We start from the raw sequence: 49,478 nt of genomic DNA, 5'->3' as shown, positions 1-49,478 counted from the left end.
CCATAGATGAAGATCGACGGCACGTTGAGCCGCACCATGGCCATCATCATGCCGGGCAGCGACTTGTCGCAGCCGGCGAGCCCAACCAGCGCGTCGTAGCAATGGCCGCGCATGGTGAGTTCGACCGAATCGGCGATGACCTCGCGCGATACCAGCGACGACTTCATGCCCTGGTGGCCCATGGCGATGCCATCGGTGACGGTGATGGTGCAGAATTCGCGCGGCGTGCCGCTGGCGGCAGCAACGCCCTTCTTAACCACCTGCGCCTGGCGCATCAGCGAGATGTTGCAGGGCGCCGCCTCGTTCCAGCAGGAGGCGACACCGACCAGCGGCTGCGCAATCTCGGCCGCCGACAAACCCATGGCATAGAGATAGGAACGATGCGGCGCACGCGCCGGACCGACGGTCACATGGCGGCTAGGGAGCTTAGCCTTGGAGATGACTTTGGCGTCCATACTCTTCCTTGCCCCATCTTCCCTGCAATGGGGCGGAGCGGCCTGCCCCTCGCCGAGCCTTTTGGCGCGTGTCCCGAGACAAGATCGAGGTGCGCCGGGTTTATGGCGGGAAATGGGCAATTTCCTCAGCCCGGCTTCCAGCGCAGGGGTTGTTCAGAAAGTGTTGCCAAAACGTCACAATAGCAGGAGGCGGCAACAGCGCGGCGCCGCTTATATGAATGGAGCATGGGCAAGGCCCGTCCAAATGAAAAAGGCCGGGTATTTGCCCGGCCTTTTTTTAGAATTTTCAGTCGCTTAGAACTTGATCTTGATACCGCCGGAAAATGCCGTGACCAGATCGTTGCCAAAATCGTAGCTGCCATCCGCGCCTGCGACATAGCCGTTCTCACCCGCCAACTCCCCCGAATGGCCGCTGGTCAGCACACCGACCGCCCCTGCCAGACGAACCTCGATATTCGGCGTGGGCGTATAGGCAACGCCGCCACCCAGCGTCCAGGTATCGGTCTGTGCACCATAGCCATGCGACGTACCACGATCCCAGGAAAGCTGGCCAGCGGCACTCCACTGATCGTTGAACTTGTGGCCGACACCACCTGAAACGGTCCAGCCATCGCGGTACATCAGGTCGAGCGAAGTCACAGCAACCGGAGAACCCGTGACGCATGACGATGCCGGAAAGCCCACTGGGCAGATCGGGACGCTTTGCAGCAAGCTCCAGTTGACCCATTTGATCGAGCCGAAAGCGAGCCAGCCGGGCGCGACGCCTGACTGAAGTTTCAACTCCACCGAGTCCGGCATGTACTCCGTCGCACCGAAGATCGGTATAATTTGCCCGCCGATACTGGTGAGATCGAGCGTTCCCGAGATATTGTCGAGCTTGACTTTCGAATTGTAGACGAGGCTCGCGCGCAACGCGATGTCGGGGATTTCGTAGGCGACGCCGGCTCGCCAACCCCAGCCGTTGGCCTCCAGGTCGACGCGGCCGATCGGTGACGGCCCAAATGGATTGAAACCCACCAAGCTTTCCTTGAAGCCTGAAATTTCCTGGTAGAACAGGCCGCCGATAAAACGGAGCTGGCCCTTGCCGACATCGAACTTGTAGGAGCAGGTGCCGGCGTAGTTGTTGCTCTTGATATCCGTTTCGACGTTGGAAAACGCGCCGTTCCACGACGCCCCGGGGGCTGTGTGGGCGCCCCATGGCTGTGAATAGTCAACCATGCAGTCGACGCCCTGCACAACCTGGACCTTGGCTCCGATGCGCGGAACCCAATAGCCCTCGGCGCCATCGGCCGTGGAATTGAGGAAATTAAAGCCGGCTGGTCCAGTTGCATTCTTGTACTTGCGATCCGGCATGACATAGGTCGCTTCAGCTTCCGTGGCGAACGGAGCCGGATCGAACAACAGGTCGATATCGTAGCCAGCACGCTCCAGGCCGCCGGCATGTGCCGGATTCATCGCCGTCCCGATCAAAGCCAGCGAAAAGCAGCCCGCCCCAAGCAGCGCTTTCAGTCGCAGAATAGTCATGAAATGTCCTCCCCGAATTCGAGTGCATCAAGCTAGAACCAATTCAGGTTAACGGTGCAACAACGAATTCAAGAGCGTACATGTACACATTCGCCAGGCGCATTTTCGAGAAACGCAACCGGATGCGGCAAGGCCGAAAAACGGTCCGTGATGGCGGATCCGCTTCCAAAAAACAGAGGAAACCCATCCAGAAAGGTTCGAAAACAGCGTTTTTTGCGGTCCGGGAGCCCCATTGTTACATTATGGCAACAATGGGGCTAAAACTTCCGTTTACGTCAATATTAACGCAACGGAATGCTGATTTTCGAGGCGGAAAACCCAGCACTTTAGAGAGGGCTAAAATCTCGCGAATCTACCCTCAGCCGGCGTCGCGAACCCTGGCCAACGCGACCGACAGCTTGTCCTGCGCATCGCGGTATTCAGCGAGCTTTTCGCGCTCGGCATCGACGATGTCGGCCGGCGCGCTGGCGACGAACCTTTCGTTCGACAGCTTCTTGTGCAGGCGCGCGATCTCCTCGGTCACCTTGGCCAGTTCCTTCTGCAGCCGTGCAGCCTCGGCGGCGAGGTCGATCAGGCTGCCAAGCGGCAGGCAGATCGTCGCCTCGTTGAGCACGATCTGCGCCGACCCCTTGGGCGCGACATCGGCAAGCGAGATGTCACCGACCCGCGCCAGTCGCTTGATCGCCGATTCTTCGCGGACAAGCCGTTCGCGTGTCACAGCGTTGGCGCCGACCACGACGAGCGGTGCAATGGCTGCCGGCGGCACGTTCATCTCCGAGCGCACCGAGCGGATGCCGGAGACGAGGTCGACCAGCCAATTGATGTCGGCTGCAGCCTCGGCGTCTTCGAAGTCCGGCGAGGGCCACGCGGCATGGCACAGCAGCGAGGGGCGTTGCTTGCCTTCGCCAGCGGTCTGCGCCCACAGTTCCTCGGTCATGAACGGCATCATCGGATGCAGCAGCTTGTAGATCTCGTCGAGCACGAAGGCGACGCAGGCTCGGCTTTCGGCCTTGGCCGCCTCGTCGGTGCCCATGAACACCGGCTTCAGCAGTTCCAGGTACCAGTCGCAGAACAGGTTCCAGACGAAGCGGTAGGCGGCACCCGCCGCCTCGTTGAAGCGGTATGAGGTGATGCCGTCGGTGATCTCGCGCGCAGCGCGCGTCAGTTCGGTCAGGATCCAGCGGTTGACCGCCAGCTTGGCATCGTTCAGCCAGAAATCGTCGTTGCGCGCGACCTCGTTCATTTCGGCGAAGCGCGTGGCGTTCCACAGCTTGGTGCCGAAATTGCGATAGCCGGCGATGCGCGCCGGGTCGAGTTTCACGTCGCGGCCCTGCGCCGCCATCACCGTCAGGGTGAAGCGCAGTGCATCGGCGCCATATTCATCGATCAGGTCGAGCGGATCGATGACGTTGCCTTTCGACTTCGACATCTTCTGCCCGTTCTTGTCACGCACCAGCGCATGCACATAGACGGTGTGGAACGGCTCCTCATCCATGAAGTGCAGGCCCATCATCATCATGCGGGCGACCCAGAAGAAGATGATGTCGAAACCGGTCACCAGCACGTCGGTCTGGTAGTAGGTCTTCAGCTCCGGCGTCTCATCGGGCCAACCCAGCGTCGAGAACGGCCACAGCGCCGAAGAGAACCAGGTGTCCAGCACGTCCTCGTCACGGGTCAGGATCTCGCCCGGCTTGAAGTTCTCCAGCTTGTCCTCGACCCAGGCCTTCCATGGGCCTTCCAGCGCCAGATAGAATTCGATCGCGGCGCTCAGCGCCTCTTCCTCGGTCTTCTCGACGAAGACGCGCCCGTCCGGCCCGTACCAGGCCGGAATCTGATGGCCCCACCAGAGCTGGCGCGAGATGCACCAGGGCTGGATGTTCTCCATCCAGTCGAAATAGGTCTTTTCCCAGTTCTTCGGCACGAAGTTCGTGCGTCCTTCGCGCACCGAAGCGATTGCCGGCTTGGCCAGTTCCGCCGCATTGGCATACCATTGCTCGGTCAGGAACGGCTCGATCGGCACGCCCCCGCGATCGCCATGCGGCACGGCGTGGCGATGCGGTTCGACCTTTTCGAGGAAGCCGCCCTCTTCCATCAGTTCGACGATCTTCTTGCGCGCGACGAAGCGATCGAGGCCTTCGAGTTCATCCCAGACCGCCTGGCGCTCCGGCGTCACCTCGAGATCGGCGAGGAAATCCTCATTATCCCTGAGGCTTACCGCGGCCTCCGTGGTCAGGATATTGATCGCCGGCAGCTTGTGGCGCTTGCCGACCTCGAAGTCGTTGAAATCGTGCGCGGGCGTGATCTTGACCGCGCCCGAACCCTTTTCCGGATCGGAATACTCATCCGCCACCACGGGAATCCTGCGGCCGACGATGGGCAGGACGATGTTCTTGCCGACCAGATGCCGGAAGCGCTCGTCGTCGGGATGCACGGCGACGGCCGTATCGCCCAGCATCGTCTCCGGGCGCGTCGTCGCCACGGTGATGAAGGTTTTCGGGTTTTCCGGGTCGAAGGTTTCGCCCTCGATGGGATAGCGGAAGTGCCAGAGATTGCCATTGACCTCCTGCTGCTCGACCTCGAGATCGGAGATCGCGGTGAGCAGCTTGGGGTCCCAGTTCACAAGGCGCTTGTCCTTGTAGATCAGCCCTTCCTTGTAGAGCGTGACGAACACTTCGAGCACGGCCTTGGACAGGCCTTCGTCCATGGTGAAGCGTTCGCGTGACCAGTCGGCCGAGGCGCCGAGCCGCTTCAGCTGATTGAAGATCGCGCCGCCGGACTCGGCCTTCCACTCCCACACTTTCTCGATGAACTGTTCGCGGGTCAGGTCGCGGCGATGGATCTGCTTTTCCATCAGCTGCCGCTCGACCACCATCTGCGTGGCGATGCCGGCATGGTCCATGCCCGGCTGCCACAGGACGTTCTTGCCGCGCATGCGCTCGAAGCGCACCAATATGTCCTGCAGCGTGTTGTTGAGCGCGTGGCCCATATGCAGCGAGCCGGTAACGTTCGGCGGCGGGATGACGATGGTGAAGGCCTCCGCCCCCTCCTCGGCCCCGGCACCGGCGCGAAACGCGTCGGCCTCTTCCCAGACTTTGGCGATCTTCGGCTCGACGGTTTTGGCGTCGTAGGTCTTTTCAAGCATGGGAAAATGGTCCGCGCTGTCGGGAGTTTTGCTGGTCCGGTGTAAATCGGAAGGTTTTGGCCAAGTCAACCGCAAGGGCTGTCTCGGATCCTCACAAGCAGATAGGCGCGGCCTTGGTCATTTCAACGGAAAGCGATCCGTCGTCCTGCCAACAAACTGACTTCACCAAAACAAACGGCGCCACGAAGGCGCCGTTTCCTCTGGGCAATCGGCATGGGGAACTACTGCGCCCCGCGCGCCACGCGCTCTATCTCCTCGCGCACCAGCCTTTCGACCAGTGTCGGCAGATTGTTGTCGAGCCAATCCTGCAGCATCGGCCGCAGCATCTCTTCGGCCATCTCGTCGAATGTCTTCTTGCTGCGGCTGGCAAACGCATCGGAAAGCTCGCCAAAGGCAGCCGCGACCTGCCGGCCGGTATGCTCGGAAACGATCGCCGGACGCGGCGCGTCGCTGGCCGCCACCGGCCGCACCACGCTTGCATCCGGACGAGACGGCTCGACGACCGGTTCCGGGGCCGGCTCGTCCCTGAGATTGTCCACCGGCGGCTGGGCAACCGCCTTGCGGGCCTCGCCCCTGTCCGACACCGCCGCCCTAGCCTGCTCGCCAACCGCGGCGATCTCGCGCCGCCAGTCGGCGACGTCGGCGGCAGGGACAGGACGCGGTGCTGGTGCGTCGACCGCAGCCGGCTCGGCTGCAACGCGGGCGCTGACCTCGGCAAGTGTCATCGATGGCTTTGCCGGGCTGGGATCGGGGCGCACCGGCGTTTCCATGCGAGCGACCACCGGCTCGGCCGCCGGCAACTGTGCCTGGACTTCCGCCAGCGTGACCGGCGTCCTGACCTCGGGGGCGGCATGCAGGTCGGCACGGAACGCTTCCACGTCGGGGGCCGCATAGGCGCTCGACGCGCGCTCCAGATCCTGGCTCAGCTCATCGGCGTCGCCCGGCTGCTTGCGGCCGCCATCGCTGTCCTCGATGATCCGCCTGATGGAAGCCAGTATCTCTTCCATGGAAGGTTCGCGCTGTGCGCTGCTTGCCGTTGCCATCGTCACATCCGCCGCCCTTGTGACCCCTGTTGGGTTTTTCGCTCCGGCAGAGCCCGAACGAATCATGGCGACAGCGTAACCGACGGATCGCCGCACGAGAATCCCCAATCTGGGGACTTGTGGGATTTCAACAGATTAGCGCGATCCGAACCCGAGAGCCGCAGTGCGAAAGATCCTGCTCAAACGAGGAACACCGTCCTGGCCGAATGTCTCAGCGGCCGTCCGGCGTGCGCAGGCCGTACCACTTGTCCTTGACCGCGTTGTAATGCTCTTCAGGCTTGTATTTCGCTACCTGCAAGCCAAGGCGGTCGACGGACAGACGGCCGGTCGCCTGCAGGATGGCGTAGCTCGCCACCACCACATCATGTTCGTAACCAGCCTGGTTGATCTGGGCGGTGATGACCGTCGCCTGCGCGTTAAGGACGTCGAGCGTGGTGCGCTGGCCGACATTGCGCTCTTCGATGACGCCGTTCAGTGCCAGCTTCGCGGCCTCGATCACCTGCCTGTTGGCCGCCAGCTGCTGCTGCGCGGCGGTGTACTCGGTCCAGGCGGCGGTGACGGCCTGGCGCACCTGGTCGCGGCTGACGTCGACCTGGATGCGGGCCTGGCTGAGCGATTCCTTGTCCTGGCGCACGATCGCCGAGGTGCGGCCGCCCGAATAGATCGGGATGGTCAGCGTTGCCCCGACACTGGCCGAATTGGTCGTGCCATCCTGTGAACCGACGCCCGGCAAAGGCGAGGTGTTGCGATAGGCGCTCGAAACGCCGGCGGAAGCCGACAGCTGCGGCAACAGCGCGCCTTCGGCCGACTTCACCGAAAACGCGGCGGCGTCGACCAGATGCTGGGTCGCAAGGATAGCCGGATGCTCGTTCGCGGCCACCCCGACGGCAGCGGCGAGGCTCGACGGCAACAGCTTTGCCACTGGCGAAGCGCCCTTGAGCTTGCCCGGCTCGTCGCCGACGATCTGGCGATAGATCGCCGCACTTGCCAGCGCCTGCGCCCGGGCAGCACTCAGCGACGCCACCGCGGCGGCGCGCGAAGCGTCGGCCTGGGCGACATCGGTGCGTGTGCCTTCGCCAACCTCGAAGCGCGAACGCGCCGCGCGCGCCGTTTCAGTCAGGAACTGCAGGTTCTGCTCAGTCAGCACGGCGACCTGCCGGTCGCGAATCACGTTCATATACGCTTGCGCCGCGCTGAACAGGATGCCCTCTTCGGTGTTGCGCAGGCTTTCGACGGAAGCGCGGACCTGCGCTTCGGCGGCAGCGACATTGTTCCTGGTCTGAAAGCCGTCGAACAGCGTCTGATTGATCTGGACGCCAAAATTGCCGGTGGTCAGCCGCACGCTTGAATTGGTGCCGTTGAGATGGCTGCTCGAATAATCGATATCCGCCGAGCCGGTGACAACCGGGCGGTAGCCCGACTTGGCGATGGCGACGCCCTCATCGGTGACACGAACGCCGGCACGGGATGCGTTCAGCGTGGAATTGTACTGGTAGGCCTTTGCAAGCGCGCCGGAGATGCTTTCGGCCGAAGCGGCCAGTGGGGACAGCATTGTCGCCGAAACGAGGACGGCGGTGAGAAGTGACTTGCGTAAAGACGGCACGGTTAAACCCTCATTCGTTTTCCATGGGAACCGCGCCGCGCCTGCTTCTCTCATTGATCAGCCGGCGCCGCGTGTTCGATGTTCCCTGCTGCTCACCCCAAAGTGCCCCCAGTCTGGGATCAGCAGCGATCGTTCAAATGCAAGCGACCATGACAAAGCCTCTCCTGCAAGGCCAAATCATTCAGAATTCGAAAGCACGAATGCGTTCAAACCCCGGTAGTGGCTTAATTGCCGCATTAAATGCACGTCTTCCGGTTACAACCCCCCCGGCCTTGAAAAAGAGACGAGCCACGCCGGAATTGCCCTGCCCTTCGACGGCGACAAGGCGGCCGCCTTCGGCGAGCTGGTCCAGCAGCGCCACCGGCACTTCCGCAACGCTGCCGCCGATAAAGATGACGTCATAGGGCGCCTTGGCGGCATGCCCCTGCGGCAACGCCCCCTGGACGACGGTCACATTGCCGCAGCCAAGCGACGAAAGCGTCGATCTGGCGGCTTCCGCCAGCGCCGAATCGCTTTCGAGCGCCACCACGGACCCGGCCAGCCGTGACAGGATGGCCGAGGCGTAGCCTGTCCCGCAGCCGACATCGAGCGCCGAATCGGTCGGGTTGATCTCGGCCAGCTGGATAAGCTTGGCCAACGGCGATGCTTCCATCAGGTAGCGCGCGCCGTCCGCACCGGCGGCAATGCGGATGTCCTCGTCGATATAGGCGAGATCGCGCTGGGCGGCGCCGACAAACATCTCTCTTGGGACGACAAGCATTGCATCGAGCAGCGGCGCGCTGGTCACATCGGTGGTGCGGACCTGGCCGTCGACCATCTTGACGCGTAGTTCGGAAAAATCAGCGCTCATGTCCCAACCAATCCGCTTGCCGCGCCAGAACCGCGGTCCATTGTGTCAGGAACTTCAGGCCCCTGCGCTGCCGCGCGGGGGCCCGGGCATTGGAGGCCTCGCCCGGAATTCCTGCGCAGATGAAATAATTGGGTTTTTTGTGCAACGCAACCCCATTCCAGACCCCCGCGCGGATACCGATGTGTAACGCCGTTCGACCAATGTTCACTGAGGAGAAGGCCATGAAGACGAAGGACCGCCTAGCGATCGAACTCCGGAAAGTGGCCGCCATCGCGTCGGCTGAGAAAGCGGCCAAATATGAGGCATTCGCGAAGCGCGCCGAAACTGGCGAGTTCGATGACTATGCAGATACCTATGCCTGCCCGATCACCCAACTCTATACCGAGTTGATGGCGGCTGGGTTCAACAAATTCGCCGGCCGAGTAGCTATTGGCGAGTTCGACGCGACGGCGGAAGAAAGCGACGAATGGGCTCGCAGCCCGTCCGGCCAAGCCGCCGCAAGCCAACTATCGCCCGAGATGCGCAAGGTTCTCGGCCTTGATTTGCTGAACTAGGAGAGCGCTATGAACAACGAAACTATGAGCTACGGGTACATCCACACGCCGACACTTGGCGAACGCTTCTGGAGGGCGCTCGGCTTTCGCTATCACCTCGGGGAAGACCCGGAAGATGTTGACACCTTGCAGGGATGGACGCGCACCGACACGCGGCTGCACTTTCACTGGACGGATCGGTTCCGGCTTCTGCTGACCGGGCGCCTGATGGTCTCGACCATTTCGCATTATGACGCGCCGTCGCCGACCGTGATCAAGAACCGCACCGACTGGCAAATCCGCGCGCCGGGAGAGTGAGATGGAGATTGGTCGCATCCAAGGCTGCACCCGCGTCATAGGCCGCTCCCAAGGCTACTATGGCCTGCCGCTGCGCGATATCGTCATCAACGATACTGTGACCGGCCCAGAGACGCCAGCCATGGAAACTGCATGGCTACCGACGCCGGAAGAATTGGCCGCGCTCAATGCCGGCGCGCCGATCATCCTTCGCGTTTGCGGCACAGGCCATCCGCCGGTCATGATCTACACCGGCGACGTGCCAGCCTAACCCCTGAGAGGAACGAAACATGAGCGGGACGATCGAGAGAATTGCAAAATCGCTTTACGAAGCGCGCAACGGTCCCGGCTGCTACCCATGGGGCAATCGGCCAAAGGCGCATAAAGACGAGTATCGCGCAGATGCTCGGGCCGCATTGAGGACTATTCGCGAACCCGGCATCGAAATCCGCAAGATCACGACCTTCGAATTCGCCGAAGTCGAATGGCCAAAGCTCATCGACGCAGCCCTTGCCACACCAGGAGAGGGATGAAGGATGACGAAAGCAGGCGAAAGGCTTCTTGAAGGTGCCCGCGAAGCATTGGCGATAGCCAAGGGCGAGCAGGCGGCGGCATCGGTTATGGTCAGTGGCCATACCTATCTTCCGAAGGAAATGGTCATGGCCGAGTTGCGCGGCGTGCAGACCAAGACTGTCAATCTCTGCATCGATTGCATCGAAAGCCTAAAGGCCGACAGTCAGGGGCTGACCTTGGACGACGACACGATCAATGCTTGCGCTACAATCCTGCGTAATATGCTGGCGATGGCGAAGCCCTAAAGAGGCTCCGCAATCTCCCCTATCTCGCCGCCATCGGTCTTGTCTTCATGGGGCTGTATTACGGGATTAAGCTGGTTTGGTGAGGCGGATTTCTGGTTTCAGCACCACCCTCAAAGCCTTGCAAATCAAGGGGTTGAGAGTTGATTTTCTCTATCTCGTCACCACCTAAAATGCTACTGTTTCCCATGGAGAAAGCAATGTCTGAGATGAGCGAAAGGGTCGCAAAGGCGATCTATCACGCAACGCCACGCAATAAGCCGTACGATCGGCTTGCCCCGGTTGATACCCGGCATTGGGAGAAGCGAGCGCAGGCAGCCCTACAGGCCCTGCTGGGCCCGACAGAACACATGCTTACTGTCGGGGCTTGCTATGAAGACCAGGATCGCCAGCTCGTTTCCGAAGGCGAGGAAGCGCGCGACATCTGGAACAACATGGTTCTGGCAGCGCTCAAATGAGCGACCTCGACACCTTTTTCGGCTGGGCAACGCTTGCCGCGTTCGCTGTTACTGTCGTTGGCTGTTGGTGGTACACTCGCGATGAGTGATACGGCCCTATCAATCTATGACTTTGCCTTGATCGCGGTCTTCCCTGTTGCCGGCGCGGGCCTGATTTATGGGATGGTGAAAATGGACTACTGGCTTGCGCAATTCGCTGCCGGGTCGATGATCCTTGCGGCGGCGATGCTGTTCTAGCATGGCCTTGACACCCGCTCGCGTGGTCACCGCCTTCCCTACTCCACCACCTCAATCCGAGCCTTTACATCCTCATCCGCTATAAGCGAAGCATGTAGCGCTTTCGCTTCTTCCTCATCTCTGGTGGATAAAAGACCTCGCCATGCCAATCGTCCGTCTCCAAGACGCTCCAGCACTGAAACAACATAGAGGGGTCCGTCGTTCATAGTCTCGGATATAGAGCTTTGAACGGAGCAGGGAAGATGAAGAGCGAAACCAGCGAATGCCGGGCCGCCCTGACGCTGATCCGCCGCACCATCGAGGAACACTGCCCTCCGGGCGTGCTGCCCAGCGAAGAGATGGTCAACGGGCTTTACGGGCCAGAGTTGATGGACGAGGCGGAAGCGATCTCGGCGGCCATTGTCGCCACGGTGGAGCGGTTGCAGTTGTCGGTGGTGAAGCCGCCGGCACCGAGTATCAAGCCGTAGGGGCGCACTGTACGTAGGGCGCGGCTGGTATATAATGCGGGTTGAGACTCCCCCATCGAGGAAACAATTCAGTTGGCCGCACTAACACACTCCCGCATGAAGATCCCGCCAACGAGCTTCCAGCCGGTCGACACGCCGCCAACGGTCACGTTCTATTGGCACGGTCGATGCATCATTCGAGCTAGGCAGGATAGCTGCCTAGGGCGATTCGTGGCTCTGTTTGTCCGCACACCTTGATCAGGGTCGAAAGCTTGTTGGCTGCGTCTTTCCGCCCAAATTCTTGACATCCTGGGCCACGACGCGGACATCTGCCTTCACGTCCGCAACGTTCTGGGTCAGCGTATCGAGCTTGGCGCCTATCAGCTCCAGCATCCGGTCAATGCGGGCATCCTGTGCGTCGTCCCGCTTGTCGTTCTGGTCTAGACGAAGCGAGACCGTATCGAGAGGCTTTAGCTGATTCTGAATGTCGTCAAAGTTTCGATCCGAGAGGACAGACCGGGCTTGTCGAGCCGCCGATTCACTGTCGACCTTCACCGACAGCGTGGCAAGATCCGCCTTCGAGGCGGCGTTGGCGATATCACTGGTGAACTTGTAATACAGCCCGCCCCCGACGAACGCCTGCCCCATGAGGATCACGACGAAGCCTATTAGTTGGGCTTGCGATATCGGCCTTTTGTCCACCCTGATCGACAGCATTGCCTCATCCTCACTGCTCATGCCCCGGTGCCCTTTTATGCGCTGCTATTGCTTGCAGAAGGCATCGCGCCTCGCATTCAACGCGCGGTTGCCGTCAATCGTTGCTGAGGTGTCGCCTTTTGCCGAGTAGGTAGCTGGCGTCCAGATGAGGCACACCTCCTTACCGGTCCCGGTTGTTTTTGTCGTCTGACAAGCTGCCAGCAGGGCGAGCATTGGCAGCGTCAGAGATATCCTGAATATGCTTCGCATAGGAATCGGCCTCCTTGGCCTTGTCGGCGTTGGCTTGTGCTTTGGCGCCCGAAAGACGGCCGTGGATCCATGCGCCGCCGGCCGTGACGATTGCTGCTCCGATGGCGATGACGGTGGGATTGCTGAGGAACCAGGCCAGGAGCGCGGTCATGTCATCCACCATCCATTGACTGCGCCGACGAACCAGACGCCTGCTATAGCGGCCACGACGCCGAACCCAACGCCCATGGCCAGCAGGACATCGCCAACTGTGATAGCGTGATCCATCTTACTTCTCCTCTGCCGGCGGCGGTGGCGCGACCATGCCGGCCGGACCATCGCGAACCGCGTTGATGATGATCTTCAGCAGCGCCAGGCTGCCGCTGATCTGGAGCGCCGCATGGTCGCTGACCCCGAATGCAGTCCAGTCGAAGCCGACGAGCGCACCGGACGTGATGACCACGATCAGGATATTGATGAGGTTGTGCAGTGCGTTTGTGTTGAGGAATTTCATTGTAACAGGCTCCCGATGAATGAAGTGACGTGATGCCAGAAGCCAGCCAGGGCCATGGCGATGATGGCGATAACCGTCGCGGCCGGCGCAAGCTTGCTGGGTGGCTTCGGTAGAGGCTGGGGGACGCGCTCAGCAGCCGGCGCGGGTTGCGGAGCCGGGATAGGCTTGGCGGGCGCTGGTGGGGCTGCTTGTGGCGCAGCAACGCCATATCCATCAGCAATGAGCAGAGCGTCGTACTGCACGGCATAGCCGGCGATCAGGTCCGCGTCGTCTGTGCCGTTGATAATCCGGCGAGCGTTCTTGAAATCGGACTTGGCCAACGTGATGTAGTCAGCCAGTTTCTTGCCGGTAAACCAGCCTTCGACCATGCCAAGGACGATGATCTGCGCGGCATTCGAGGAGAGCAGCGCAAGGTCTGGTTGGCGAAGAAGGTCGATTGCCAGTTCGCGTCCGGCCCGGGCATAGTTGGTTCGGCCCGTAAGCTGGACATATCCCCTACCCCGGAACAGGTAGCCATCGCCTTTAACAGCGTTCCCGAGCGTCTTGCCGATCTTGGTGCCGGGCTCGTATTTGTTGAAATAGGCCCTAGCGCCGCGCTCATAGATCGGCTTCATGGTGTGAGCGGTCTCATGGTAGGCGGTAGCCAGGACGTACGCCGTCTGGTTTCGCAGAAGGCCATCCGCACTGCACGCGCCTATGATAAGCCGGGTGTCGCCCGTCTTCAGGTCCATGGGAATTCCTTTGCGATGAGATTTGCAGTCGAACTGGTCAAAGACGGCATCACCCTGAAGCGCACCGAGGCTCAGGGCAGCGATCTGGAAGCCGCCAAGGTATGGGGACCGGTGACAGCCCCGAATGGCCCGGAGCCTATCGATGGCGAGTGGATACGGGTGACGCACCTTGCCAGCGGCAGGACGAGTTGGTTTAGGGCCGGTTAGGCCTACACCTTGTAGCTGCCGGAGATGCGGAGGGTCGTCGTATTGGTGATATCGACATCAGTCATGATGGTCATAGCGCCCGTTACCATCTTGCGCGGGTTGATCGTGGTACCGCTCGCACTGATGATCGCAGAAAGCACAGTGTCACCAACGCCGGCAGTCACATTCGTCGCGTAGACGTTAACCGCCGCCCCGTTGTTGGCGTTCTTGGCATAGGGTAACGTCCCAACAAGAATCTGACCAACTGACGATCCTTTCGCGCTAAGTGTGAACTCAATCGCGAACGTGACCACATCGCCCAGGCGGGTAAATTCACCTTTCTGGCTCGTGAACGTCATGCCCACGGCAGCGCCTCCCAGCGTCAGAGTCGGTACGAAAGTCCCTTCCTCATACCAATCAAGCGTCTTGCTGTCCGCGACGGCATAGTTGGCGATTTGCAGCGGAGGAACGCGGTTATAGGGCGCTTCCGAAGCGATCAAACCGGTGTAGCCGGAGCCGACATATTCGAAGAAAAGTTCCGCGCTATTGATGATCTGCGGCAGCGTGAACGTGTCGACGCCGGTCAAAATCATCTTGTTTTGCCTGGAATACTGCCCATCGGCATAGATAGCCGGGGTACCGCTGGCTACGTAAGGGTGGAAGAGATTGAAGACGCACCCCATGACAGTCTTGCTGGATACGGCATTGCCGTCGAGGTAAAGCGCCGCGCCTGTGCCACCAGTCAATCGGCTTGTTGCGCAGCGTGTGAACGTGCTTGTGTCGACCGACGAAAGCTGAAAGGCGTTCCCGTTCGTGTGGGTGACATGAATATTATCAAAGGTGCAATTAGTCGTGTTCTGCCCGCCGCTCGTACCCAAGCTGTCGTTGTAGATGCCCATCGCCGAAACCGATGTTGCAATGGTGATGTTGCGGAACGAACAGTTGTGGATGCAGTTGACCGGCGTGAAGCCGTTGGCGTTCGATGTCAGCCGCAGGCCGGCAACCAGGCTGTTGTTGCGCACCTTGTGGATTTTGATGTTCTCGACTTGCGCATTGTCGATGGCGCGCATCACGATCCCCGAGTTCGCGAGGTCGTTGCAATCTAGTTGCAGATTGAGCAGCGCGCCGCCGTACATATCGACGCCAGCGGTCTCGCTTCCGAAGTGGATCATGTCGCCCCCAAGCGCGCCGATCCACTTCAAAGCCGCACCGGCGACGGATGCCGCGTTGAACACACCACCAGGACGGCCGGGAGGGCCGAACAGCGACTTGCCGGTAGCAGTGGTATTGATCGTGCTCCCGACCGCATATACCTTGTTTTCAAGCAAGACCGGCCCGATGACGGTAAGCCCTGCATTGATCGCGGCGGCGTCGTCTGTCGTTCCGTCGCCGGTCGCGCCCCAAAAACGTGCCATGGCCGACCCTTCATAGGAGCGCACCCAGGCGCCGGAAGACGAGGCGATCGCGGTCGCCTTGACATAAACACCCTCGAGCGTGTCGGCGCTGACCTGGGTCGAAAAATTTCCAGAGGTCCAGTTAAACCGACCCTGCCTGTTCGCTTCGGTCAGGATCGCAACGGTATCTTTGGTGGTGTCAAGCGCCTTCATCGCGGTTCGTGTGGCGACATAGGTTGGAACGACAAGGTTCAGACGGGCGGCATCGGCTGCGGATGCGCCCGTGCCGCCGTCTGCAATAGCGACATCGGTTCCGCCTGGGGCGTATGGAGTGATGGTGGCGCCATTGATCCGGTAGAACAGGCCGGCAGTAGTCGTCCACATGTCGCCATTGGTCGGCGATGACGGCGCTACACCGTGGGGCATGCGGATGGAGGCGGCTGTGGTCGAACTGGTTTTGAAGGTCTGGACAAGCGTCCACTGTGAAGCGTTGTCGAGAGATGCCAAAGCTTTGGTGACGCCATTGACCCGAGCGTAGATACCGAATGCCGACGTGGACCACATATCCCCATCAACCGGAGATGTCGGCGCAACACCATGCGGGATGTTCAATCCAGCCCCGGCGACTGCTGCCGTGGCGATCGTGTTCAGCTTGCCCGTCATTGTGCCGCCAGCGAGAGGCAGTAGCCCAGTCGCGGAAACTATGGGGTTGGCAGGGTCGGCACTATTAACAGATATGTAGGTGCTCCCCGCCACTGCTTGCACGACGCCGGGGAGGCCGTCATCCCCGTCCGTACCCGGGGAGCCTTGCAGGCCTTGAGGAATCTCAAAATCCAGCACAACGGTGCTTGGCGTGCCGACATTGGTAACCGTGGCCGGGCTTCCTGCTGGAAGCGTGACGACATCGCCAACCGCAACAGTTGCATTGAGCGGGATCAGCGCCGGGACAACCCGGATGCGGATCTTCGGAGCGGTCTGAACACGAATGCGGATCGAGGGGACTATCGCCATTCGAATTCACCGTCGATGTAAGCGTGAGTGCCGGTCATAAGCGTGACCGTGCCCCCGGCAGTCGTCATCCGGCAGGCGTAGCTGTAGGTGTTGCCAGGGCAGAGCGCGCCCATCTGAGTGTAGGTGAAACGCCACTGGCACTTGCCGACCTCCGGAATCTCGATAGACCCATCAGCAGTAGTGGCGCTCAGCAGGACGCAGTTGCTTTTGTCCTGAAGCTGCATTTCGACCAATGCAGTCTCGTCAAGCTCGGAAAGCGGCTGGTTGGTTTCGGCATTGATAGCTTCGATAAGAAGCGTCCAATCCGACCCCGAGGGCGAGGAAGTGTTGACCTGATACATCGTCGCCTCAAAGCTTGATGAAGAACTGGACTTGCGCGAAGGGCGGCATGTTGTTGTGTGCGGTCCCAGAACCGGCCGTCGCCACTTTGCCTGTCAGATTGTGCGTGTGGGGGCTGCCGTCGCCGCCAATCTGCTCCGTGATGGCGCTGGACGGCGTGCCCGTGAAAGCGGCGCGGTTCGTCTGGCTGTTGCCGCCAAGAACTATACCGCCACTGCCGCTCAGCCAGTCGCTACCGCCTTGCGATGTGCGATAAGCGTGGCCGTGGGTGCTGCCAGTCGAGCCGACAGCCAGCGTCCCCAGGTCGTGATCATGGGACGGAAGTTCTGCAGTGAGCAGCGTATGCTTGCTTTCGCCGCCGACCGCTCCGACAACGTTCGAATTGCCGCCGGTCGTGTCGGCATCAAGAACACGGTTCGCATCTGCGCCCCCCATCCCGTCCAGACCAAACAGGGCGCGGCCACGAAGGTCGGGGAGCGCGATGGTCTTGGAAGCAGCGTAATCGCCAACCGCCGTAGCGCCGCGGCCGCCGGAGACGGCCAAGTTTGCATCTTCCGTCCATAGGAATTGGAACAGCGCGCTTGTGTCGGCGTTGGCGCGCTCCGTTGCGCCGGAAGTAGCGTTGCCGACCGTTCGCCCATTGCATCGGACGAAGCCAGTTGGCACGGTGGCACGCCAGGCCGTCTTGATGTCGCCAGTGTTGAACAGGTACTGAACGTCGGTGCCGCCGCTGGGCGGGTCAGGGACAACGGTCGTGGGGGCTGAGATGTTGTCGATGTCCCGCAGAGTTGAGCCGTCAGCGGTCTCGATGCGAAGGTGGTAATCGATCTGTTCCGGGAGAAAGACAGGCGGAAACTCGCCGCCCGAATCCGCAACAACTGGATGATCGTTCGGGATCGACAGCCCTGCATCGGTGTACGTAACCAGCGGCGTCAGTGTGCCGGCATCGTAGAAATATGCCTTGAGGCCCGAATAGGGCGTGCCGGTCGGATCGATCCACGGCGCAAGACCAGGGTCCCACAAGATTGCCATTTTGCTGTTTCTCCAAGGGGAATGAGGCCCGGCGCTCTCGCGCTATGCTTCCGGGTGTGCTATGCACGCCAAGTTTTAGGAGGAGGATTCCATGGGTTACGAGGACAACGACCGCGAGAAACTTGACATCCGCAAGTTCACGCTACTCGATTGCCTGGGTGTTGCCTTCGGCGCTATCGGCTTGTCTCTGTTTTGCTACTATGGCCTCTGGACCTAGGCAGCATCTTCAAAAGACCGATGTTGAGTGCTATATGCCGGAGATGAGCGAAACGATCTTTTGGCAGGTGCTAGCTGCCGTATTGGGTGCCAACCTTCTGACCGTCTGCTTTGTCTGGGGTGTGTTTTCGTATTCCAAGCTAGAGCAGCAAGGCCGCGCGAACGAAGCCACCAGGTTTCATTTCTTTGCGCTCGTGGCCCCAATGTTTTTTGCCTTGGGCGCGCTCATGGTCGCTTTCAACAGCGTTCCGGCTTGGCTGGACACTATTCTGCAGTAACCGCCGCACGCTCCCTGAGCATCGCCGCCATCTGCGAAACCGGGATGCCGATATGCTTAGCGAATTTCTCCAACCTCTGCACTGATGGAATGTCCATATCTCCACCCCGGGCAAGCTTGGCCAAATCACCGCCGGTTTTGCCCCCGGAACGAATGACCTGAGATAGTTTCTCGACGTTGCGCATTGTTGCCCGATCGGCCAGAACCTTGGCGCCGGTCCCAACAAGGGCCGGAATGCCAAGAACCGGATTGACCATTGCGCCGCCGACGCCCATGGCGGTCATAAGACCGTTGCCTTGGGGGGAGAGTTTGCCCGCCAAACGGAGAGCGTTTTGGCCCTTGCTGCCTCGCACAACGACCTCGGCTAGTTCCTTTTCCTTTTCCGACATTCCGCGCGGGTTTTCCACAAGGCGGCGAACGTTCTGCCGGGTCGCGTTGTCGACATTCCCACCAGAGCCCGTAGAGGCGGCGCGCAGTTCAGCCTTGGTCGCCGCGCTGTCAACCATCTCAGAGCGGCGAAGCCTGCCCCACAAGGTGCGGGCCTCCGAAAGAGCTTCGGCACCATGCTTGATATTGCCCGCAAGCACGTCCTCATCGGGCAACGTTTCAATGAAATCGTCAATGCGATCAATGATCTTGCTCGCCGCGGCCTGCTGGGACGGATTGCCGGGCATCTTGGCGGCGTTCCCGGCAACGCGCCGCACAACATCGAGACCCTTCAAGGTGACGTTCTTGTCCGACAGATTTCCAAGACGGCTGACCACGGCTGCAATGCCGGGCTGCAACGCGGGGTCATAGCCGAAATCATAAAGATCCTGCACGATGCCTTGACCTAGCCGCTGCATGCCACTCGGCTTGACGATGACCCCGGCCGCGTCTGCCTTGTTATAGGCCGCCTGAGCAGCCTTACGGATGTCGTCATTCGAAGGAATGACCTTCGACGCCGCGCGGGACTCCAAGGCATTGACGCCCGACCGAACAGCGCCGCCCGTAAGGCCACCAACAAGAGCGCCCTTGCCGGCATTCACCATCCGGTCAGCGAAGCCTCCTTCGCCACTACCGAAGCCATATAGACCGCCTCCGATAGCTCCTTCCGCAACTGCCAAGGGTACGCTTGCCGCCGCCTTGGTTGGCAGCGCCACAGCCCCGGCCATTTGCCCGGCCAGGCGAGCCGCCGGATGCTGTTGCTCGTCGTTTCGATCTATGGTTCGCTGAAGATTGAGGTTGCCTTCATAGTTGCCCTGCTGGCCACCAATGCCCGTGAGGTCGCCTGCTTTTGCTGCGATTTCATCAGCCGTGCCAAACGTCACCGCATCAGCCGCGCCGCGCACCCCCGCATCAAGAGACGCGTTATCACGGCGCATCTGATCGACCGGCAAGCCGATGGCCTTGCCTGCATCAAACATGACGTTGCCAACGCGCTCCAAGACAGATGGCGTCGTGCCTTCGATAGAGCCGAATTGCCTGTTGCCTTCAGGGGCGTATTTTGCCCAAGGCCCGGGTTGGGCGGCTGCCGGCTGCTGATACTTTTCCCAAGGTCCGGCCATTATTCCGCAGGCTCCCAGCTATTCGGGTCGCTCGGATTGCCGCCCTTGTAGCGGTAACCGTCCTCGACTGTGCCCGGCTGAGGGCCAGCGCCACTTGGCGCTGCGCCCTGCCCTGTCTGAGATGCCAGCGCCTCGATGTTGCGCTTCTTCTGCTCGATGAAGGAGCGAAGCACGGCTTGCTTTTCGGCAGGGGTCTTGTCGGGATCGCCCATGGTTGCCATGAGCGTGTCACCCTCGCGCGCGGTGAACTGAGCGCCGAACGTGTCGCGCAGCATCGGCAGGATTTGGTTCGAGACCTTCGAAATGTATTCTGTGCGGGCCACTGCCGCATCGCGGGGAGATAGACCGAGCTCCTTGCGCCCAATATCGAGCGCTTGGCCCGCTGTGGTATAGGTTGCCCTGTCCGCAATGGCATCCAGCTCGCCAACGACCGTTTCCAACCCCGGGAGTTGGCTCTGCATGCTGGCGAGCGTAGAGCGCGCCTCGCCTTGGCCTTTGCCGAATGAAGTATCGCTAGCCTTGCCTGCATTGTCGATCGGCACTTGGTTGACGATTTGACCGTTGCGGTCACGAACGCCGTAGGAAGTGCCAAGATTGAGGTTTGACGCGCCGGGAGGGGAAAGTTTCACGCCGTCTGGCGTCTTCGCCATCTCCAGCCCGCCAGCGCTCGACGGCTGAAGCGCAACCCAATTTCCGGCGTCGTCCTGTCCCCAGACTACATTGTTGCCGAACTTGCCCTTGCCGGCGCCTGTGCCTTCGGGAGCGGAGATCCACTGTTTCGTGTTCGGATCATAGATAGCCCCGCCGCCAGCATTGATGAGCTTGGACTGGGGATCTCGCAACGCCTTCAGCTTCTCGACCGCGATCTGATAGGCGATCTGCTTTTCAGGGTCGTTCTGGTCCATCTGCAAACCCTGTGCAGCCTGCACAAGCTGGATGGCCAGCGGACGTGTGCCGGGCGACTTGAACAGTTCGGCCATGACTTCACGCGGCGGGAGGATCGATGCCGCTTGCTGAGGCTGCGGAGCGCCCTGTGGGGCCGCCTGAGCCTGTTGCATACCCATCGGGGCAGACTGGCCCACCGCAAGGCCCTCAAGCGCCTGCTGGGAGGGTGCAGGAGCATTCCTCCCCCCGAACTGCGGTGCATATGCCTGTGCGTCGGCAATGCGCTGTCCAGCCTCGCCGCCGGGCTGGTCATAGCCGGCGAATTTCCAAGCCTGATTCATGATCTGCTGAGCTTCGGCCGGCGATTGCGCGGCGTTTAACTTCGCGATCAGGGACGGGTCTTCCGCCAGCAGATACTTGCCCTGCGTCTCGGGGCTTGGTGCGTTCGGATTGTCGCCGTTCTGCTGTGCGAACTGCTGAAGCCTGGTCAGCCGATCGCCGCGCCAGGACATGATGCCGCCAGCGGTACCGGCTTGGCCGGACTGGCTTGGATCTGACCATGTACCGACAGCGTTCTTTGGGTCGAAGCCGCTTTCGTTCTTTCCGGTCGATGCCACGGCGGCTAAGCCAAACGGATTTGTCAGCCCGCCATCGCGCACAGTCTTGAGAAACCGTCCGGCGATCTGGTTGCCGCTCAGAGAATTGGCGCTGGATTGGCCTTGCGCGGCAAATGCCTGGTCAACCCGAGCCGTCGCCGGGTCAGGCGTGCCCAAGGGCGCGCGCTGGACAGTGCCGACAGGTGCGGAGGCCCCGAACTGCGGCGCAAGAGCAGAGAGCGACTGCGGCGCCCCTTGCTGGCCCTGCTGCGAGCCTTGCGCGTAAAGCCCCTCCAGATACTTGCCAAAGGCCGATTCCGCGTTCTTGTTGTCGCGCCAGTCCTTGCCCGACTGATAGCCGCGATCGGTCGCCTGCATGACCGCTTCCGGGTCATAGAAGTTCGGGATCGATGGATAGTTGATCGCTGCCATCAGAGATACCCACCAAACAGAGAGCCGAGGCCCTGCCCGAGCCCGCTCAGCCCGCTCAACTGCTGCTGAGTGCCGGCCGCCTTCTGGTTGTTGGCGCCCATGAGCCCATTCGTCGCGTTGCCGAACAGATCGACCTTCTGCTGCGCCGCGTTGGTCGCGTTGCTCGCCAGATCAGTCAGCGCGCCGGCTTGGCCCGTCGTTGCGCCGGTATAGATGTTGCCCTGTTGGCCGCTGAAGCCGCCCAGGTTCTGCAACCACTGCTGATAGGAGTTGTTGGCAAGCCCCTGCGAAAATGTCAGCGTGTCAAGGCCGGTCTGCCCGCTGTTCAATTGGCCCCGAGCTGCGGCGCTGCGGTTCAGAGCGTCGATGCCCTGCTGCTGCTGGAATTGGTAGCCAGGGTCGGTCTGGAAGGCGCTTGATGCGCGGGCCGCACCATCAGCACCATTCGCCCCAACCGCATCGCCGTAGAGGTTCAGACCAGAGAGCCCGCCGCTTTCATTGGCGAGGTTCTTCCACAGATCGCCGACACCACCCAGATACCCTGTAGCCTGCTGCTGACCGGTATCGATCGCAGCGGTACCCTGGCTAAGATATTTGTTGATCTGGTCGCGGTTGGCCTGCGCTGCCTTCTTCGTGGCATCGCCACCGAATAGACTGCCGACGCCGCCCAGAAGGCCGCCTAGAAGTGATCCGAACATGGGAGAGTTCCTTATCGGAAGGAGGCTGACACGACAGTGCCGCTGAAGGCGAAACCGCCCACAGGAGTAATGCCGACCGGGCGGTTTGCTTGCGTTGCACTGGCCGCCAGTGATGACCCGGCGCTGTAGAAGCCGGGGCTGCCCGTGCCTATCTGGATAGTGTAATCCTGGGTTGCCCCAGATATCGTGTAGCCAGTGTTGGAACTGTAGCAAACCGCACCGAACAACATGAGCCCGTCCTGCTGGACATCGACGGCTCCGGCGTATGAAGCAACGGCATTCGGGTTATCTGAAATGGTGTCTATTGCGGTGTCTGACACCAAGCCTCTAACGCTATAGGTTGCCAGATTTATATTGTGGAATGTCGCGCCAGTGGCGAAGTTCAGAACAACGGTAGCGGTCGTGCCGGACGGAACGAGCGCCGATACAATGGCCGACCCCAGAAAAGCAGCCCCAGCAGCGGTAGCACCATTGCTTACATGCACCTTCGCCGTAACGCCGCCTATAGTGGCGGAAGCAAGCGGCGCGACTGCCGAGCTATACCAATGGACGATATGGAAAACTGTCCTGTCGCCGGCTGCTGGCCCGATCGGAACCCCCGGCATTGATTCCGTGTCGGTGGTCGAGAGAACGGCGGTAGACCCGACATAGCTGACGGTGACCGGCGCCAATGCGCGCGCTCTGTACGGGTCTACGATCATCATGGCGGTGGACGCTGACCGATCAGGGCGATTTTCAAGCCTTTGGCGGTTCCGTCGCCAATCTGATCGATATCGACGGTGAATTCGTCATCGTCCGTCCATGTCGCGTCTGAAATGACCGCTGCGGTTGCCGCCGACAGAGAGGTTTTCTCCGTGTTGTCGATGGTCAGCTTCGTTGAAAGGATCGACGTGCCGTTCTTGTTGATGTCCACCGTGAAGATGGAGCCTGATGCTTGGGCCGTCGCCAGCGAGGCGCGAACGCTTTGCCCTGTAACCGTCCATGGCAGGCGGAATGTCACTTTTCCCGTTCCTGTCGTCAGGGCGAGGATCTCATCGGAAGCCGCCGCCTCGAAATACTCGTTCCAGACTTCATCCGGCAGTGGCGTTTCTGGGATGTTGACAACCGTCACGGTTGCCCGCGCAACGAGGTCAAGCGCCCGCATATACTGGTAGAATTCCGGGGTTGGCCGCCCGTCCTGCTGAAACCACTTCGCATTGACATCGAGCAGAGGCGGAGGGCTATCGACCGTCATGCCGACCGCGCCTCGCCGAACATCGAACCGCCCAAGAGCGAGGCCTCAACCGGGTCTGCAATCTTCAGCTTCCACTGCCGGCCGATATCACCTGTGAGGCCAGTCCGGTTGACCTCGCAGCGGATGTTCTGTTGTCCCTGCGTTCCAAGATCCCGCAGCAGCGCGTTGCCGAAGGTGACGCCGCCATTATTAGACCATGAAATGGAGACCTTCGGCGTGGTCTGGGTAGGCGAAATGCCGCGGTCAAGACCAACGCCGCGAACAAAATCGAATGCCGCCTTGTCAACTGCGGTCCTGGCAGGGAAATTGTGCATCTGGGTAGACCAGATTTCCCAAACCAGTTGCTCGCCTGCTTCCATCACCGAGCGTTCGTTCATCCGGTATGCATCGGCCCCGTCGAAGACCAGCCATTCGGAGAAGGCGTTGATGCCGCCCTCCATCCGCCAGTTGTTCCGGCCAAGTGTCTGGCGCTCATGCCATTCGGCGGTCGATAGGTCATAGACCCATGTCCAGTCATCGCATTTCAGCACCCAGAAGGAATGCCCGGCGCAAATATGGACGCTGGCCCGAAGCGTAGTCTTGTCCGTTATGGCCGCTATCAGCCTGTCCAGATTTGGTGTGGAAATCCGCGTGGGCGAATACCCATCGAGCCGGTAGACAACGCCATCGTTGGCAACGAAGATCACAGGACCGGGGAAGCCGGGTTCATAGCCTGCGATGGCATGAGGCCCCCACAGCCCATAGGGGATGACAGGACCGCGCGTGAATGGATAGCCGGTCGCGTTGCCGGCGTTGGACCAAAACTCGGTCGAGGTGTCGCCCATCAACGCCTGGTCGCGGCGGATCGGGATACCCCTGACCAGCCCGTCAACCTGCGATTCTGCCGTGACGAAGCTATCTGAATTTACATCTGTGTCGTTGAGGTCGGAAGCGTAGCTCTGCCCGCTCGCCGTGGTGTGGAAGAAATATCCGTCCTGATAGGAAAGCGAATTGGTGGAAGGTAGATCAGCATCGGAAAACGCAACGATCGAACTGCCGGAAACCTCAAAGATGCCACCAGATGTCCAGATGAGGATCTGGTGCGTTGGCGAGCGCATGTTGTGTTCCATGAACACGCGGCCCGAACCGCCAAGCGTGCCGCCAAGCGTGGTTACAGTGTAGGTGCTGCCGGCCTTGGTGACGGTGTAGACCTTCGTGCCGTTGGCGATGTAAAGGACCGTTCCGTCCAGAAGATGCCCGCGCCAGTCAGCCGTGCCGGTGGTAAACGCGAAGTCGCAACCCGGCGCCCGACGATACAGGACCTGGCTGCGGCCGCCATCCGGGGTCTTTTCCGCATAGCAATTGATCAGCCTTCCACCGTTCTCTGTCGGGTTGACAGAAGGGGCGGTTGAGGTCGGGAAGACGATCTGCGCCATCAGAAATAATCGACCTGAAGCGCCTGACCGGAGAGCGTCTGAGCGGTCAACTCGCGCAATCTGGCCTCAGCAGCGAGCCGCACGGTATCGTTCTGATCTCGCCCGAAGTCGGCAGCCACGGAGTTGGCCAGGATATCGGCCAGATGGACAAAGGCGTTATCCTCGATCTGGTCAGGATCGCCGTAGGGATAGATGTTGCGAGTGGAAAGGTCGCTCAGCACCGGCTCGAGATCGTCATCCACGACCTTTGCGTCTTCGGCTGATGGTGTCTGCCCTGCGGCAAGCACCTTCAGCTTCTGAAGGGCCCTGTTGACGAGTTGCTCACGTGTTTTCATGGTGCTGAGCGACCTTGGATCACAGTTTCTGCTGCTTCTTCGCCGCTTTCGCAGCGCGCGCCTTGGCGAGACCTTCGACCTTGGTCGCCTTGGCGAGTTCATCGTCGGCATCGTCCACATCAAAGAACGGGTTGCCAGCGAACTTGCGCAGATGCTTGGGCTCCGTCACTTCGACGGGCTGGCCCTTTGCGAAGTGATAGCCGAACTGGGAAGTCTCCGGCGGCTCGCCTTGGGCGGGCACGTAAGTGACTGTGGCCATGATGGCCTCCTTTGTCTGGGGAGAGAAATAGGCCCGCCAGAGCAGGCCTACGGGTTCAGTTGGCCATCACGTACATGATGATGACGTAGGCTTCGCCTGCGGTCGCGTCGGCGACGGACTGAGCCGGGGCACAGGTGACCGTGGTATCGACCGTCTGCATGATGTTGGTCGTGGTGCCGAGTTCATCCAGCGGGATGAAGCCGACAGCAGCCAGGGTCAGCAGCGTGGCGTAGGCGTCAGGATCGGTTGTGGATCCGATGAAGCCGACATCAAGCAGATCGGTGCCCGAGCTGTTGAACGCCGTGGTGACATGTACGCCGCCGCCGATGACGTTGGCATAGGCCGGCAGCGTGCCGACCGTAACCGTGGTGCCGAAGTTGCCGAAGGTGATCTTCTTGCGAAGGAACTGCACGTTCTGATAAAGCGCGTTGCGCGCGGGGACATTGCGATTGAGGGCCATGACGGGCCTCCTTTGATGAGAGGGGGAAATGGGAGGCGAGCCAGTCGCCTCCCGGTCAGGATCAGGCGTCGGCAGCCGCAGAAACGAAGCCGGTGACGACCCCCCACTGCTTCAGGATCGCGCTATCGTTCGGATGCTTCTTGAACATCTTGGCAACGCCGTAGGCCATTTCCGTGCCAACGCCGTTGATGAAGCCATAGTCGTCTTCCTTGCGGAAAGTCGGCTTGGCCATCTGAGCCCATGCAAACGCAAGCGCCTGCTGGCCGCACAGGAACACAGGCTCCACACGCGAAGAGCTGTTGCCGGCCGTCAGGAGCGATGTCCAGACGCTGGTGACGTACTGCGAGATTTCCGGCACCTCGCGGACAATCACCTTGTCCCAGATCAGATCGCCGTCCTGGAACAGAGGATTGGCGCTGACATCGCGCGGTCTGGCATCCGAATTGATGGTTGCCATGTCGAGCTTCAGATCCCGGAACGCATTGGTGCCCACGAACATCACGTAGCCGTCATAGCCATCGTCGGACATGTAGGGGTTGATCGCCGGGACGGACAGCTTTGCCTGCCGCTTCATCAGCGACACCAGGGCCTTGTTCAGCTTGTCGTTGGTCGTGTCCACGTTGGCCAGGGCCGTGGCGTGGGTGGCGTTGTAGTTGCCGATCGCGGCACCATAGAGGATGCGGTCGGAGTTGCTCACATTCCAGGTGTTCTTCTGGGCCGTGGTTGCAAGCTCGTAGCGGATGCCGTTGATGGTGTCGCCGGCATCCGTGCCAAGGCCGACGGGCGCCGACTCGGACGGGAGGGCCATGAAAGCCTCAACGATATCGTCGCGTTGACGCTCACGGCCCCAGTTCGAAAGCAGAGGCTTGGCCTCGCCGAAGATATCGGCAGAATCCTTCTGCTCCTCTGACTTCTTGGTGACGACCGCATGGCGTGCCCAGTCGACCCAGACGCGCATGCCGTAGTTGTCGATCTTCTCTTCGTTGCCGACGAGAGTACCGGAGCCGGTGCCGCCGCCGCGAAGCTTGGTGACGAGCGGGATATTGACCTGCTCTCCGCCCTGCTTCAGTTCCTGGCGAATGCGGATAATGGCATTCAGGTCCGGCGACATGTAGGTGGAGAACATGTTCTTGCGAACATATTCCTTGTTGATTTCCTGCGTGTAGCGAACAAGCTTGTTGTTGCTCTCGATGGTCGTGAGGGCCATGGGAATTTACCTTTTCAGGCGGAGCGCTTGAGCGCGCTACCGCAGAGCGTTGGCGAACAGCCCTGCATCGCTCGCATCGACCTCGCCTGGGGCGTTGCCGCCGGCAGCTAGCCGGTTGAGGGATGGGGGCAGGTTTGTGACGGGGTTTGACCGGTTGGTGTTGCCAGCAGCGGTTGCGCGGATGCGCTCCATGACCTTGGCCTGATACGCCGGGTCTGCGAGGCGCTTCTCCATTTCGGCTTCAAGCCATGCGTTCGGGTCGTTGCCGACCGTGGTCAGGGTCTGTTGCTGCTTGTGCCAGGAAACGAGAGCGTCATAGGGATGCTCGCTCTTCATCATGGACTGGTATTCGGCGGCGTATTGGCCAGGGTTGGCTTGTGCCGCCTCAACGAAGGCTTTGAACGCGCCGTCCACGGTTTCCTTGCCGTGAGCCTGCGTGGCCATCATCTTCGAGAACACTTCACGCTGCTGCTGAAGCTGCTGCTGGACGGGAGTCAGAGCATTGGCAATATACTCGTCTGGGCCTTCCCAGAAGTCGGGAGCCTTGACGGGTTCTGCCGCCTTGGGAGCCGGCGCCTGACCACGCTGCGAAAGCAACTGGATCTGGCCGCGCATCTCGGCAATCTGGTTGCGGAGGGTTTCCGCTTCCTGCCGGGCTTCGCGTTCCTTTTCCCTTGACGCGTGCAAAGCCTGCTGCGGAACCTTTCCAGCTTCCGTTTCGGCCTGCTGCTCGACTGGCGCCTGCTCGACGGGAGCAGTTTCCGCTTCCACCTTGGGGGCGAAGCGTCCATGCTCGTCGCGTTTGGTCTCAGCCGAGGGCGTCTCAACCTGCTCTACCTGCGGTGCAGTGTCCGCAAGAATGTCGTCCAGCTCCGTACCGGTCATTGCATTTCTCCAATTCGTTGGGAGGGTCACGTTCGCCCGGATCAGCCCGGCGGCGGCGATCGCCCTTGAGGATGGCGGCTCCTGTCGCTGTAACGTCGCGTCTCACGTGCGCCCGTTAAGGTCGGCGGCACCTTGTCGCTTAAGCGGGCTGTTGAGCCCGCTGCTTGGCGATTTGTTCGGCTTGCAGCGCTTGCTGTTCGCCATTGATCTGAGCCATCTCGCGCTCGTGCGCCTGGTCCGACAGGTGCAGTGAGGTTTCAAGCCCTGTTGCGATCTGCTGGCTGTCCATGTCCGTCTTTGCGCCGATCTGCGCCACCTTGATCGAGGTGAGCGAAGACAGCAGCGCCTTTTGCCAGTCGAGAGTTTCCTTGCCCGAATTGTCGGGCTGGCCCTGCATGGCATCGGCGCCGGCTTTAGCCGCATTGGCCATCTTCAGCCGTGTATCGGCCTGGGTGTTCTGAATCTTGGCCGTCTCGGATGCGACTTGAATCTGCTGCACCGGCTGTTGAGCCTGGGCCGCCTGCTGCTTGGCCTGCTCGATCATGCCAAGCACCTTCTTTTTCACCGATCCCTGCAATGGCGAAAGCTCAATGATGACTTCCGGCGGGACCTGTTGGCCCTTCTGGCCCATGACAGACAGCGTGTCATAGGCGTCGGCCTGCATGTTGATGGTGTCCGGGCCCTCATCGATGATGATATCCACATCGAGCGAGCCCAAAGCGTTGACCATGGTTGGTTGGCCAGTCTGCGGGTCGACTTGGACTTGATTGACCGCGAAGAACTGCGCCATCTGCTGATCATCGGTGACCCGAATCCAGCGCTCGGCTGTCCAATGACGCTGCACTGCATTCCAAATTGCCCGGTAAACCCGGAGCTTCCAGCCCTTGAAGGCCAGGAGATACGGGCCAAGTTCCGCAATGCCTGCCTGCTGCTGGATCTGGATGGCTCGGCCCGACATGTCCTGCACACCCGAGCCGATGAGAGCCGGGTTGAAACCGTAGTTTTCGATTTCCGCCTTGGCGTCGGTCAGGAAGGCCAGTTGCCCCTGAAGCTCAGCACTGCGAGCATTGTCGTCGAAGGTCGGCGGAGTTGTGCCAACGGGATAGGTGATCACGCCATCGGGGCGCGCTGCTTCAACGCGCAGCTTCTCAATGTCCGGGCTCTGTCCTTCCGCGATGATAACCCGCCGCGAGTTGAGGATGTGCAGCCCCTTTGAACGGCGCTGGTTGATCTCGTCCTGGCTGGACTTCATGTTGCGCACGAAGCCGTAGCGGTCCCCATCCTGATCGACGTTGGCCGAATACATGATGTATTTGCAGGACGTGCGCTCCTTCTCATCCAGAAGGAAACTCTCACCGGCCTTGAGGATGGTGGAGCCGGTGTAAAGGCACCAGTACCACTTCGATCCCTTCATGTACCAATGGTCGACAAGGCGCACCTTGCGGCCATCCTCGGAGGAGGAAAACCACTTGTTCTCATAGTCGGGGTTCGAGGTAAGCTCGCTACCCGATTCCAGAGAGGCGCGGATTTCTCTCTCTTTGTCCGGCGCCATCTCGATCACCTGATCGATGTCAGCCCATTTTGAGACGCCCATGAAACGAGCATCGGAAAAATCCATCCGGAGCGAGCGCGGATCGTAGAAGAACGAGGATGGGTCGACTTCTTCAAAACCTACCTCGATATCGCCCTTATCGCCCTGTTCAAGGATGATCTCGATACCGCCGATGCCATCGACAGCGCCATTGAGGCCGGCAATGGGTGACTTGGCCGACCATTCCTGCTCATCACAGACATAGCGCAGGACGGCGGTTGCAATCTCCGCGCCTTCCTCATGCTTGGGCGTGCGTGGAAAGCCCTTGGGGTCCGTGCGCTGCTTCTCCAGCAGCCCGACAACGGCATTGATCTTTCGGCCGATACGATTGAACGTGACCACCGGCTGGCGGCGCTTGTTGAACGCCTTGATCTGCTTATCGGTCCACTGGCTGCCATGGTAGTAGCGCCGCGAGTCCTGCTGTTCCTTGATCTCGTCGTTCTTGATCGAGAGATAGGTCAAGTATTGCTTCTTCAGTTCCTCATGCGTCAACGCCGGCTTGGGAGCCGGGTCGGACGCGGTGACGCCCTGGGACGGCCCGCTGCCTTGAACATAGCCGGTCTGGGTCATGCCGATTCCTAATAGCTTTGCCAGTCGCCGGCTTCGGTAGCGGCGTTAGCCGGTCGATAGTCGCTAGGCCGGCTCTTTTCGGCGGACGGCGCTGGAGCAATCCAAGGCCGGGACATGAAGGCGTAGCGCCACTCGTCGGCGGCGTGGTCTTCCATGTCGGTATCGAGGTCTTCCGGCCTTGTCTCGTCGTGCTGGAGGATAGGGATCGTTCTGATGCTGTCCCGGCACGTTGAGAAGCAGAACGCCATCGCCCTGCCATCCGCATCGCCCTTGAAGCGCTGGCGCATGATGTCCCAGCCGCCCATTGCGCCACGTTGCGAAACGCGCTTGTTGTCGGCCGGGCGAAACACCACACCAATCATTCGGCTGGCGATCGACGGGCCGCCGTCCTGGCTGAATGCCGCCGGGTCAAGCACGCCGTATTCGATCTTCTCGCCAGCCTCACGCTCCTTGATGCCCTTGCCTACATCTTCAGCGGTGAGCTTCAGGCCAGTGTTGGGCCTGCCCTGTTGGCAACCATACCATTCGCGGTATCTAACCAAAGCTCCGCGCGGGATCATATGGCCTGACAATGGATGCTTCGTGTCATCGCTGGCAACGGCCCACCATCCGATAGAGAATGGCTTGGCGCTACCCCAATCCCCCGACCTGAAGCGCATCCATTGCTCTGGGATCTCGAAAGGCTGGATGACATGTCGGGCTTCGGACCATTCATCGAAGAAAGCGCCCTCGATTGCAGACCAGTCACCGTCCAACCAGGCTTTGACTAGCGCCTTGCCGCCGACCATTTGCAGGCGAGACAGATATTTCGGGTCTCCCTCAAGCAGAATGCGATTGTCGGTAATGCGCGACGGTATGACCGCCATCTGATGGATCGAACCGTCTTCCAGCGTCTTGTTGACGATCTGTGGCCCACGGGGAAATGGAACGAGGTTGTATCGCTCCCTGATCCACTGCTGCCCCGAGCCGCCCGGATTGGCGGTAAGGATCAATTGGACCGGGACACCCTGAGCCGAGCGCAGCACCCCAAACAACCGCTCGATTGGTGCCGGATCTGGGTATTGCCCGGCTTCTTCAACCCATGCGTCCGTGACGTTGCGGCCCTGGTATTGTTCCGCATCCGATGTGGAATCGAGGTAGGCGAAGCTGACCTTGCCGCCGTTGGGCATGCGCCAGATCAGCTTGCTCTCGTTGTATTTGCCCCCGAGAACGCCGAATATCTGCTTGGAGCGTTCGATTGCATCCTCAGATGAAACCGTGGTGCGCCGGAACATGATGGCGTTGAACGCCTTGCCGTAGCGCTTTTCCTTGATTGCCCACTTGCCCAAGACACCATCGGTCTTGCCGCCGCCCCGAGCCCCACCGAAGAACACCTCGGCAACAGGACAATCAATGAGCGCCTTTTGTGGTCCGGACTGTGGCGCCCAGACCTTAATGCGTTGAAGCATACTCGTCTGACCATTCCTCCGGGGTCAGCGGCTCATCGGAGATTTCGTAATTGTGGTTCACGTTCTCGGATCGATCGACAAACATGCCAATCTCCTTGCCAAGCAGTTCCAAGGCCTTGTTGGCCACGCTGCCATCGTATTTGTATTCGCCTGTCTTCTTGCCGCCCGACATAACCGCCTGGGCCTGCATGGCGCGCTCAACGTTTTCGGTGAGCTTGGCAATGACCCATTCGCGGCTGATGACGACGCGCTCTGCGGCCATGCCTTGCAATTCAGCCACCCTGGCAGCGATGTTGTCATTTGCTGTCAGGCGGGACGCGTTGCCTCTGTCGGCCTTATAGCCTGCTTCGGAATACGCTTCGTCGGCAGATTTGCCACTAGCCAGAGCTTGGGCGAACGCTTCATGCCGCTGATTATCGAGAACGGGCATTGCTCACGCCTCAATACGAATGCGCCCGCTCAAGGCGGGCCGTGCTGGCGAATTGTTGGGATTGTGGGCGGCGCTTGGCGCAAATCGCCCTATGCCCAAATCAGTCTCATACTGGCGGTCCACAGTCAAGCTTTTTGTTTCGGACGCGGAACGATCATGTAATGGTAGCTGAGGTTATCCAACCCTATCTTGAGCAGCCACAGCAGCGCTTCACGTGGGTCGCCGGTCAACGACGCCAGTTCCCTGAGCGATCGACCGTGACAGCACACATTGTCGATGACGCCCTCGATCTCATGATGGCCGATTGCTCGCCTTGCGCTGGAGAGTGCACTGTGCGCCATAGACAGGGCCTCGGGAACGCCGAAACCTAGCTTGCCGCCATCAACCCGCTCCTGGATTGAAATCGCTCTGGCGCCCTCTCTTTCGCAGAACTCGAATATCTCTCGGTATTTGTCGCCGGCCTGGCGCTGCTCCGGCGTGAGCGAGCTGATGCCCTTCAGCGGATCGACATTGCGGATTCGGACAATGCCGCCATTCGATGCATCGTAGGCGCGCTGAGCATCTTGCGTGCCTTTGGGAACGCGCTGGCGGCCGAACTCATCCAACCCAAGCGGGAAGTCGAACTTCCTGCGGATGGATATCTGTTCGGCCTCGTCAGGCTTGATTGTGGGCGGTCGATTGCGCTTGGCTTTAGCCATATGTCTGCGTCCCCGCGTTGAAAGGGTGGTGTTGGGGTTTTAGGGTTTGGAGGACGGGTCTTTTACAATCCATTCGGCCCAATAATAACCATCCGGCAGCGCGGGACCGACCAACCCAACTCGGTTTGTCTGGCCTAACGTCGGGCACCAGAAATCGTTTTCTCCATAGACCACAACGACATGGTTGACGCCGCGCGGGCCGGCGCCGGTCAGGATCATCGGCATCCCGTCGCCGCGACTCCACATTTCGTTGGCGACCTTCCGGAAGGATTCCCCAGTGTCCAAGACCGGGAAGTATATGCGGCGAAGGCCCTGCGATCGAAACCATTCGATGTACCGACTGTTCACTTCGTCGCCAGTCAAATCCTCATGCCAGTGCGGAATGTCAGCGCGCGGGCGCCCAAGCACACATGCTATCGCTGTTGGGTAGCAGTCCCCTTGGATGCCCTCATCAGGAGCATGGCGGAACTGCTGAAGCTGTCTGCTGAGTTCGGGTATGTCGGTCATTCTACTGTTCCGTGGTTTCTGCGGGAGAGAGCGGATTGCCGCGCAAATCAAACCCTGGCTTCGTCGTCTTCCGCAGTGAAAAGAGGATGGTGGTGTGGTCTCGATTGGCAAAGACGCGCCCCAGTTCTGGCAGGCTCATGTCCGGCCTTGCATCTGCAACGGCGCGGATTGCCTCGTCTCTGATCTTGGTCATGAACCGCTGGCGACCCCGGCCCATAAGCTGCTCCACCGTGACTCCGTGAAACTCGCAGATCGCCGCGAGGATGACGCGCAATGGCAGCTTTTCGGCCAAAGGAACCTTGTCCTGCCGGTAGCGGTTCAGCGAATATTCGATCTTCTCCAGCACTTCCCGATGACGAGCCTCCCGCTCGTCGCGAAGCTGGACGCGAAGACGCTCAGCCTCATCCCGAGCGCGCCGTTCGGCCCGCACCTGGTCCATGGTGCGGATGGCGACCGGCTCGACGTATTTCGGGCGCGCATTGCGCATGGTGTTTTCGAAATGAGCAACGAACATGAGGATACTCCACAAATCAGTTTTGAACGGCGGCCTTGGCCGCGCGCTGGCGTTCTTCCCAAATGGCGGTCGCCGCTACTTCGCAGACCAGGATGCCAGCTCTCATGCCATCGTTTGCAGCCCACGCCTCGGTGAACTCGTCTTTGAAGCGGCGCTGGATAGCGCATGCCATGTCGACCACATCTTGCGGAACCAGATCCATGCTCAGCCCTCCAGCTTCTTGGCTTCGTAGCCGCGGAGGAACTTCGACTTGGACGGCACGAGCGCTACGACGTTGGCGCCCTTCTCACGGATGCCGCGAATCTGGCTCTGGAAGCGAACCTCTCGGTAGAACTGTGCGCCAGTCGGGCAGAAGGCAGCGTCATGGCCTGGGACTTCGCCGCGACGGAAGCGCAGGACTCCGGCCTCGATGTCAGGCAGCGCCTCGTCCTTCACCGTGTTGAGGTAGGCAGCGATATTAGGCTCCAGATCGCCCGACTGCGGGAAGTTGCAGAAGAGCTCCGTCAGCGCCATCGTTGCCTGCTCCAATTCGCTGCTGTTCATTGTCTCTGATCCTTCGAATGATGTTGTTTGCTGCGTCCATCGGGGTCTTTGGAGAAACCCATCCCTTGGGTTTTTTGCGCGTCTCGCGCGCTGAAAAACCGTTAGGTTTTTCTCCTCTCCCTCCTTCCCTCCATCCTACATCCTCCATCTGCGGAGACTTTTCTCCGTTTGGGGGAAAAGGGTCGGGCTCATCACTCCCGGTTTCCGAAATGGCAGACTCTAAGCCGACGTAATTTCCGACTTCGGGCGTGATAGGATGGATGTTGTTCGGAGTTTTAGGGCGCTGATGCTTGCGGAATTTCCGAATTGCCCCGTACTTACGCCCGCCTATTTCGTACATCATGATCACTCCGGCCTCGACCAACTCGGCGAGGCGCAAAGCGATATCGATATTGTCAGCGGGAAACAGACGCATCTTCAGCGTGACAGGCTTCCACTCAAAGATGCCCTTGTCGTCAGCCTCCACGCCAAGACCCAGGCAGAGCAGGCGTGCTTCCACGCTGGTCTCCACTAGGCGCTCGTCAGTGAAGAAGCCGGGATGCAGGGATCTAATTCGGCTCATGTTTTCACCACCTTGATTTCCCTGCCGTACTGCTCCCTGAAGAGCTTGGCCTTGATCTTGAAGTCTCGCGTCAGAACGCCCTTCACGTCTTCCGTGACTGGATCGCCTGTGCTAGTGTCGAAGTAGTCGAAATCGGCACGATAGCGACATGCCACTGCACCGTTTGCGGCCTTTAGCTCGTGCCAAGTCTGAAGCCTCAGATTGTAGATCGCGCCGCAGCGCTCCATTTGCTTCAGTGACGCATAACGGGCTGCCTCGGCCTTGCTGTCGAACGTGATGCCGTCCAGCGTGGTTTTCTTGGCGCCGTACTTGTTGGTCTTCCCAGGCTTCGCAGGACCAGCATTGTACTCTGCGGCGGTCATGCGCTCTTGCTTCATACAGCCATCCACGCCACGCCAGCCCGATAGACAGCGTATGCAAATGCCACGACAGCAACAGCGAGAACGCCGTACATCCATATGCCGGATGCTTTGGTTTCAGGTTCGTCTTGGGGATGGTCTGCTTGGGAGAGGCGGATTTGGTGCTCGGTGATCATGGGAGCGGCCCCTCCGCTTGGGAAATTGCGGCAGCGCATTGGTCGTAAACGCGCTGGCATTCGCGCGTCCTACCAGCCAGCGGGTCAAGGCGCCTATCTGATAGAGCGACAGCCTCCTTGAGCGCTGCGAGCATGTCCGCATATGCCCTTTCGTAGCCTTTGCTCATGTGTGTATTCCCTCTGTTTGGGATTAGGAGGCGGTCAGAGGCGGCTCTGGATGCGCTGCATGTCGCCGGAGACACGAGCGGCGAGGTTTCGGACCTCTTCCGCTATGTCCTCGATCTGGCCGAAATGGCTTCCGTTCTTGGGCGACTGGTCCTTGCCGATCGCCTCGGGCTGACCACCGCAAAGCTGGTCAGCCGTGTTGCGGACCATCGCAGTCGATTCCCGCAGATAGTTCATCGCCTCGTAAAGGCTGCCGATGGGTGACTGTTTGACGGCGGCCTCTCCAGGGAAGTAGTTCCCGGCGGCGGTACCTGCGTATTGCTTGTCCATTGAGATTGCTCCTGTTTCTTGGGGTAAATTGATGCGTCGAATTTCGGCTGGCGCCCCATCTTCTTGACTTCTCGATGAGCCTTGCAGCCCATAGCTGGTCAGGCCATGCCGATGGCGGTCATGTAGAGTTCGAGGATGGATTCCTCCTCCTGACGCTCTGCCTGGTCCTTCTTGCGAAGCTTGATGATCGTGCGCATCGCCTTGGTGTCGAAGCCGGTTCCCTTCGCCTCGGCAAAGACCTCCTTGATGTCGTCGCCGATGGTTTTCTTCTCCTCCTCCAGCCGTTCGACGCGCTCAATGAAGGCGCGGAGTTGGCCGGCAGCTACGGTCTGGCTCGTTCCTGTGAATTCGACATCCATCATCTCATTTTCCTCGCTTGTTTCTTCTCTTGAATGCGCGCCACCAAGTCCGAAACCTCGCGCTCAAGATCCTCAAAAGTGTCATCTCCGCAGATCGCTTTCTCGATTTTGAGTTCTTCCTGGAGCCGCGATATCTGACGCTCGCACTGTGCGAGGTACGCAGCCCTGATCCGGGCAAAGAGCCCAGCTTCGACCGTCTTGGCGCGGCCCATGCGGAGGTTTTGGAGGCTCCAGAAAGGAAGCCCGTACTTTGCCTCAAGGCGGGCTAGGGCGTTGTCAGTGTCGCCCCATCCCCGCGTTTCGTTCTCGACCATGCGGCGGACATAATCCGACGCCACATCGGCACTACTCATAACTTGATGCTCCTGATGCACTTGATGCTGGGTTTCTCTGCGCGTCATGCTGGCTGCTCCATGCTTTTGTTGGGACATGGAGACAGGCAGACGAAAGGACTGGCGCGAGGAAGAGAGTGTTGAAGATGCCGTGCGGCGCTTGACTGGAATCTTGGACGCACGAGCTGAGAAACGAAGGGCTTCCGGCCGCCCACAAGCGCCGGAGCAAATTCAGGAATCCGAGGCCGCTTGTCCCTGCGTTGCCTTGGAGAAAAGCCGGGCGCATGAAGTCCCTTGTGCGTCCGGCAGCAAATTTAGCGAATGTGATGTTCATGCCGCCGCCCTCTCCGAGAGAAGGGAGCGAAGGCGTTGAACATCATCGGCAGGTATTTGGTGACCTGTGCCGTAAACGCTCTTGATGGAGATGCCGAAGGGCTGGAGCTTCTTGCGCAATGCGCAGATCCGGACGGATACTTGGTTTTTCTCGTTTTCTGCGTCTTCCGGCATTTCTGCTGCACGCCTGAGATGGTAGGGGCTACAGATCACGCCACTCATAAGGGCCGCCAAAATCTTGGCTTCCTGCGGTTGCAGGGCGAGCTTTTGACGGAGCGCGGTTATTTGCTCGTCCTGCGGCATAGTGGCGGACAGCAGGTTCTCCAGGTGAATGATGTGGTCAATCATTCGGTCTCGGCTGGCCGTGTCTACGTCGATGCGCGGGATGGCAGCGCTCATGTGTCTGCCCTCTTGGGTGTGGAGGGGGTGCGGATGGCGGTGGCGATGATTTTGCCAGCCGCGCTTATGGCGTCAGCTATCGCCTTTCGAACCGGATGATCGTCGTGGCGCGATGTTCCTTCGGTGACGGTGATGGCGATCTGTGCGCAGCGCTCACGCTCGGCAAGGATGGCGCGGGCGATGACGAGCCCTGCGAATGTCCGGTTATCTGCGGAAACGCGCGAAGGGATCAGGCTCGCAATGTCGTTCGCGGTGGCGAGGATATCTTCTGGGATGTCGGTCATGCTGCGATGACCCGTGAATCGGTGCGCGGGACCGGGAGGGGGTTCAGCCCCGCGCTATTCGCTGCCGTCGTAACCGGCTCAGGCAACGAATTGGGATTGTTCAAATGGCTGATGACGTTCATGCCGCCTCGCTTTGGCCGGCGGCCGTCAAACAACGGTGGCATGTATGAGAGCCGTATCCGGCGCACTCTTCGGGATTGAGGCACAACGGACGGAGCGGCTTTGCTGCCTTGACGAGGAAGGCGGGAGGCTGGAATGGCTCTGGAGTGGTTGCGGGGCTTTCACCCGCGCCGGCATGGCTCACCTCACCTGTTACCGGTCCAGCCGGGTTGGCCTCCAGGCGGTTTCCCGCTGCCACGATTCCGGTCTCGAAAGAGCCATCGTCGGCGCGGTCCATCTTGTTTGCCTCGCGTGCACGTGCACGAGGCTGATAATCTGGGAGCGAGGAACTACCGCCGAGCGCCTCCCAATACATGTCGAAAACGGCGTCCTGCTCTTCGCGGTCAGAATCGTCCAGCTTGCGCTTGGAGACGCATTTGCGAATGGCCTTCACGTCGAAGCCAGAGCCGCGAGCCTCCTTGTAGACTTCGGACTTGTCGGCGTTCATTTCCTTGATGTCGGCTTCGATACGCTCAACGAAGGCGCGAAGCTGGCCAGCGGCTATGGTGTCGCTCATGACGCGCTCCCGGAGAATTGATGATGGCTGATGACGAAGACCCAGCGCTGACCGAACCTGCCATCATCATGGATGTGTTTTCCGAAGGCGTGGACATCGAGCGTATCGACGGTGAAGTCAGGCTCGTTGCCTGGGTGACGCATGGCGAGGAACATCGCATCGTCAATCGGCTGGTTCTGCCAGATGGAGTCGCAAGGGCTCTGGCAAGGGATCTGCGCAAGGCGCTGGCCAGCGGTGGGCATTGAGTGCTTTACGAGTTGTTCACCATGAACCACATCGCCTGTGCACCGCTCGCATGGTCCAGTTGCGGACATTCCATCGAGGCCAGCTAATGTTCCCTTGGCTTGGGAGGAACGAACATGGGCTTGCTGCTTGTCGAACCGGCTATCATCACCGACATTTTCTGCTCTGGGCTTGCCGACGCCGAAGACCTTGGCGATGGCAATTTCCGCTTTACACTCTACGCCAAGCAGAAGTCGTTCAACGACTACGCTGGGACCATCGAACTGGTGACGGTGGCTCGGCTCATCATGCCGACGTTGGCTGTTCACCAATCCATCAAGATGACCATGAACGCCTTGGGCGTGTCCTGCTGTGGAGCAGAGCGGCTGAGACTGGTGCATTAGGCACCCTCGAAAATGTCGGGCCGCAGCTTTTGGCGCGGAATCCCCGTAACGTCTTCGAACTCTTTCAGCCGCTTGGCTGGGAGAGGAACCTCCCCGTTTTCCCAGCGAATGATCGTGGCTTTGTTCACGCCAAACAGGGTGGCGACCTCATCAAGCGTGCGTTGCTTGGAGCCATCCTTTTTGCGGAATTCGGCAAAGGCTGTTTTCTTCGGCATGCATCTTGTTTCGCAGAAAGTGCGAATGTTGTAAAGAGAAATGTTCGCATTTTATGCCGACGACACATTTTGTGGCTTTGGTAAAATCTGCGACATGCCAAAGCCAGTACGGATAAATTTCAAAGAGAGGATCAAGCCTCGCGGTGAAGGGGACTTCGACCCCTCAAAGCCGCCAGAGGTAAAGGCACACTACATTGGCGAGTGGATGGAGCATCGTGGGGTCAAGGTGCCTGACATGGTGGAAGCCCTCGATACCAGCCCGAGCCAGGTTTACCGCTGGCTCAAGGGCCAGAAGCCGCACGGAGAGACTTTCCTCCAGATCGCCGCTCTCCTGGAAGCGGATCCACCGGAGGCTTTGCTGCGTCATCCGCTTGACGACTGGATGACCAAATTCTTCCGGGACCGCACCATAGAAGAAGCGAAGGCGATCAAAGAGCTTGTCGAGCGCGCCTTCCCACCGAAAACCGGCACCTCTGGCTAATATCCATCAACTAAGACGTTGCGTGAGGAGATGAAGCCTCTTGCAGCGTCCCGGCGGTAGGCTCCGGGCTGTTCGACATTGCCAGACTTACGCCGCTGTTCGGTTCGCCACTGCCTTTGCTGGACAGGACTAGCGGGAGGAAGCTGTTTCCCGCACCCAAGGGTGCCACCCTTTATGCAATCTCACGTCTGTTCGGCGTTCGGATCGAAACTTGCGGCCTCGATCACTCGTCTCATGGCTCTGGCAAAGCCTACCCAGGTTTCCCCGAGCTGCCTCATTTCATCTCATAGAGACGGCGCGGCTGTTAATTCCGCAGCGGCAAGATAGCGAGGCCAAGCCTTCACCGCTTCACCGCCGGCAAGTGGTCCAGAGTGGATACTGGCGCGCGTCACCTGACGACGGTCGATTTCGGGGCTTGGCGATTTCAGAATGTAATGGTATAACATTGCTTGCTGGATATGAGCCGCCAAGCCCTTTCGTCCAGTCATGCCCCGGCGTCTAAGAAACGCGCGGGGCTTTTCCTTTTCTGCGATTTGATTCCGGATGGCAAGAAAATAATTCGCACTTTCTGCGATAATTCGTCATCCTGCCTATTGCGCTAATTCGCATTTTCTGCGAATGTCTCATCAACACCAGATGAGGACACGGACATGAACGCCACCTACCGCAACGACTTCACCAAGCGCGTCAATGCAGCCAAGACGATCTTCGTCCCGGCCTATGTCGGCAGCGGTCGCGAGTACCTCATCAGCCACGCTTCGTTCGACGAGTTCGAAAAGGAAGCCCGCGCCAAGCGGCTCGCCGGAGAAATCTCTCATCTGGATTATGTCAACTGCGTTGCCTTCATCGGCCACGCGGTCAACGGCCCGGCCTGACCGGCTTCCCAGCCCTTCCACCACCCCCAGAGAGGACATGGACAATGACCGGAACCCTAATCGAACAGCACGGACAGATTTCCATCTGGGAAGTCGACGGCGAGTTCTACGTCTACGGCATTCTCAGCGATCCGATTGTCTGCCCTTCGCTGGGCATGGCGAGAGCAAGGGCGGCGCTGTGATGTCCGCCTATTACAACGAATTCGATCCCTACGCCGCCCAATGGCTGCGCAACCTCATTTCCGCTGGCCTGATTGCGTCCGGCGATGTTGATGACCGGAGCATTGCGGATGTCCAGCCGAGCGACCTTGAAGGCTACACCCAATGCCATTTCTTCGCAGGCATCGGCGGGTGGTCCTATGCAGCTCGACTTGCTGGATGGCCTGACGAGCGTCCCCTTTGGACAGGTTCTTGCCCATGTCAGCCCTACAGCCTCGCAGGCAAAGGGCTTGCTGAAAAGGACGAGCGCGATCTCTGGCCCGTATGGTTCGGCCTTGTTGATGCCGTCCGCCCTGCAACAGTCATGGGAGAGCAGGTTAAGGACGCGATTGGAAAGCATTGGCTCGACCGAATGCGCGTTGACCTGGACGGCGCGGGTTACACCGTCGGGGCTACCGTACTCCCAGCTTGTTCCGTCGATGCGCCCCATCGCAGAGATAGACTGTGGTTTGTGGCCGACGCCGACCAGTCTGGCAAAGGCGAAGGACGGGAACAACGAGGCAGGCAATTCGGCGGGGTTAGTTGCCATCAGAGCGTTGGCTCTTTGGCCCACCCCACGGGCGTCGGAAGCGGGACCGGATTTCGCGAAGGCGACCCGCTCGAAAACGGGCATGGCCCTTCCAGCCGTCGCGGCTCTTTCAATGTGGCCGACGCCGAGCGTGGCCTGCGCAACGGGCGGACAGACCTCACGGAGCGGGGATCGCAAAGGCGAAATGCTACTGGGTGGTCTGGTGCGGATTGGGTCATCGCCGCGGACGGAAAAGCCCGGCGCATTGAACCCAGCATTCGTCTGCTGGCTCATGGGGTTCCCGCCCGCGTGGGAAAGCTCCGCGCCTACGGAAACGCCATCGTCCCGCAAGTCGCGGCGGAAGTAATCGCCGCCTTCATGGACGTGCGACCGGCCATCGCCGCCTAACCTCCCTTCCCTCCAGACAGTACAATGACGGAGACATGAGATGACGACCGACAGCGAAACAGCCCGATGCGAACTCTGCGGCGAGCCGATGCCGGCTGGCGAGGAGATGTTCAAGTTCCACGGCTACAGCGGCAATTGCCCGAAGCCGCCGCTACCGAAAGAGCCTGCCGTTGACATGCTGGCCGAGATGAAGTCCGCCGCCGGCTATCTCCGCAATGCCCAAATCGATCTTTCCATAGGCGCAACGAAAGCCACCGCTATCCGCACCATCGAAGGCGGTTTGCGTCGGCTTGAGGCCGCCATTTCAAAAGCGGAGGCACAGTCATGAAGCCCCGCAACTGGCAGATCACCGAAGCCCTGGTTGAAGTCCTCAAGGATTTCGACTGCTCGCTGGAAGAGGCCAAGAATCTCTTGGCTGACGCCTACACCGACTATGACGCCCAGATGGAAGCCGCCTACCAGCGCCAGCAGGACAGCTTGGCGGAAAGCGGCGGGCCGGACGACAGCGCCTATCGCCGCGACATGGTGAACGCTGGTCGCGGCCACCTGCTCCGCTGACCACCCCTTCCCGCAACTAACGGAGACAGACGATGAACGCCAGTGCACCGCAGACCGAAATTGAACGGGCGCTCACCGAGGCGCGGGCCAACGAAATCTATTCCTCACAGTTGATGCGGCGGTTCCGGGACACCCTGTCTAACGTGAGCCAAGGCTTGGAGGACGAAGGCGACCGCATTTACTTCGGCAGCACGAACGATGCCGACCAGTTGCGCGCCATCATTGATGAGGTCGAGGAACTAGAGTGGGACCGGATACTCGCCTCATCGAAGAAGAAGCCGGACCTGTATGCCCAACTGCGCAACCTGAACACCGAGCTTCGTGCTCTCCGCAAGAGCCAGAAGGCCATGCTGGCGGCGCTCAAAGCAGCCGAACAATTCATGGTCAACGGCGTCGAACTCGGCTTCATCCGCATGCCCGACGCCGGCACACCTGACCCTGCCCACGATACCCTGCCGGCTGTCCGTGCAGCTATCGCAGCCGCTTCGGTGCAATCATGAACGCAGCCGCTGCTATCTCCCGCCAGCCGGAACCATACGCTGACACGGACTGGCGGATTGTCACGCGCATCTTCGGCGGGCTGCTCGGAACGGACTTCATCGTCTCGACTGGTGGCGCAACCTACCGCGTCGGCGCCCTCACGATTGGCCAGCTTGAACGCGGCATCCCTCCCCAAGACCTCGACATGCTCGAAGTCGATCCTGACACCTATGAGGCCCTGTGATGCCGAACCATGTCCTGACCGAAATCAGATTCAAGAACATAGACGCCGACCAGCAAGGCGCGATCCTTGCTATCATACGTGGCCCGGAAAGACCCATAGACTTTGCGACACTTCTGCCCATTCCGAGCAACATTTGGCAGGGAAGCGTCAGCACAAAACATTCTGTGTTTCCTGGCAACGCGCTCGACTGGAGCCGCGCCAATTGGGGCACGAAATGGAACGCCTACGGCATCGACCAGGGCGGGAAGTATCAGACCATTGCCGCGGCTGACGACACGCTCACACTGACCTTCCAGACCGCGTGGCAGACGCCTTACGGCTGGCTCTTGGCTCTCTGGCACATTGGCGAGCTGCCCTTCGAATACTCTTGGTTTGATGAAGGACGAGGCGGGGCAACCATTGGCCGCTTCACCGCCTACTCGGATGAGTTCCATAGCAATCCCTGGTCGGAGGAAGACGCTCCTGAAGCCGAGTATCGCCGCATGCACAAGCTCATGTGGGGCGTCGAAGAATTCGAAGATGAGGACGCCTGAAATGGACATCCTAGAAGCAGCCCGATTGCTCCGCTTCCAGACCGATTGGGAGAGGCGGTTCAGGGACTACGATTTACTGGTCACTGCTGGTGTCCATCCCGATGAAGCCGAGCGGATCGTCAGGCGCGTAGCAGCAGATCGCGCAGCATCTCACCAAGAAGGAATTGCAGCATGAACACCGCCGCGAACGCACTAATCGAGCATGAGCCGGAAACCAGACCGGCAGCCTACCAGGCCGGCGCCGTGACGCCAATGGCGATGATTGACCGCGCGCTGGCCAGCAATGCCACACCGGAGACGCTGGAACGGCTTCTGGCACTGCAAGAACGCTGGGAGGCATCGCAGGCCCGCAAGGCGTTCGATGAGGCCATGTCGGCTGCGAAGTCCGAGATACCCATCATCAGCAAGAATCGCACGGTTGATTTCACCTCTGCCAAGGGGCGGACCCACTACAAGCACGAAGACCTTGCCGAGATCGCCCGCACCGTGAACCCGATCTTGGGCAAGCACGGCCTATCCTATCGCTTCCGCACCAGTTCGGCGGCAAGCGAGCCGGTCAGCGTCACGTGTATCGTATCGCATCGTCTCGGATATTTCGAGGAAAACACCCTCGTCGGCCCGCGCGATGACAGCGGCAACAAGAACAGCCTCCAGCAAGTCGGCTCGACGCTGACCTATCTCCAGCGCATGACGCTCAAGGCCGCGCTTGGCCTGGCAGCGGCAGAGGACGACGACGCCAAGCGCTCAGAGCAGACCGAAGACGACAACCCGATCAGCGAGGAACAGCGCGACATTCTCCTGCGCAAGATCGAGGAGACCGGCACCGACATTGTTCGGTTCTGCGCCTATTTCAAAGTAGAGGGCGTGGCCGATCTGCTGACCTCGCAGTACGAGCGCGCCGTCAAGTCCCTCGAAAAGAAGGGGAAGACGGCATAATGGAACAACGCTCGGAAGAATGGTTTGAAGCCAGGCTAGGCAACGTCACCGCCTCGCGTATCGCTGATGTGTGCGCTCGCACCAAAACCGGCTGGGGCGCCGCCCGCAAGAACTACATGTACGACCTCGTGGTCGAGCGGCTGTCCGGAACGCATGTCGCGTCGGGGACTGGTGCAGCGCGCCGTTGGGGTGAGGAAGTCGAGCCAGAAGCCAAGATCGCATACGAGTTCTATCGGGATGCGACCATCGTTGAAACTGGGTTCATCAAGCATCCGACGATTGGCGATACAGGCGCTTCACCGGATGGCTTGATCGATGAAGATGGCTTGGTTGAGTTCAAGTGCCCGACCCTGGCCGTTCATCTGGAGACGCTGGCGGCAGAGGAAATAGCGCAGGAATACGTGCTGCAGATGCAGTGGCAAATGTGCTGCACCGGCCGCCTGTGGTGCGACTTCGCCAGTTATGACCCGCGCTTCCCCGAGACGATGCGTCTCTATGTTCGGCGCATCCCCCGTGACGACACCCTGATTGCCGCGCTGGAAAAGGATGTCATCGAATTTCTCAATGAGCTTCGCCTGATCGTGCATCGCCTCCGCGCCAAATACGAGCCGGGAGCGATTGTGCCAGGCGAACTTCTTTCAATGGCTGGATAACCAGAGAAGGCCGGGGCGCAAATGCTCCGGCCGGAAAGGGACACAATGGTAACGCGACCCGTCAAGAACGAAGCCGATCTGCAGCTTCTGGTGGTTTACCTGAAGGGCCGTAAGCGCCCGTTCACCGTCGATATCACGGAAGGCCGGGACCGCTCGGGAGAACAGAACCGCCTTGCATTCAAATGGTATGTCGAGATCAGCGAGCAAACCGGCGAGGACCGTGAAGACGTTCGCGCCCGGTGCAAGCTGAAAATCGGCGTTCCGATCCTTCGGGAGGCACACGACAAGTTCAAGGCGACCTATGACAAACTCGTGCGCCCACTGCCCTATCCCGAAAAGCTGGAACTGATCCGCGATACCGAACTGCCTGTCACAAGCTTGATGAACGTCGAGCAGATGAGCCGGTATCTGGACATCGTGTTTCGTCGCCATGCTGAAATCGGCGTGGTCCTGACCATTCCGCCAGATCGGTATGCGTACAACCCCGAGCAGAAGGCGAAAGCAGCATGACCCGCCAGACATGGGTAAGGAGCCACGCCCGCAAGCTTCCCGATCGTCCAGCCGCTTTCGTAGCGGTCCACACCGAGCTTTTGGAGGCTCGCCGCTTTGACCTGACCATGGCTGAGGTCGAGAAGGAAATCGCTGCCGAACTTGACCGCGAATACCACGTGAGTTTGCGCTGATGGGCATTGTCTCCACCAAGCTCCGCGCCTCCGCAAAAGGCCAGCCCTGCACGTTTCAGATCCCAGGAATTTGCAACCACGATTCCGCGACTGTGGTCCTGTGCCATCTGCCGTCCGACATAAAAGGCGGCGCCACGAAGTCGGATGATTTCCACGCCGCTTTTGGGTGTGCGAAATGCCACGAAACTATTGATAATCATAGACTTTCTGCCGAAGATTGTCTATATTATTCCATGCGCGCCTTGCAGCGAACTTTGCACATCTGGGTTCAGTCCGGGCTCGTATTTGTGCCGCAGGATACTGCCCGTCCAAAGCCCCTTTCCAAGGTTGTAGCGCGCCGCCACATCGCAACCGGGGAACGGCTATGAGCAACCCATGCCTGACTTGTCGCTTCGCTGAATGGAAGCGCACCGCAAAAGCTAGCCTGCACCCTGACGGGTCAGGCCGTTGCGGATGGAAGATGCCAGAAATCGTGCTGCCAAAATCCCGATACTGGATCGGCTTCAACAAGGGCGGCGGTCCTACGCCATCAGGCGGCTGGATAGATCGCAAGGACGACAAAGAGTGCGCAGCTTTCGAGCCATCAGCATGACCTCCGCCATCCCATATCTTGAGGAACCGAGAGCTATGAATGACCTGACTGAACTTGAACGCAAATATCTCTCCGTCTGCGCGGGCGGTATCGAGCAGTTGCCTTACAGCGATCGGCCGGCAATGGCGCGAGCCAACAAACGGCTCACCGATCTCGGCTATATCGAGAGCGGCTATGATGACGACCAGCCGACAAGCTGGGCAACCGACGCCGGACGTGCCGCCATCTCCCTCGCTTCAGGCTCTCAGCCATGAACAGGGTAGAGACGCACCAATGGCCCTTCCATGGATATGCGCCCGGCGGACATTTGTGCCAGTGCGCAACCTGTCACCATCAGTTCCAAGGCGACAAGCGCTGCATCACATGCGCTGAATGCGCAATCAAACGCGCTTTCGAGGCTGCCCTCAGCACCCCTATAGCAGCGGGGAGCGGAGAGGCGACGGACGAATGCGATGTGCTGGACACTTGCCTCGAATCGTTCTGGTGCATGACGACGGAAGGCACAGACGACAGGCTCCTTGCCGATGGTGCTATCGATGCCGTCAAGCGCCTCCGCGCCTCTCTATCCAGGAAGACAGCCGGGGAGACGGGGCCGGTGGCGGACCTTACGGTATATGTCGATGACGACAAGATAAAACGCGCCTTCGCAGTCGTCAGGATGGCATCTAGTTCGCTGGAACTGGGTAACTACGAACTGTTCGCTTCCCCCTATCCTGTGCCAGACGACACCCTGAACGATATCGCGCTCGAAAATGAAATCGCGCGAGACGATGAATATGCGGCCGGTCCCGGCGACGACGAATGACTCAGAAAACACCGGGAAACCGCACAAATCGTTGAGTGAAAACCGTAGTTATGCTACTGTTTTTGAAAGGAAAAAGCAATGTCTGACATGTTCGCACTAAAGAGTTCTGCTGTCTTTTCCGAATGCGGCCTGTTTCGCCATCGGCTTGACCGCGAGGTACAGGCCACCGGCTTGGTTTTCCTGTACAGCGGCATCAATGGTTCGACCGCTGGCGTCAGCGACGAAGACCAAACTTCGATGAAGTGGCGCGGCTTCACGCTCCGCAACAATGGTCGGAAGTACATCGCCGTCAATCCGTTTGGCAAGACAGCGACCGATGTCCGAGAACTCGCCAAGGTAGCCGACCCCGTTGGACCGGACAACGCTCGCCACGTTGCTGAGGCCATCTCTGAAGCTGATATCCTGGTTCCGTGCTGGGGAAGCCGGGACAAGATACCGCCGCGCCTCCGGCACCACCTGGACGCGATGCGCGACCTATTCTTTGCGTCTGGCAAGCCGGTCAAGGTCTTCGGTTTTACGAAGTCCGGCGATCCCAAGCACCCACTTATGCTTGGCTACGACACGCCGCTTGTCGATTGGTTCACTGCTGAAACCGACCATTTTCGGAGGTCAGCAGCATGACCCCCACATCCCCACCCGCTACCAAGGGCGTGACAGAGGCGCTACGGTGCCTTGAAGAACTGGCCAACATGCCGCTCGGCATCTCGCTTGAAGAGTGGTGCCGGCTCTCGGCCCCGATCCTCGAAGCCCTTTCCCCCGCAGCGCCAGAAATGGCGGTGAAGGACGGCTGGGTGCCGACGCACCAGCATGTGAAGCGCGGCAGCAAATACCATCTGGACGGCTACGGCGAGATCCAGACCGACACGCCCCTGACCGATTATGCCAAGGTTGCCATTTATCGCGATGAAGACGGCACGACATGGGTTCGGCCTGTCAGTGAGTTCGAAGACGGTCGCTTCGTCGCCCTCTCTTCCGTGAGGGAACCATGAGCGAAATCATGCTCAAAGTCGGCATCGTCGGATATCAAGCACTAGTCGCCGATCTCGAATCTCGCCTCGCCTCCACCCAGGCCGAGATCCTTCGGATGAAGGCTGCACTGGAGCAGATCGCCGCTCCAATCGACAATTTCCCGAGCCCGATTTGGACCCGGCTTGGACTGATCAAGGCGGTTAAACGCCTTCAGGAGATCGCCGCCCGTTCCCTATCTCAAGATGGGGAGGAAGGAGCTTGAGCGCGCCCTTCAAATGCTGCGGGTGCGGCGCGCCAGCCAAAGGGCGCAGCAAGCCGTGCTTTTGTATCACCATCTGCGGCTATCGTTCCGGCGAAGGCGACAAGACCGAATATACCACGTTCACCGACGTCAATGAACCTGACGAAAACGGCTGGATAGATATTAGCACGGCGCCGAAAGACAGGTTCCTCCTGCTTTCCTGTGGCGAAGACAAATCGATATGGTTCGCGAAGTGGCAGGGCGATGTCTGGCACGGCGTCGATGAGTTCGGCTTGACGAGGGAAGGCCATTCCGCCGGCGATTCGAACTTCGTGACAGGCTGGTTTGTTGAGCGCTGGCAACCGCTGCCTGCCCCTCCCTCTATCGATGGGGAAGGGTAGATGACGAGGCGCGCGGCCAGAATCACGCATGACGAGGTGACGCGGATGGTGAAAGCCGTTCGCGACCTTGGCCTGCCGATCGGCCGCGTGATCTTCGATGGCGTCTCTTTGTCGGTTGTGATTGGCGGGGATAGCGGGGATAAGCCCGAGCCGGCCAATACCACCGAACCAACTATTGTGCCGCTGATCAGGGAGCCGAAATTGTGAACGCTCCCATGGAACTCATCCTACAGCATGTGACCGCGCGGACCAACCGCGACGGGACCAAGCGCTATTATTTTAACAGGAGAGGCCAGCCCCTCACCCGTCTGCCAGGCGAGCCCGAGACGCCGGAATTCATGGCTGTCTACCGGAAATGCAAGGAATGGGTGTCGCCGCATGCCGCCGCCTATGAAGGCTCTTTCGAGTGGATGTGCGACCAATACATGAAGTCGCCGGATTTCACATCGAAGGCCAAGGCGACCCGCGATGCCCGCAAGCGCGTAATCCTGTCGATGATGGCCGAACCGCTGGAGCGTGGCAAGCCCGAGACTTTCGGACAGGAGCGAGCGGAGCGAATCGGCCCAGCCCATCTTGAAGTGCTTCGGGACCGCAAGCGCGACAACCCGAACGCGGGCAACGAACGCCTGAAGATACTGTCACAGGTTTTCAAGCACGCGAAGGTGCGGCCAAACCCGGTCAGGGACATAGGACGTCTGCGCGTGCCCAAGGGAGGCCACGACACGGCCACCGACGAGGATATCGCCGCCTATGAGGCAAAGCACCCCAGCGGCC

General features: G+C 60.0%; 78 protein-coding genes (2 of these 78 running past the window's edge). 36 read left to right on the top strand and 42 right to left on the bottom strand.

Features of this window, described 5'->3' with window-relative positions:
- The 6 genes from ilvD to MESCI2_RS0126640 all read right to left on the bottom strand — a co-directional run.
- A protein-coding gene (ilvD, locus tag MESCI2_RS0126665) for a dihydroxy-acid dehydratase (RefSeq protein WP_027039137.1) crosses the window boundary here: on the bottom strand, positions 1 to 455 show its 5' portion. The gene continues 1,270 nt to the left of window position 1, outside the view; 455 of the gene's 1,725 nt are visible here — the first part of the coding sequence; it begins with the start codon at positions 453 to 455; its stop codon lies off the left edge, out of view.
- A 294-nt stretch (positions 456 to 749) separates the two neighbouring features.
- Positions 750 to 1,979: an OmpP1/FadL family transporter gene (locus tag MESCI2_RS0126660; RefSeq protein ID WP_027039136.1), complete on the bottom strand. Its 1,230-nt coding sequence runs from the start codon at positions 1,977 to 1,979 to the stop codon at positions 750 to 752.
- A 358-nt stretch (positions 1,980 to 2,337) separates the two neighbouring features.
- A complete protein-coding gene (locus tag MESCI2_RS0126655) occupies positions 2,338 to 5,121 on the bottom strand; it encodes a valine--tRNA ligase (RefSeq protein WP_027039135.1) in 2,784 nt (927 codons plus the stop codon).
- 221 nt (positions 5,122 to 5,342) lie between these two features.
- On the bottom strand, positions 5,343 to 6,164 hold the full coding sequence (locus MESCI2_RS0126650) for a PopZ family protein (protein ID WP_027039134.1): 822 nt from the start codon (positions 6,162 to 6,164) through the stop codon (positions 5,343 to 5,345).
- A 211-nt stretch (positions 6,165 to 6,375) separates the two neighbouring features.
- On the bottom strand, positions 6,376 to 7,767 hold the full coding sequence (locus tag MESCI2_RS0126645; protein WP_027039133.1) for a TolC family outer membrane protein: 1,392 nt from the start codon (positions 7,765 to 7,767) through the stop codon (positions 6,376 to 6,378).
- Positions 7,768 to 7,948: 181 nt separating this feature from the next.
- On the bottom strand, positions 7,949 to 8,617 hold the full coding sequence (locus MESCI2_RS0126640) for a protein-L-isoaspartate O-methyltransferase family protein (RefSeq protein ID WP_027039132.1): 669 nt from the start codon (positions 8,615 to 8,617) through the stop codon (positions 7,949 to 7,951).
- A 221-nt stretch (positions 8,618 to 8,838) separates the two neighbouring features.
- Here MESCI2_RS0126640 and MESCI2_RS0126635 point away from each other — a divergent pair, with 221 nt between their 5' ends.
- From MESCI2_RS0126635 to MESCI2_RS0126600, 8 genes are all read left to right on the top strand, one after another.
- On the top strand, positions 8,839 to 9,171 hold the full coding sequence (locus MESCI2_RS0126635) for a hypothetical protein (RefSeq protein ID WP_155936692.1): 333 nt from the start codon (positions 8,839 to 8,841) through the stop codon (positions 9,169 to 9,171).
- Positions 9,172 to 9,180: 9 nt separating this feature from the next.
- A complete protein-coding gene (locus tag MESCI2_RS0126630; RefSeq protein WP_027039130.1) occupies positions 9,181 to 9,468 on the top strand; it encodes a hypothetical protein in 288 nt (95 codons plus the stop codon).
- Position 9,469: 1 nt separating this feature from the next.
- Positions 9,470 to 9,718 carry a hypothetical protein gene (locus MESCI2_RS0126625; RefSeq protein ID WP_027039129.1) on the top strand — a complete coding sequence of 83 codons (249 nt, stop codon included), beginning with the start codon at positions 9,470 to 9,472 and terminating at the stop codon, positions 9,716 to 9,718.
- 19 nt (positions 9,719 to 9,737) lie between these two features.
- Complete coding sequence (locus MESCI2_RS1000000138230) at positions 9,738 to 9,980, top strand: hypothetical protein (protein WP_155936691.1); 243 nt, start codon at positions 9,738 to 9,740, stop codon at positions 9,978 to 9,980.
- Positions 9,981 to 9,983: 3 nt separating this feature from the next.
- The gene (locus tag MESCI2_RS0126615) at positions 9,984 to 10,265 is read left to right on the top strand and encodes a hypothetical protein (protein WP_027039128.1); all 282 of its coding nucleotides are present in this window, start codon (positions 9,984 to 9,986) and stop codon (positions 10,263 to 10,265) included.
- 197 nt (positions 10,266 to 10,462) lie between these two features.
- Complete coding sequence (locus MESCI2_RS0126610) at positions 10,463 to 10,720, top strand: hypothetical protein (RefSeq protein WP_155936690.1); 258 nt, start codon at positions 10,463 to 10,465, stop codon at positions 10,718 to 10,720.
- 33 nt (positions 10,721 to 10,753) lie between these two features.
- Complete coding sequence (locus MESCI2_RS1000000138225; RefSeq protein WP_155936689.1) at positions 10,754 to 10,957, top strand: hypothetical protein; 204 nt, start codon at positions 10,754 to 10,756, stop codon at positions 10,955 to 10,957.
- A 242-nt stretch (positions 10,958 to 11,199) separates the two neighbouring features.
- A complete protein-coding gene (locus tag MESCI2_RS0126600; protein ID WP_027039126.1) occupies positions 11,200 to 11,424 on the top strand; it encodes a hypothetical protein in 225 nt (74 codons plus the stop codon).
- Positions 11,425 to 11,661: 237 nt separating this feature from the next.
- On the opposite strand, the gene MESCI2_RS0126595 is transcribed toward MESCI2_RS0126600, so the two are convergent.
- From MESCI2_RS0126595 to MESCI2_RS1000000136360, 4 genes are all read right to left on the bottom strand, one after another.
- Positions 11,662 to 12,141, bottom strand: coding sequence for a hypothetical protein (locus tag MESCI2_RS0126595; RefSeq protein WP_027039125.1), 480 nt, complete (start codon positions 12,139 to 12,141; stop codon positions 11,662 to 11,664).
- A gap of 139 nt (positions 12,142 to 12,280) precedes the next feature.
- On the bottom strand, positions 12,281 to 12,520 hold the full coding sequence (locus tag MESCI2_RS01000000135785; protein ID WP_027039124.1) for a hypothetical protein: 240 nt from the start codon (positions 12,518 to 12,520) through the stop codon (positions 12,281 to 12,283).
- A gap of 117 nt (positions 12,521 to 12,637) precedes the next feature.
- Complete coding sequence (locus MESCI2_RS0126585) at positions 12,638 to 12,862, bottom strand: hypothetical protein (protein WP_027039123.1); 225 nt, start codon at positions 12,860 to 12,862, stop codon at positions 12,638 to 12,640.
- Positions 12,859 to 13,593, bottom strand: a complete 735-nt coding sequence (locus tag MESCI2_RS1000000136360) for a hypothetical protein (protein WP_050596705.1) — start codon at positions 13,591 to 13,593, stop codon at positions 12,859 to 12,861. Before MESCI2_RS1000000136360 ends, MESCI2_RS0126585 begins: the two co-directional genes overlap by 4 nt.
- A 15-nt stretch (positions 13,594 to 13,608) precedes the next feature.
- Here MESCI2_RS1000000136360 and MESCI2_RS01000000135775 point away from each other — a divergent pair, with 15 nt between their 5' ends.
- On the top strand, positions 13,609 to 13,800 hold the full coding sequence (locus MESCI2_RS01000000135775; protein ID WP_032901391.1) for a hypothetical protein: 192 nt from the start codon (positions 13,609 to 13,611) through the stop codon (positions 13,798 to 13,800).
- Positions 13,801 to 13,802: 2 nt separating this feature from the next.
- Here the strand turns inward: MESCI2_RS01000000135775 and MESCI2_RS0126575 are convergent, their stop codons facing one another.
- From MESCI2_RS0126575 to MESCI2_RS0126565, 3 genes are read right to left on the bottom strand one after another with little or no spacing between them, the layout of a single operon-like run.
- Positions 13,803 to 16,184 (bottom strand): hypothetical protein, encoded by a 2,382-nt coding sequence (locus MESCI2_RS0126575; RefSeq protein WP_155936688.1) that lies wholly within the window; start codon positions 16,182 to 16,184, stop codon positions 13,803 to 13,805.
- The gene (locus tag MESCI2_RS0126570; RefSeq protein ID WP_027039121.1) at positions 16,175 to 16,525 is read right to left on the bottom strand and encodes a hypothetical protein; all 351 of its coding nucleotides are present in this window, start codon (positions 16,523 to 16,525) and stop codon (positions 16,175 to 16,177) included. Before MESCI2_RS0126570 ends, MESCI2_RS0126575 begins: the two co-directional genes overlap by 10 nt.
- A 7-nt stretch (positions 16,526 to 16,532) precedes the next feature.
- A complete protein-coding gene (locus MESCI2_RS0126565) occupies positions 16,533 to 17,555 on the bottom strand; it encodes a hypothetical protein (protein WP_027039120.1) in 1,023 nt (340 codons plus the stop codon).
- 91 nt (positions 17,556 to 17,646) lie between these two features.
- Here MESCI2_RS0126565 and MESCI2_RS1000000139185 point away from each other — a divergent pair, with 91 nt between their 5' ends.
- Together MESCI2_RS1000000139185 and MESCI2_RS0126555 are read left to right on the top strand one after the other, a co-directional pair.
- Positions 17,647 to 17,772, top strand: a complete 126-nt coding sequence (locus MESCI2_RS1000000139185; protein WP_276325631.1) for a hypothetical protein — start codon at positions 17,647 to 17,649, stop codon at positions 17,770 to 17,772.
- A gap of 34 nt (positions 17,773 to 17,806) precedes the next feature.
- Positions 17,807 to 18,049, top strand: a complete 243-nt coding sequence (locus tag MESCI2_RS0126555) for a hypothetical protein (RefSeq protein ID WP_027039119.1) — start codon at positions 17,807 to 17,809, stop codon at positions 18,047 to 18,049.
- Here MESCI2_RS0126555 and MESCI2_RS01000000135770 read toward each other — a convergent pair.
- From MESCI2_RS01000000135770 to MESCI2_RS1000000139245, 28 genes are all read right to left on the bottom strand, one after another.
- Positions 18,036 to 19,595, bottom strand: a complete 1,560-nt coding sequence (locus MESCI2_RS01000000135770) for a hypothetical protein (protein WP_050596704.1) — start codon at positions 19,593 to 19,595, stop codon at positions 18,036 to 18,038. The genes MESCI2_RS0126555 and MESCI2_RS01000000135770 overlap by 14 nt on opposite strands.
- Positions 19,595 to 21,508, bottom strand: coding sequence for a phage tail tip lysozyme (locus tag MESCI2_RS1000000136355; RefSeq protein ID WP_050596703.1), 1,914 nt, complete (start codon positions 21,506 to 21,508; stop codon positions 19,595 to 19,597). The genes MESCI2_RS01000000135770 and MESCI2_RS1000000136355 overlap by 1 nt, the downstream gene beginning before the upstream one ends.
- Entirely contained in the window at positions 21,508 to 22,206 is a 699-nt protein-coding gene (locus tag MESCI2_RS0126540) for a hypothetical protein (protein WP_027039118.1), read from the bottom strand. Before MESCI2_RS0126540 ends, MESCI2_RS1000000136355 begins: the two co-directional genes overlap by 1 nt.
- A gap of 11 nt (positions 22,207 to 22,217) precedes the next feature.
- Positions 22,218 to 22,910, bottom strand: a complete 693-nt coding sequence (locus tag MESCI2_RS0126535; RefSeq protein WP_027039117.1) for a hypothetical protein — start codon at positions 22,908 to 22,910, stop codon at positions 22,218 to 22,220.
- Positions 22,907 to 23,440, bottom strand: coding sequence for a hypothetical protein (locus MESCI2_RS1000000136350; RefSeq protein WP_050596702.1), 534 nt, complete (start codon positions 23,438 to 23,440; stop codon positions 22,907 to 22,909). Before MESCI2_RS1000000136350 ends, MESCI2_RS0126535 begins: the two co-directional genes overlap by 4 nt.
- Positions 23,437 to 24,855, bottom strand: a complete 1,419-nt coding sequence (locus tag MESCI2_RS0126525) for a hypothetical protein (RefSeq protein ID WP_027039116.1) — start codon at positions 24,853 to 24,855, stop codon at positions 23,437 to 23,439. Before MESCI2_RS0126525 ends, MESCI2_RS1000000136350 begins: the two co-directional genes overlap by 4 nt.
- The gene (locus tag MESCI2_RS0126520) at positions 24,855 to 25,190 is read right to left on the bottom strand and encodes a hypothetical protein (RefSeq protein WP_027039115.1); all 336 of its coding nucleotides are present in this window, start codon (positions 25,188 to 25,190) and stop codon (positions 24,855 to 24,857) included. Before MESCI2_RS0126520 ends, MESCI2_RS0126525 begins: the two co-directional genes overlap by 1 nt.
- A gap of 19 nt (positions 25,191 to 25,209) precedes the next feature.
- Positions 25,210 to 25,449, bottom strand: coding sequence for a hypothetical protein (locus MESCI2_RS0126515; protein ID WP_027039114.1), 240 nt, complete (start codon positions 25,447 to 25,449; stop codon positions 25,210 to 25,212).
- 55 nt (positions 25,450 to 25,504) lie between these two features.
- Entirely contained in the window at positions 25,505 to 25,909 is a 405-nt protein-coding gene (locus MESCI2_RS0126510; RefSeq protein WP_027039113.1) for a hypothetical protein, read from the bottom strand.
- 61 nt (positions 25,910 to 25,970) lie between these two features.
- Complete coding sequence (locus MESCI2_RS1000000136345) at positions 25,971 to 27,116, bottom strand: DUF4043 family protein (protein ID WP_050596701.1); 1,146 nt, start codon at positions 27,114 to 27,116, stop codon at positions 25,971 to 25,973.
- A gap of 36 nt (positions 27,117 to 27,152) precedes the next feature.
- Positions 27,153 to 28,001: a hypothetical protein gene (locus MESCI2_RS0126500; RefSeq protein ID WP_027039112.1), complete on the bottom strand. Its 849-nt coding sequence runs from the start codon at positions 27,999 to 28,001 to the stop codon at positions 27,153 to 27,155.
- Between the two features lie 139 nt (positions 28,002 to 28,140).
- Positions 28,141 to 30,162, bottom strand: a complete 2,022-nt coding sequence (locus MESCI2_RS0126495; protein WP_027039111.1) for a hypothetical protein — start codon at positions 30,160 to 30,162, stop codon at positions 28,141 to 28,143.
- An 8-nt stretch (positions 30,163 to 30,170) separates the two neighbouring features.
- The gene (locus MESCI2_RS0126490) at positions 30,171 to 31,610 is read right to left on the bottom strand and encodes a phage terminase large subunit (protein ID WP_155936687.1); all 1,440 of its coding nucleotides are present in this window, start codon (positions 31,608 to 31,610) and stop codon (positions 30,171 to 30,173) included.
- Positions 31,594 to 32,040 (bottom strand): terminase small subunit, encoded by a 447-nt coding sequence (locus MESCI2_RS1000000136340; protein WP_050596699.1) that lies wholly within the window; start codon positions 32,038 to 32,040, stop codon positions 31,594 to 31,596. Before MESCI2_RS1000000136340 ends, MESCI2_RS0126490 begins: the two co-directional genes overlap by 17 nt.
- 125 nt (positions 32,041 to 32,165) lie before the next feature.
- On the bottom strand, positions 32,166 to 32,738 hold the full coding sequence (locus MESCI2_RS0126480; RefSeq protein ID WP_027039109.1) for a DUF6456 domain-containing protein: 573 nt from the start codon (positions 32,736 to 32,738) through the stop codon (positions 32,166 to 32,168).
- 39 nt (positions 32,739 to 32,777) lie between these two features.
- Positions 32,778 to 33,245 carry a hypothetical protein gene (locus MESCI2_RS1000000136335; protein ID WP_027039108.1) on the bottom strand — a complete coding sequence of 156 codons (468 nt, stop codon included), beginning with the start codon at positions 33,243 to 33,245 and terminating at the stop codon, positions 32,778 to 32,780.
- A 1-nt stretch (position 33,246) separates the two neighbouring features.
- A complete protein-coding gene (locus tag MESCI2_RS0126470) occupies positions 33,247 to 33,759 on the bottom strand; it encodes a helix-turn-helix domain-containing protein (RefSeq protein WP_027039107.1) in 513 nt (170 codons plus the stop codon).
- Between the two features lie 16 nt (positions 33,760 to 33,775).
- Positions 33,776 to 33,961: a hypothetical protein gene (locus tag MESCI2_RS0126465; protein WP_027039106.1), complete on the bottom strand. Its 186-nt coding sequence runs from the start codon at positions 33,959 to 33,961 to the stop codon at positions 33,776 to 33,778.
- 2 nt (positions 33,962 to 33,963) lie between these two features.
- Positions 33,964 to 34,272, bottom strand: coding sequence for a hypothetical protein (locus MESCI2_RS0126460; protein ID WP_155936686.1), 309 nt, complete (start codon positions 34,270 to 34,272; stop codon positions 33,964 to 33,966).
- Positions 34,217 to 34,801, bottom strand: a complete 585-nt coding sequence (locus tag MESCI2_RS1000000138220) for a hypothetical protein (protein ID WP_155936685.1) — start codon at positions 34,799 to 34,801, stop codon at positions 34,217 to 34,219. Before MESCI2_RS1000000138220 ends, MESCI2_RS0126460 begins: the two co-directional genes overlap by 56 nt.
- 59 nt (positions 34,802 to 34,860) lie before the next feature.
- Positions 34,861 to 35,241, bottom strand: a complete 381-nt coding sequence (locus tag MESCI2_RS0126450) for a DUF1064 domain-containing protein (protein WP_027039103.1) — start codon at positions 35,239 to 35,241, stop codon at positions 34,861 to 34,863.
- The gene (locus tag MESCI2_RS1000000138215; protein ID WP_155936684.1) at positions 35,238 to 35,399 is read right to left on the bottom strand and encodes a hypothetical protein; all 162 of its coding nucleotides are present in this window, start codon (positions 35,397 to 35,399) and stop codon (positions 35,238 to 35,240) included. Before MESCI2_RS1000000138215 ends, MESCI2_RS0126450 begins: the two co-directional genes overlap by 4 nt.
- Positions 35,400 to 35,600: 201 nt before the next feature.
- On the bottom strand, positions 35,601 to 35,894 hold the full coding sequence (locus MESCI2_RS0126440; protein ID WP_027039102.1) for a hypothetical protein: 294 nt from the start codon (positions 35,892 to 35,894) through the stop codon (positions 35,601 to 35,603).
- Between the two features lie 98 nt (positions 35,895 to 35,992).
- Positions 35,993 to 36,253, bottom strand: a complete 261-nt coding sequence (locus tag MESCI2_RS0126435; protein WP_027039101.1) for a DUF2312 domain-containing protein — start codon at positions 36,251 to 36,253, stop codon at positions 35,993 to 35,995.
- Positions 36,253 to 36,654, bottom strand: coding sequence for a hypothetical protein (locus MESCI2_RS0126430; protein WP_027039100.1), 402 nt, complete (start codon positions 36,652 to 36,654; stop codon positions 36,253 to 36,255). The genes MESCI2_RS0126435 and MESCI2_RS0126430 overlap by 1 nt, the downstream gene beginning before the upstream one ends.
- A gap of 261 nt (positions 36,655 to 36,915) precedes the next feature.
- The gene (locus tag MESCI2_RS0126425) at positions 36,916 to 37,317 is read right to left on the bottom strand and encodes a helix-turn-helix domain-containing protein (RefSeq protein ID WP_027039099.1); all 402 of its coding nucleotides are present in this window, start codon (positions 37,315 to 37,317) and stop codon (positions 36,916 to 36,918) included.
- Entirely contained in the window at positions 37,314 to 37,601 is a 288-nt protein-coding gene (locus MESCI2_RS0126420; protein WP_027039098.1) for a hypothetical protein, read from the bottom strand. Before MESCI2_RS0126420 ends, MESCI2_RS0126425 begins: the two co-directional genes overlap by 4 nt.
- Positions 37,602 to 37,719: 118 nt before the next feature.
- Positions 37,720 to 38,277, bottom strand: coding sequence for a GapR family DNA-binding domain-containing protein (locus MESCI2_RS1000000139245; RefSeq protein ID WP_081738915.1), 558 nt, complete (start codon positions 38,275 to 38,277; stop codon positions 37,720 to 37,722).
- A 20-nt stretch (positions 38,278 to 38,297) separates the two neighbouring features.
- Between MESCI2_RS1000000139245 and MESCI2_RS0126410 the strand changes: the two genes are divergently transcribed.
- Positions 38,298 to 38,522, top strand: coding sequence for a hypothetical protein (locus MESCI2_RS0126410; protein WP_032901388.1), 225 nt, complete (start codon positions 38,298 to 38,300; stop codon positions 38,520 to 38,522).
- Positions 38,523 to 38,636: 114 nt separating this feature from the next.
- Positions 38,637 to 38,903 (top strand): hypothetical protein, encoded by a 267-nt coding sequence (locus MESCI2_RS0126405; RefSeq protein ID WP_027039096.1) that lies wholly within the window; start codon positions 38,637 to 38,639, stop codon positions 38,901 to 38,903.
- Here MESCI2_RS0126405 and MESCI2_RS0126400 read toward each other — a convergent pair.
- On the bottom strand, positions 38,900 to 39,118 hold the full coding sequence (locus MESCI2_RS0126400) for a helix-turn-helix domain-containing protein (RefSeq protein ID WP_027039095.1): 219 nt from the start codon (positions 39,116 to 39,118) through the stop codon (positions 38,900 to 38,902). The genes MESCI2_RS0126405 and MESCI2_RS0126400 overlap by 4 nt on opposite strands.
- 40 nt (positions 39,119 to 39,158) lie before the next feature.
- On the opposite strand from MESCI2_RS0126400, the gene MESCI2_RS1000000136330 reads away from it, so the two are divergent.
- The 23 genes from MESCI2_RS1000000136330 to MESCI2_RS0126295 form a co-directional block, all read left to right on the top strand.
- A complete protein-coding gene (locus MESCI2_RS1000000136330; RefSeq protein ID WP_050596698.1) occupies positions 39,159 to 39,599 on the top strand; it encodes a helix-turn-helix domain-containing protein in 441 nt (146 codons plus the stop codon).
- Between the two features lie 650 nt (positions 39,600 to 40,249).
- Positions 40,250 to 40,474 (top strand): hypothetical protein, encoded by a 225-nt coding sequence (locus MESCI2_RS0126390; protein WP_027039094.1) that lies wholly within the window; start codon positions 40,250 to 40,252, stop codon positions 40,472 to 40,474.
- Between the two features lie 44 nt (positions 40,475 to 40,518).
- Positions 40,519 to 40,656 carry a hypothetical protein gene (locus tag MESCI2_RS1000000138210; RefSeq protein WP_155936683.1) on the top strand — a complete coding sequence of 46 codons (138 nt, stop codon included), beginning with the start codon at positions 40,519 to 40,521 and terminating at the stop codon, positions 40,654 to 40,656.
- Positions 40,656 to 41,609 carry a DNA cytosine methyltransferase gene (locus MESCI2_RS01000000135730; RefSeq protein WP_032901387.1) on the top strand — a complete coding sequence of 318 codons (954 nt, stop codon included), beginning with the start codon at positions 40,656 to 40,658 and terminating at the stop codon, positions 41,607 to 41,609. Before MESCI2_RS1000000138210 ends, MESCI2_RS01000000135730 begins: the two co-directional genes overlap by 1 nt.
- 40 nt (positions 41,610 to 41,649) lie before the next feature.
- On the top strand, positions 41,650 to 41,937 hold the full coding sequence (locus tag MESCI2_RS0126375; RefSeq protein ID WP_027039091.1) for a hypothetical protein: 288 nt from the start codon (positions 41,650 to 41,652) through the stop codon (positions 41,935 to 41,937).
- A complete protein-coding gene (locus MESCI2_RS0126370; protein WP_027039090.1) occupies positions 41,934 to 42,167 on the top strand; it encodes a hypothetical protein in 234 nt (77 codons plus the stop codon). Before MESCI2_RS0126375 ends, MESCI2_RS0126370 begins: the two co-directional genes overlap by 4 nt.
- A gap of 32 nt (positions 42,168 to 42,199) precedes the next feature.
- Positions 42,200 to 42,667 carry a hypothetical protein gene (locus tag MESCI2_RS0126365; protein ID WP_027039089.1) on the top strand — a complete coding sequence of 156 codons (468 nt, stop codon included), beginning with the start codon at positions 42,200 to 42,202 and terminating at the stop codon, positions 42,665 to 42,667.
- A complete protein-coding gene (locus MESCI2_RS0126360) occupies positions 42,664 to 42,891 on the top strand; it encodes a hypothetical protein (RefSeq protein ID WP_027039088.1) in 228 nt (75 codons plus the stop codon). Before MESCI2_RS0126365 ends, MESCI2_RS0126360 begins: the two co-directional genes overlap by 4 nt.
- Complete coding sequence (locus MESCI2_RS0126355) at positions 42,891 to 43,424, top strand: hypothetical protein (protein WP_027039087.1); 534 nt, start codon at positions 42,891 to 42,893, stop codon at positions 43,422 to 43,424. The genes MESCI2_RS0126360 and MESCI2_RS0126355 overlap by 1 nt, the downstream gene beginning before the upstream one ends.
- A gap of 252 nt (positions 43,425 to 43,676) precedes the next feature.
- The gene (locus MESCI2_RS01000000135725) at positions 43,677 to 44,360 is read left to right on the top strand and encodes an ERF family protein (RefSeq protein WP_245270479.1); all 684 of its coding nucleotides are present in this window, start codon (positions 43,677 to 43,679) and stop codon (positions 44,358 to 44,360) included.
- Positions 44,360 to 45,013, top strand: coding sequence for a lambda exonuclease family protein (locus MESCI2_RS01000000135720; protein ID WP_050596697.1), 654 nt, complete (start codon positions 44,360 to 44,362; stop codon positions 45,011 to 45,013). The genes MESCI2_RS01000000135725 and MESCI2_RS01000000135720 overlap by 1 nt, the downstream gene beginning before the upstream one ends.
- Positions 45,014 to 45,034: 21 nt before the next feature.
- Positions 45,035 to 45,523 carry a hypothetical protein gene (locus MESCI2_RS01000000135715; RefSeq protein ID WP_197031604.1) on the top strand — a complete coding sequence of 163 codons (489 nt, stop codon included), beginning with the start codon at positions 45,035 to 45,037 and terminating at the stop codon, positions 45,521 to 45,523.
- Positions 45,520 to 45,696 carry a hypothetical protein gene (locus MESCI2_RS1000000138205; protein WP_155936681.1) on the top strand — a complete coding sequence of 59 codons (177 nt, stop codon included), beginning with the start codon at positions 45,520 to 45,522 and terminating at the stop codon, positions 45,694 to 45,696. The genes MESCI2_RS01000000135715 and MESCI2_RS1000000138205 overlap by 4 nt, the downstream gene beginning before the upstream one ends.
- Positions 45,696 to 46,064, top strand: a complete 369-nt coding sequence (locus MESCI2_RS1000000139345) for a nuclease domain-containing protein (RefSeq protein WP_081738914.1) — start codon at positions 45,696 to 45,698, stop codon at positions 46,062 to 46,064. Before MESCI2_RS1000000138205 ends, MESCI2_RS1000000139345 begins: the two co-directional genes overlap by 1 nt.
- 92 nt (positions 46,065 to 46,156) lie before the next feature.
- The gene (locus MESCI2_RS1000000139180) at positions 46,157 to 46,288 is read left to right on the top strand and encodes a hypothetical protein (protein WP_276325630.1); all 132 of its coding nucleotides are present in this window, start codon (positions 46,157 to 46,159) and stop codon (positions 46,286 to 46,288) included.
- 35 nt (positions 46,289 to 46,323) lie between these two features.
- Entirely contained in the window at positions 46,324 to 46,542 is a 219-nt protein-coding gene (locus MESCI2_RS0126330) for a hypothetical protein (protein ID WP_027039086.1), read from the top strand.
- Between the two features lie 233 nt (positions 46,543 to 46,775).
- Positions 46,776 to 47,093, top strand: coding sequence for a hypothetical protein (locus tag MESCI2_RS1000000138200; RefSeq protein ID WP_155936680.1), 318 nt, complete (start codon positions 46,776 to 46,778; stop codon positions 47,091 to 47,093).
- A 78-nt stretch (positions 47,094 to 47,171) separates the two neighbouring features.
- Positions 47,172 to 47,714, top strand: a complete 543-nt coding sequence (locus tag MESCI2_RS0126320) for a DUF1643 domain-containing protein (RefSeq protein ID WP_032901384.1) — start codon at positions 47,172 to 47,174, stop codon at positions 47,712 to 47,714.
- On the top strand, positions 47,711 to 48,082 hold the full coding sequence (locus MESCI2_RS01000000135710; protein WP_155936679.1) for a hypothetical protein: 372 nt from the start codon (positions 47,711 to 47,713) through the stop codon (positions 48,080 to 48,082). Before MESCI2_RS0126320 ends, MESCI2_RS01000000135710 begins: the two co-directional genes overlap by 4 nt.
- Complete coding sequence (locus MESCI2_RS0126310) at positions 48,079 to 48,324, top strand: hypothetical protein (RefSeq protein ID WP_027039082.1); 246 nt, start codon at positions 48,079 to 48,081, stop codon at positions 48,322 to 48,324. The genes MESCI2_RS01000000135710 and MESCI2_RS0126310 overlap by 4 nt, the downstream gene beginning before the upstream one ends.
- Positions 48,321 to 48,704 (top strand): hypothetical protein, encoded by a 384-nt coding sequence (locus MESCI2_RS0126305; RefSeq protein WP_027039081.1) that lies wholly within the window; start codon positions 48,321 to 48,323, stop codon positions 48,702 to 48,704. The genes MESCI2_RS0126310 and MESCI2_RS0126305 overlap by 4 nt, the downstream gene beginning before the upstream one ends.
- On the top strand, positions 48,705 to 48,911 hold the full coding sequence (locus MESCI2_RS01000000135705; protein ID WP_032901382.1) for a hypothetical protein: 207 nt from the start codon (positions 48,705 to 48,707) through the stop codon (positions 48,909 to 48,911).
- Positions 48,908 to 49,478, top strand: partial view of a site-specific integrase gene (locus tag MESCI2_RS0126295; RefSeq protein ID WP_155936678.1) — the 5' portion only. 446 nt of this gene lie beyond the right edge of the window; only the first 571 of its 1,017 coding nucleotides appear in the window; its start codon is at positions 48,908 to 48,910; the stop codon falls past the right edge of the window. Before MESCI2_RS01000000135705 ends, MESCI2_RS0126295 begins: the two co-directional genes overlap by 4 nt.

This window comes from Mesorhizobium ciceri WSM4083, from assembly GCF_000519305.1.
Classification (GTDB): Bacteria; Pseudomonadota; Alphaproteobacteria; order Rhizobiales; family Rhizobiaceae; genus Mesorhizobium; species Mesorhizobium ciceri_B.
The sequence above is the reverse complement of the archived record's forward strand: the minus strand, read 5'-3'. Positions and strand labels throughout refer to the sequence as shown.

Excerpts from the sequence above, each read along its gene's own strand:
- MESCI2_RS0126515 (WP_027039114.1), bottom strand. The coding sequence starts at position 25,449 with ATGGCCACAGTCACTTACGTGCCCGCCCAAGGCGAGCCGCCGGAGACT.
- MESCI2_RS0126440 (WP_027039102.1), bottom strand. The coding sequence starts at position 35,894 with ATGGACAAGCAATACGCAGGTACCGCCGCCGGGAACTACTTCCCTGGA.
- MESCI2_RS0126655 (WP_027039135.1), bottom strand. The coding sequence starts at position 5,121 with ATGCTTGAAAAGACCTACGACGCCAAAACCGTCGAGCCGAAGATCGCC.
- MESCI2_RS0126425 (WP_027039099.1), bottom strand. The coding sequence starts at position 37,317 with ATGAGCGCTGCCATCCCGCGCATCGACGTAGACACGGCCAGCCGAGAC.
- MESCI2_RS0126420 (WP_027039098.1), bottom strand. The coding sequence starts at position 37,601 with ATGACCGACATCCCAGAAGATATCCTCGCCACCGCGAACGACATTGCG.
- MESCI2_RS1000000136330 (WP_050596698.1), top strand. The coding sequence starts at position 39,159 with ATGTTCGCATTTTATGCCGACGACACATTTTGTGGCTTTGGTAAAATC.
- MESCI2_RS1000000136355 (WP_050596703.1), bottom strand. The coding sequence starts at position 21,508 with ATGGCAGCGATCAACTATCCATCGATCCCGAACTTCTATGACCCGGAA.
- MESCI2_RS0126310 (WP_027039082.1), top strand. The coding sequence starts at position 48,079 with ATGAGCGAAATCATGCTCAAAGTCGGCATCGTCGGATATCAAGCACTA.
- MESCI2_RS0126635 (WP_155936692.1), top strand. The coding sequence starts at position 8,839 with ATGAAGACGAAGGACCGCCTAGCGATCGAACTCCGGAAAGTGGCCGCC.
- MESCI2_RS01000000135710 (WP_155936679.1), top strand. The coding sequence starts at position 47,711 with ATGACCCCCACATCCCCACCCGCTACCAAGGGCGTGACAGAGGCGCTA.
- MESCI2_RS0126365 (WP_027039089.1), top strand. The coding sequence starts at position 42,200 with ATGAACGCCAGTGCACCGCAGACCGAAATTGAACGGGCGCTCACCGAG.
- MESCI2_RS01000000135775 (WP_032901391.1), top strand. The coding sequence starts at position 13,609 with ATGAGATTTGCAGTCGAACTGGTCAAAGACGGCATCACCCTGAAGCGC.
- MESCI2_RS0126565 (WP_027039120.1), bottom strand. The coding sequence starts at position 17,555 with ATGGCAATCTTGTGGGACCCTGGTCTTGCGCCGTGGATCGATCCGACC.
- MESCI2_RS0126535 (WP_027039117.1), bottom strand. The coding sequence starts at position 22,910 with ATGATGATCGTAGACCCGTACAGAGCGCGCGCATTGGCGCCGGTCACC.
- MESCI2_RS0126585 (WP_027039123.1), bottom strand. The coding sequence starts at position 12,862 with ATGAAATTCCTCAACACAAACGCACTGCACAACCTCATCAATATCCTG.
- MESCI2_RS01000000135715 (WP_197031604.1), top strand. The coding sequence starts at position 45,035 with ATGCTCCGGCCGGAAAGGGACACAATGGTAACGCGACCCGTCAAGAAC.
- MESCI2_RS0126330 (WP_027039086.1), top strand. The coding sequence starts at position 46,324 with ATGAATGACCTGACTGAACTTGAACGCAAATATCTCTCCGTCTGCGCG.
- MESCI2_RS0126650 (WP_027039134.1), bottom strand. The coding sequence starts at position 6,164 with ATGGCAACGGCAAGCAGCGCACAGCGCGAACCTTCCATGGAAGAGATA.
- MESCI2_RS0126520 (WP_027039115.1), bottom strand. The coding sequence starts at position 25,190 with ATGAAAACACGTGAGCAACTCGTCAACAGGGCCCTTCAGAAGCTGAAG.
- MESCI2_RS0126450 (WP_027039103.1), bottom strand. The coding sequence starts at position 35,241 with ATGAAGCAAGAGCGCATGACCGCCGCAGAGTACAATGCTGGTCCTGCG.
- MESCI2_RS0126460 (WP_155936686.1), bottom strand. The coding sequence starts at position 34,272 with ATGGCGCTGACGGAGCTCTTCTGCAACTTCCCGCAGTCGGGCGATCTG.
- MESCI2_RS1000000138210 (WP_155936683.1), top strand. The coding sequence starts at position 40,519 with ATGACCGGAACCCTAATCGAACAGCACGGACAGATTTCCATCTGGGAA.
- MESCI2_RS01000000135770 (WP_050596704.1), bottom strand. The coding sequence starts at position 19,595 with ATGGCCGGACCTTGGGAAAAGTATCAGCAGCCGGCAGCCGCCCAACCC.
- MESCI2_RS1000000139345 (WP_081738914.1), top strand. The coding sequence starts at position 45,696 with ATGGGCATTGTCTCCACCAAGCTCCGCGCCTCCGCAAAAGGCCAGCCC.
- MESCI2_RS0126405 (WP_027039096.1), top strand. The coding sequence starts at position 38,637 with ATGGGCTTGCTGCTTGTCGAACCGGCTATCATCACCGACATTTTCTGC.
- MESCI2_RS0126575 (WP_155936688.1), bottom strand. The coding sequence starts at position 16,184 with ATGGCGATAGTCCCCTCGATCCGCATTCGTGTTCAGACCGCTCCGAAG.
- MESCI2_RS0126360 (WP_027039088.1), top strand. The coding sequence starts at position 42,664 with ATGAACGCAGCCGCTGCTATCTCCCGCCAGCCGGAACCATACGCTGAC.
- MESCI2_RS1000000138230 (WP_155936691.1), top strand. The coding sequence starts at position 9,738 with ATGAGCGGGACGATCGAGAGAATTGCAAAATCGCTTTACGAAGCGCGC.
- MESCI2_RS0126615 (WP_027039128.1), top strand. The coding sequence starts at position 9,984 with ATGACGAAAGCAGGCGAAAGGCTTCTTGAAGGTGCCCGCGAAGCATTG.
- MESCI2_RS1000000136345 (WP_050596701.1), bottom strand. The coding sequence starts at position 27,116 with ATGGCCCTCACGACCATCGAGAGCAACAACAAGCTTGTTCGCTACACG.
- MESCI2_RS0126355 (WP_027039087.1), top strand. The coding sequence starts at position 42,891 with ATGCCGAACCATGTCCTGACCGAAATCAGATTCAAGAACATAGACGCC.
- MESCI2_RS0126470 (WP_027039107.1), bottom strand. The coding sequence starts at position 33,759 with ATGTTCGTTGCTCATTTCGAAAACACCATGCGCAATGCGCGCCCGAAA.
- MESCI2_RS01000000135785 (WP_027039124.1), bottom strand. The coding sequence starts at position 12,520 with ATGACCGCGCTCCTGGCCTGGTTCCTCAGCAATCCCACCGTCATCGCC.
- MESCI2_RS0126390 (WP_027039094.1), top strand. The coding sequence starts at position 40,250 with ATGAACGCCACCTACCGCAACGACTTCACCAAGCGCGTCAATGCAGCC.
- MESCI2_RS1000000138215 (WP_155936684.1), bottom strand. The coding sequence starts at position 35,399 with ATGATCACCGAGCACCAAATCCGCCTCTCCCAAGCAGACCATCCCCAA.
- MESCI2_RS0126430 (WP_027039100.1), bottom strand. The coding sequence starts at position 36,654 with ATGACGCGCAGAGAAACCCAGCATCAAGTGCATCAGGAGCATCAAGTT.
- MESCI2_RS0126400 (WP_027039095.1), bottom strand. The coding sequence starts at position 39,118 with ATGCCGAAGAAAACAGCCTTTGCCGAATTCCGCAAAAAGGATGGCTCC.
- MESCI2_RS0126320 (WP_032901384.1), top strand. The coding sequence starts at position 47,172 with ATGTCTGACATGTTCGCACTAAAGAGTTCTGCTGTCTTTTCCGAATGC.
- MESCI2_RS0126480 (WP_027039109.1), bottom strand. The coding sequence starts at position 32,738 with ATGGCTAAAGCCAAGCGCAATCGACCGCCCACAATCAAGCCTGACGAG.
- MESCI2_RS01000000135725 (WP_245270479.1), top strand. The coding sequence starts at position 43,677 with ATGGCGATGATTGACCGCGCGCTGGCCAGCAATGCCACACCGGAGACG.
- MESCI2_RS1000000138205 (WP_155936681.1), top strand. The coding sequence starts at position 45,520 with ATGACCCGCCAGACATGGGTAAGGAGCCACGCCCGCAAGCTTCCCGAT.
- MESCI2_RS1000000139180 (WP_276325630.1), top strand. The coding sequence starts at position 46,157 with ATGCCAGAAATCGTGCTGCCAAAATCCCGATACTGGATCGGCTTCAAC.
- MESCI2_RS0126500 (WP_027039112.1), bottom strand. The coding sequence starts at position 28,001 with ATGACCGGTACGGAGCTGGACGACATTCTTGCGGACACTGCACCGCAG.
- MESCI2_RS0126495 (WP_027039111.1), bottom strand. The coding sequence starts at position 30,162 with ATGACCCAGACCGGCTATGTTCAAGGCAGCGGGCCGTCCCAGGGCGTC.
- MESCI2_RS0126540 (WP_027039118.1), bottom strand. The coding sequence starts at position 22,206 with ATGTTCGGATCACTTCTAGGCGGCCTTCTGGGCGGCGTCGGCAGTCTA.
- MESCI2_RS1000000136340 (WP_050596699.1), bottom strand. The coding sequence starts at position 32,040 with ATGCCCGTTCTCGATAATCAGCGGCATGAAGCGTTCGCCCAAGCTCTG.
- MESCI2_RS0126465 (WP_027039106.1), bottom strand. The coding sequence starts at position 33,961 with ATGGATCTGGTTCCGCAAGATGTGGTCGACATGGCATGCGCTATCCAG.
- MESCI2_RS0126630 (WP_027039130.1), top strand. The coding sequence starts at position 9,181 with ATGAACAACGAAACTATGAGCTACGGGTACATCCACACGCCGACACTT.
- MESCI2_RS0126555 (WP_027039119.1), top strand. The coding sequence starts at position 17,807 with ATGCCGGAGATGAGCGAAACGATCTTTTGGCAGGTGCTAGCTGCCGTA.
- MESCI2_RS1000000136350 (WP_050596702.1), bottom strand. The coding sequence starts at position 23,440 with ATGACGGTCGATAGCCCTCCGCCTCTGCTCGATGTCAATGCGAAGTGG.
- MESCI2_RS1000000138200 (WP_155936680.1), top strand. The coding sequence starts at position 46,776 with ATGACGACGGAAGGCACAGACGACAGGCTCCTTGCCGATGGTGCTATC.
- MESCI2_RS0126375 (WP_027039091.1), top strand. The coding sequence starts at position 41,650 with ATGACGACCGACAGCGAAACAGCCCGATGCGAACTCTGCGGCGAGCCG.
- MESCI2_RS01000000135720 (WP_050596697.1), top strand. The coding sequence starts at position 44,360 with ATGGAACAACGCTCGGAAGAATGGTTTGAAGCCAGGCTAGGCAACGTC.
- MESCI2_RS0126660 (WP_027039136.1), bottom strand. The coding sequence starts at position 1,979 with ATGACTATTCTGCGACTGAAAGCGCTGCTTGGGGCGGGCTGCTTTTCG.
- MESCI2_RS1000000139185 (WP_276325631.1), top strand. The coding sequence starts at position 17,647 with ATGGGTTACGAGGACAACGACCGCGAGAAACTTGACATCCGCAAGTTC.
- MESCI2_RS1000000136335 (WP_027039108.1), bottom strand. The coding sequence starts at position 33,245 with ATGACCGACATACCCGAACTCAGCAGACAGCTTCAGCAGTTCCGCCAT.
- MESCI2_RS0126625 (WP_027039129.1), top strand. The coding sequence starts at position 9,470 with ATGGAGATTGGTCGCATCCAAGGCTGCACCCGCGTCATAGGCCGCTCC.
- MESCI2_RS0126490 (WP_155936687.1), bottom strand. The coding sequence starts at position 31,610 with ATGCTTCAACGCATTAAGGTCTGGGCGCCACAGTCCGGACCACAAAAG.
- MESCI2_RS0126640 (WP_027039132.1), bottom strand. The coding sequence starts at position 8,617 with ATGAGCGCTGATTTTTCCGAACTACGCGTCAAGATGGTCGACGGCCAG.
- MESCI2_RS1000000136360 (WP_050596705.1), bottom strand. The coding sequence starts at position 13,593 with ATGGACCTGAAGACGGGCGACACCCGGCTTATCATAGGCGCGTGCAGT.
- MESCI2_RS0126595 (WP_027039125.1), bottom strand. The coding sequence starts at position 12,141 with ATGAGCAGTGAGGATGAGGCAATGCTGTCGATCAGGGTGGACAAAAGG.
- MESCI2_RS0126370 (WP_027039090.1), top strand. The coding sequence starts at position 41,934 with ATGAAGCCCCGCAACTGGCAGATCACCGAAGCCCTGGTTGAAGTCCTC.
- MESCI2_RS0126570 (WP_027039121.1), bottom strand. The coding sequence starts at position 16,525 with ATGTATCAGGTCAACACTTCCTCGCCCTCGGGGTCGGATTGGACGCTT.
- MESCI2_RS01000000135730 (WP_032901387.1), top strand. The coding sequence starts at position 40,656 with ATGTCCGCCTATTACAACGAATTCGATCCCTACGCCGCCCAATGGCTG.
- MESCI2_RS01000000135705 (WP_032901382.1), top strand. The coding sequence starts at position 48,705 with ATGACGAGGCGCGCGGCCAGAATCACGCATGACGAGGTGACGCGGATG.
- MESCI2_RS1000000139245 (WP_081738915.1), bottom strand. The coding sequence starts at position 38,277 with ATGAGCGACACCATAGCCGCTGGCCAGCTTCGCGCCTTCGTTGAGCGT.
- MESCI2_RS0126525 (WP_027039116.1), bottom strand. The coding sequence starts at position 24,855 with ATGGCGCAGATCGTCTTCCCGACCTCAACCGCCCCTTCTGTCAACCCG.
- MESCI2_RS0126510 (WP_027039113.1), bottom strand. The coding sequence starts at position 25,909 with ATGGCCCTCAATCGCAATGTCCCCGCGCGCAACGCGCTTTATCAGAAC.
- MESCI2_RS0126600 (WP_027039126.1), top strand. The coding sequence starts at position 11,200 with ATGAAGAGCGAAACCAGCGAATGCCGGGCCGCCCTGACGCTGATCCGC.
- MESCI2_RS0126610 (WP_155936690.1), top strand. The coding sequence starts at position 10,463 with ATGTCTGAGATGAGCGAAAGGGTCGCAAAGGCGATCTATCACGCAACG.
- MESCI2_RS0126410 (WP_032901388.1), top strand. The coding sequence starts at position 38,298 with ATGATGGCTGATGACGAAGACCCAGCGCTGACCGAACCTGCCATCATC.
- MESCI2_RS0126435 (WP_027039101.1), bottom strand. The coding sequence starts at position 36,253 with ATGGATGTCGAATTCACAGGAACGAGCCAGACCGTAGCTGCCGGCCAA.